Annotated in this window: 29 protein-coding genes, 4 tRNA genes and 1 pseudogene; 5 read left to right on the forward strand and 29 right to left on the reverse strand. The window is 64.4% G+C overall.

Translation table 11 applies throughout. The features are described from left to right. Positions 1 to 590: 590 nt before the first annotated feature. Positions 591 to 678 (reverse strand) — tRNA-Ser (locus WD012_RS01680). Positions 679 to 796: 118 nt separating this feature from the next. Here WD012_RS01680 and dinB point away from each other — a divergent pair. Beyond that, complete coding sequence (gene dinB, locus WD012_RS01685) at positions 797 to 2,155, forward strand: DNA polymerase IV (protein WP_339562056.1); 1,359 nt, start codon at positions 797 to 799, stop codon at positions 2,153 to 2,155. 17 nt (positions 2,156 to 2,172) lie between these two features. On the opposite strand, the gene dapC is transcribed toward dinB, so the two are convergent. From dapC to WD012_RS01755, 15 genes and pseudogenes are all read right to left on the reverse strand, one after another. After that, positions 2,173 to 3,351: a succinyldiaminopimelate transaminase gene (gene dapC, locus WD012_RS01690; protein ID WP_339562057.1), complete on the reverse strand. Its 1,179-nt coding sequence runs from the start codon at positions 3,349 to 3,351 to the stop codon at positions 2,173 to 2,175. A 120-nt stretch (positions 3,352 to 3,471) separates the two neighbouring features. Next, positions 3,472 to 3,798, reverse strand: coding sequence for a ferredoxin (gene fdxA / locus WD012_RS01695; protein WP_339562058.1), 327 nt, complete (start codon positions 3,796 to 3,798; stop codon positions 3,472 to 3,474). Between the two features lie 10 nt (positions 3,799 to 3,808). Continuing rightward, positions 3,809 to 5,398, reverse strand: a complete 1,590-nt coding sequence (locus tag WD012_RS01700; protein ID WP_339562059.1) for an amino acid permease — start codon at positions 5,396 to 5,398, stop codon at positions 3,809 to 3,811. A 136-nt stretch (positions 5,399 to 5,534) separates the two neighbouring features. After that, on the reverse strand, positions 5,535 to 6,734 hold the full coding sequence (locus WD012_RS01705; protein ID WP_339562060.1) for a UDP-N-acetylmuramate dehydrogenase: 1,200 nt from the start codon (positions 6,732 to 6,734) through the stop codon (positions 5,535 to 5,537). Between the two features lie 116 nt (positions 6,735 to 6,850). Then, positions 6,851 to 7,021 (reverse strand): 50S ribosomal protein L33, encoded by a 171-nt coding sequence (gene rpmG, locus WD012_RS01710; RefSeq protein ID WP_003814458.1) that lies wholly within the window; start codon positions 7,019 to 7,021, stop codon positions 6,851 to 6,853. A gap of 51 nt (positions 7,022 to 7,072) precedes the next feature. Further along, positions 7,073 to 7,146, reverse strand: a tRNA-Met gene (locus tag WD012_RS01715). A 5-nt stretch (positions 7,147 to 7,151) separates the two neighbouring features. Next, a tRNA-Thr gene (locus WD012_RS01720) sits at positions 7,152 to 7,223 on the reverse strand. Between the two features lies 1 nt (position 7,224). Then, positions 7,225 to 7,306: transfer RNA gene (locus WD012_RS01725), tRNA-Tyr, on the reverse strand. Positions 7,307 to 7,485: 179 nt separating this feature from the next. After that, a complete protein-coding gene (locus tag WD012_RS01730) occupies positions 7,486 to 8,565 on the reverse strand; it encodes a histidinol-phosphate transaminase (RefSeq protein ID WP_339562061.1) in 1,080 nt (359 codons plus the stop codon). Between the two features lie 124 nt (positions 8,566 to 8,689). Beyond that, entirely contained in the window at positions 8,690 to 12,244 is a 3,555-nt protein-coding gene (locus WD012_RS01735; protein WP_479686353.1) for a transglutaminase TgpA family protein, read from the reverse strand. Continuing rightward, a pseudogene (locus WD012_RS08525) lies at positions 12,227 to 12,385 on the reverse strand (DUF58 domain-containing protein); the annotation flags it as partial. The pseudogene WD012_RS08525 and the gene WD012_RS01735, both read right to left, overlap by 18 nt. 622 nt (positions 12,386 to 13,007) lie before the next feature. After that, positions 13,008 to 13,967: an AAA family ATPase gene (locus WD012_RS01740; RefSeq protein ID WP_339562063.1), complete on the reverse strand. Its 960-nt coding sequence runs from the start codon at positions 13,965 to 13,967 to the stop codon at positions 13,008 to 13,010. A 183-nt stretch (positions 13,968 to 14,150) separates the two neighbouring features. Beyond that, positions 14,151 to 14,444 (reverse strand): co-chaperone GroES, encoded by a 294-nt coding sequence (gene groES, locus WD012_RS01745; protein ID WP_026502420.1) that lies wholly within the window; start codon positions 14,442 to 14,444, stop codon positions 14,151 to 14,153. Between the two features lie 185 nt (positions 14,445 to 14,629). Continuing rightward, the gene (locus WD012_RS01750) at positions 14,630 to 15,859 is read right to left on the reverse strand and encodes a hypothetical protein (protein ID WP_339562064.1); all 1,230 of its coding nucleotides are present in this window, start codon (positions 15,857 to 15,859) and stop codon (positions 14,630 to 14,632) included. Between the two features lie 165 nt (positions 15,860 to 16,024). Beyond that, positions 16,025 to 16,696, reverse strand: a complete 672-nt coding sequence (locus WD012_RS01755; protein WP_422614324.1) for a GNAT family N-acetyltransferase — start codon at positions 16,694 to 16,696, stop codon at positions 16,025 to 16,027. Positions 16,697 to 16,802: 106 nt separating this feature from the next. On the opposite strand from WD012_RS01755, the gene WD012_RS01760 reads away from it, so the two are divergent. The 3 genes from WD012_RS01760 to WD012_RS01770 all read left to right on the forward strand — a co-directional run bounded on the left by WD012_RS01760 (position 16,803) and on the right by WD012_RS01770 (position 18,730). Continuing rightward, positions 16,803 to 17,480: a 5-formyltetrahydrofolate cyclo-ligase gene (locus WD012_RS01760; protein WP_339562065.1), complete on the forward strand. Its 678-nt coding sequence runs from the start codon at positions 16,803 to 16,805 to the stop codon at positions 17,478 to 17,480. A 116-nt stretch (positions 17,481 to 17,596) separates the two neighbouring features. Next, positions 17,597 to 17,785 (forward strand): FmdB family zinc ribbon protein, encoded by a 189-nt coding sequence (locus WD012_RS01765; protein ID WP_026502424.1) that lies wholly within the window; start codon positions 17,597 to 17,599, stop codon positions 17,783 to 17,785. A 150-nt stretch (positions 17,786 to 17,935) separates the two neighbouring features. Beyond that, positions 17,936 to 18,730 carry a CpaB family protein gene (locus WD012_RS01770; protein ID WP_339562066.1) on the forward strand — a complete coding sequence of 265 codons (795 nt, stop codon included), beginning with the start codon at positions 17,936 to 17,938 and terminating at the stop codon, positions 18,728 to 18,730. Between the two features lie 35 nt (positions 18,731 to 18,765). On the opposite strand, the gene WD012_RS01775 is transcribed toward WD012_RS01770, so the two are convergent. From WD012_RS01775 to WD012_RS01815, 9 genes are all read right to left on the reverse strand, one after another. After that, the gene (locus tag WD012_RS01775) at positions 18,766 to 18,975 is read right to left on the reverse strand and encodes a hypothetical protein (protein ID WP_339562067.1); all 210 of its coding nucleotides are present in this window, start codon (positions 18,973 to 18,975) and stop codon (positions 18,766 to 18,768) included. After that, positions 18,972 to 22,583: a helicase gene (locus tag WD012_RS01780; protein ID WP_339562068.1), complete on the reverse strand. Its 3,612-nt coding sequence runs from the start codon at positions 22,581 to 22,583 to the stop codon at positions 18,972 to 18,974. Before WD012_RS01780 ends, WD012_RS01775 begins: the two co-directional genes overlap by 4 nt. A gap of 7 nt (positions 22,584 to 22,590) precedes the next feature. After that, the gene (locus WD012_RS01785; protein ID WP_339562069.1) at positions 22,591 to 24,378 is read right to left on the reverse strand and encodes a variant leucine-rich repeat-containing protein; all 1,788 of its coding nucleotides are present in this window, start codon (positions 24,376 to 24,378) and stop codon (positions 22,591 to 22,593) included. A 934-nt stretch (positions 24,379 to 25,312) separates the two neighbouring features. Continuing rightward, on the reverse strand, positions 25,313 to 25,696 hold the full coding sequence (gene rplL / locus WD012_RS01790; RefSeq protein WP_015451001.1) for a 50S ribosomal protein L7/L12: 384 nt from the start codon (positions 25,694 to 25,696) through the stop codon (positions 25,313 to 25,315). A gap of 112 nt (positions 25,697 to 25,808) precedes the next feature. Then, a complete protein-coding gene (gene rplJ, locus WD012_RS01795) occupies positions 25,809 to 26,330 on the reverse strand; it encodes a 50S ribosomal protein L10 (protein ID WP_044279687.1) in 522 nt (173 codons plus the stop codon). Between the two features lie 231 nt (positions 26,331 to 26,561). Beyond that, positions 26,562 to 27,695 carry a class C sortase gene (locus tag WD012_RS01800; protein ID WP_339562070.1) on the reverse strand — a complete coding sequence of 378 codons (1,134 nt, stop codon included), beginning with the start codon at positions 27,693 to 27,695 and terminating at the stop codon, positions 26,562 to 26,564. 245 nt (positions 27,696 to 27,940) lie between these two features. Then, a complete protein-coding gene (locus tag WD012_RS01805) occupies positions 27,941 to 29,782 on the reverse strand; it encodes a SpaA isopeptide-forming pilin-related protein (protein ID WP_339562071.1) in 1,842 nt (613 codons plus the stop codon). 215 nt (positions 29,783 to 29,997) lie between these two features. Next, on the reverse strand, positions 29,998 to 34,521 hold the full coding sequence (locus WD012_RS01810) for a SpaA isopeptide-forming pilin-related protein (RefSeq protein ID WP_339562072.1): 4,524 nt from the start codon (positions 34,519 to 34,521) through the stop codon (positions 29,998 to 30,000). 482 nt (positions 34,522 to 35,003) lie between these two features. Further along, positions 35,004 to 36,398, reverse strand: a complete 1,395-nt coding sequence (locus WD012_RS01815) for an NCS2 family permease (RefSeq protein ID WP_339562073.1) — start codon at positions 36,396 to 36,398, stop codon at positions 35,004 to 35,006. A gap of 332 nt (positions 36,399 to 36,730) precedes the next feature. Between WD012_RS01815 and WD012_RS01820 the strand changes: the two genes are divergently transcribed. Next, positions 36,731 to 37,711: an endonuclease domain-containing protein gene (locus WD012_RS01820; RefSeq protein WP_339562074.1), complete on the forward strand. Its 981-nt coding sequence runs from the start codon at positions 36,731 to 36,733 to the stop codon at positions 37,709 to 37,711. A gap of 1,456 nt (positions 37,712 to 39,167) precedes the next feature. On the opposite strand, the gene pstB is transcribed toward WD012_RS01820, so the two are convergent. The 4 genes from pstB to pstS form a co-directional block, all read right to left on the reverse strand. Then, positions 39,168 to 39,947 carry a phosphate ABC transporter ATP-binding protein PstB gene (gene pstB / locus WD012_RS01825; RefSeq protein WP_339562075.1) on the reverse strand — a complete coding sequence of 260 codons (780 nt, stop codon included), beginning with the start codon at positions 39,945 to 39,947 and terminating at the stop codon, positions 39,168 to 39,170. Positions 39,948 to 40,004: 57 nt separating this feature from the next. Then, positions 40,005 to 41,018 carry a phosphate ABC transporter permease PstA gene (pstA, locus tag WD012_RS01830; RefSeq protein WP_339562076.1) on the reverse strand — a complete coding sequence of 338 codons (1,014 nt, stop codon included), beginning with the start codon at positions 41,016 to 41,018 and terminating at the stop codon, positions 40,005 to 40,007. Then, a complete protein-coding gene (gene pstC / locus WD012_RS01835) occupies positions 41,015 to 41,968 on the reverse strand; it encodes a phosphate ABC transporter permease subunit PstC (protein ID WP_339562077.1) in 954 nt (317 codons plus the stop codon). Before pstC ends, pstA begins: the two co-directional genes overlap by 4 nt. Positions 41,969 to 42,158: 190 nt before the next feature. Then, positions 42,159 to 43,292, reverse strand: a complete 1,134-nt coding sequence (gene pstS, locus WD012_RS01840) for a phosphate ABC transporter substrate-binding protein PstS (protein WP_339562078.1) — start codon at positions 43,290 to 43,292, stop codon at positions 42,159 to 42,161. Positions 43,293 to 43,576: the final 284 nt, after the last annotated feature.

The raw sequence follows: 43,576 nt of genomic DNA on the forward strand, positions 1-43,576 counted from the left end.
TTGGTAACGCAAAACCGGAACAACGACGCGGAAAAGGCGCTTTTATACGCCGCAGACTGCAAACGTTTGACCTGCGCGGGCCGCGGACAGCACGTCTGGAATCCCGCCAAAACGGCGATATTATGGGAAACACGGAGGCGGCGGACAAAGGCGTACCTCCGGCTCCGCCAAACGTTACGGAGACGCCGAAGTCAGCATCACGGCGGTACGACGCGGTACCGCTTGCGTGGCATACTGCCATATGCCAGGCGTTGGACGCAGCCACCGGGTCTCGACATCTCGCCATACGGGTCAGCGAAGACGAGTCATTGAGATTCATCTCCCGCATTCTCGTACAGCAGAGCCCAAGACGCGAGAAATCCGGAGTCATTATTCAACTTGCGCGTCCCGGATTGGGTGCGAGGGGCTGCGCGCCGCGGTTTCGTCCACCCCCTGCGTCTGCCGGCGCCGAGGCGACTGTCAGCGTCGGTAGACGGCACAGCACGCCCTGTGAGCTACATGACCGTCAACACCGGGCACGCATGTCGGCCTATAACCCGGTTTTGCGGGGATGAAAAAAGGGCTTCCGGGATTATCCGGAAGCCCATGGGCGGAGTCAGAGGGATTCGAACCCTCGAGCCGCTAAACGCGACTAACACCTTAGCAGGGTGCCCCTATCGGCCACTCAGGCATGACTCCATGCGTGCTGTTGCGCGCAACATCACATTACCATAGCACCTTTCGCAGACGAACGCACATCACGCCACGCCCATCGCCCCCGCCAGCCGAATACATGGCCACGGCATAGGATGGATACATGAGCACCGCACCACGACTGCAAGCCGCCAAACGAGACTGGGGGCATGACGAAACCGGCTGCACGGTGCTGCACATCGACATGGACGCCTTCTACGCGTCGCTGGAGGTCGCACGCCACCCCGGGCTCAAAGGCAAGCCGGTCATCATCGGCACCGGCACCAGGTCGGTCGTCTCCGCGGCAAGCTACGAGGCGCGCGCCTACGGCGTGAATTCCGCCATGGCGACGGCGCGCGCACGGCAGCTGTGCCCGAACGGCGTGTTCCTGCCCGTCGACATGCACTACTACCGGATGATGTCCCGGCGCATCTTCGACGAGGTGTTCAGCCGGATCACCGACCGGTTCGAACAGGTGTCCGTCGACGAGGGGTACATGGATGTTTCCGGGGCGTTGCGCCAGTGGGGCCAGCCGAGCCGCATCGGCGCCTGGATCCGCGAGCAGGTCACGCAACGCTACCACATCACCTGCTCAGTGGGCATCGCCTCGAACAAGCTGGTGGCGAAAATGGCGTCGACCAACGCGAAACCCGACGGCATGCTGCTCATCCCCGTCGAACGTCAGGCGCAATTCGTGCAGATGATGCCGTTGCGCGGCATCCCCGGCATCGGGCCGGCCCTGGAACGCAAGCTCAACGCGTGGGGTATCGGCACGGTCGCCGACCTCGCCACGACCAGCGAAACCGCGCTCGCGCAAGCCACCGGATCAGCCATCGCCGCACACAATCTGCATATGGCGGCGTGGGGGCTGGATGACCGCCCGGTCACCCCGCATACCCCCGAGAAATCCATCGGTTCGGAAAGCACCTTCGATGAGGACACGCGCGACGCGCGACAAGTGCGCGGCCTGCTGCGACGCTGTTGTGACGAAGTCGCCCGCTCCCTGCGAGCACGCGAGCTCATGGCCCGCACCCTGACCGTGAAACTGCGCTATGCCGACCTGTCGTACACGACACGCGCGAAAACCATGGATCATCCTGCCGACGCGGCCAGCACCCTCTACCCGCAAGCGGTGGGACTGCTCAACACCACACTCGGGCTCGCCCCTGACACGCCGGATACGGTGCCGCTGCCCAAGGAAATCCGGTTGGCGGGTATCAGTGCCAGCGGTTTGATCCCGGCGCAAGGCGCTGTCATTCAGCCAACGCTTGAGGATATGCTGGAGGAGCGGGAATCCACAAGCGGCGAGTCACGGTCGAATCGTCTGCGTGATGCCGAACAGGCGATGGATGCCGTCCGGCAACGCTACGGGCTGGGCGCGATCAGTCTCGGTGTCGGCGAGGGGCAGGATACGCGGCATCGCGCGGTATCCAACTCCCGCACCGCGCCGGATTCGCATCCGCCAAGGCAGGATGAGCGTTAGCTGCCGTTTGACGGCGATCAGGCGGCGTGCCGCAACGCCGCGCATGCCAGTTCGATGGTCTCGTCGTCCGCGGTGGACGAGAAGCGCAGCGCATCCGGCGCACCATAGAACTCGCCGGGGCTGGGGACGATGCCCAGGTCGGCGAGCGCCGCCATGTCCTGCCAGCAGTCGCCACTCAACGCCTTGACCCACACGTAGAGCCCTCCCTGCGGCATGTGCGCGTCATAACCGTAGTCGCGCAACGCGCTGACCAGCGATTCGAGCCGATACCGGTAGCGCTCCCACTGGTGGTGCACGGATTCGACGTCACGCAGCCCGGCGGCCATGGCCGCCTGCACCGGGCCGGGGATAATGAGGCCAAGCTGCTTGCGGTACGAGGACATGCGGGCGATGATGGCGGCGTCCCCGGCGATGAACGCGGTACGGTACCCGGCCATATTCGACTGTTTGCTCAGCGAATAGAGCATGAGGATGTTCTTGGCCGAACCGTCGCAGACCGCGGGCGACAGTACGCACGGCGTGGATGACAGGGAGAACGAGTTCGCGGCCTGCGCCTCGTTGGAATCCTCGTGGGTGGTGGCGGTGCGCCAGTCCATCATCGCGTAGCATTCGTCAGACAACACGACAGCGCCGATTTCCCGCGCCGTCGCGACGATGCCGGCCAGCTGGCCGGCGGACAGCACCGCCCCGGTCGGGTTGGACGGGGAGTTGATCCAGATGGCCTTGACCCCGGGGATGTCCCGCCATGAGGCGGTGTCGGCGATGTCGGCGACCTTGTGGACAGCGGCTCCGGCAATCTGTGTGCCGATCTCATATGTCGGGTAGGACACCTTCGGCTGGACGATGACGTCTGCGGGGCCCAAGCCGAGCAGCGAAGCCATCAAAGCCACCGCTTCCTTGGAGCCGACCGTGGGGACGACCCCAGCGCCGATGGCATCCATATCGACGCCGCGGCACACGCGCATCCAATGGGCGATCGCCCCGCGCAGGTCATCGGTGCCGATGGTCTTGGGGTATCCGAAGGCGTTGCGTTCGTTGGCCGCTGCGGCGAGAGCCCGCTGGACCGATTGCGGGACGGGGTCGACCGGCGAGCCGACGGACAGGTCGATCTGCCCGGTCGGCGTGTGCATGGCCGTGCGCCGGTAGGCGGCGAGCTTGGACCAGTCGTACGTGTTGTCGAATGCCGCGAATCCCATGTCTTGCACTCCTTTGGCTGCTGCTGGTATGTTCCCGCCCTGCTGCGGGCCTGGGCGGATATGCGAGGACGGCCGTCACACGGTACGTGCGGCGGCCGTCCAACACGCCTGAACCCGGGTTCAGGACTCCTGGTTCTGCTGGGGCAGGGCTGCCACCTGCTCGGGGTCCTTGCCGATCGGGCCGGCGGCTGACGCGCCACCCAGGTCGCCGACCTCGTCGAAGAAGCTCACCGCGGCGTCCTTGTACCAGGCCCACTCCTCGGGAAGATCATCCTCGTAGAAGATGGCTTCGGTCGGGCACACGGGCTCGCAGGCGCCGCAGTCCACGCATTCGTTCGGATTGATGTACAGCGAGCGTGAACCCTCGTAGATGCAATCCACCGGGCATTCGTCGACGCACGCCTTGTCTTTGACGTCGACGCACGGCTGGGCAATGACATAGGCCATGGCTACCTCCTCATTCGCCCTCAACACTACCCACGGTCGGGGACGTGCCCTGCGGAGCCGCGGACGCGGCGGACGCGACCGTCGCGACCTGCGCATCCCCGCCTTGCGGCAGGTGGTCTGTCAAGTCGCCGTTGCCGAGTCGCGAATGCCGGTACGAGTAGCCGAAATAAATCAGGAACCCGATGGCGAGCCACACCAGGAACCGCAGCCAGGTGAGCACGCTGAGATTGAGCATGAGCCAGAAGTTCGCAAGCGCGATGAGCACCGGCACCCACGGATTGCCGGGCATGCGGAAGGCGCGCGGCAGGTCGGGGCGCTTATGGCGCATGATCGGGATGCCGAGCGCCACCAGCGTGAACGCCGACAGCGTGCCGATATTGACCATATCGGCGAGGATGTCGACATTGAAGCATGAGGCGACGATCGCCACGATCAGGCCGACCGCGATCTGCAACCGTGCCGGCGTACCGTACTTGCCGACCTTGGACAGGCCGCGCGGCAGCAAACCGTCACGGCTCATCGCGAACACGACGCGCGTCAGACCGAGCAGCAGCACCATGACCACGGTGGTCAGGCCGATGACGATGCCCAGGGAGATGATTTTCGCCGCCCAGGTGGCGCCCGCCAGCTCGAAGCCGGTGGCCAGGGACGGGCTGTCCGCCTTGGCGAGCTGCCTGTAGGAGACCATGCCGGTCGTGACCACGGCGACCAGCATGTACAGCACGGTGACCAGGCTCATGCCCAGGGCGATGCCGCGCGGCACGTTGCGGCCCGGATCCTTGGTCTCCTCCGAGGCGGTGGCGACCACGTCGAAGCCGAGGAACGCGAAGAACACGAGCGCCGCGCCCGACAGGATGCCCGGCACGCCGTAGACGGTCGGCTTCATACCGGTCATCCACTGCCATAGCGGCTGCATCATCACTCCGCTCGCCGAAGCGCCGCGCACGCTCGAGGCCGGCTGCTCAGGCGGGATGAACGGTGTGAAGTTGCTCGCCTTGACATAGAAGAAGCCGACAATCACCACAAACAGGACGATGCCGATCTTCAGCACCGTCAACGCGCTGTCGACGCGCGTGGACAGCTTGGTGCCGAGCACCAGCAGCACGGTGAAGAACGTGACGATCACCAAGGGGGCGAGGTCGAGCGACAGCCCGCCGACATGCACCTGCGTGGTGGTGTTCCAGCCCATCAAATGCAGGAAGTCGTTCAGATAGACGCCCCAGTATTTCGCGATGACCGAGCCTGCCATGAGCATCTCGAGGACCAGATCCCAGCCGATCACCCAGGCGACCAGCTCCCCCATCGTCGTGTACGTGAAGGTATAGGCGGATCCGGCGACCGGGATCATCGACGCGAATTCCGCGTAGCACATGACGGCGGCGCCGCATACGACGCCGGCGATCAGAAAGCTCACAATCGCCGCGGGGCCGGCATGGTAGGCGATCGCCTGGGCGCCGACGGAAAAGATGCCGGCGCCGACCGCTACGGCGACGCCCATCATCGCCAGGTCCCACACGCCTAAGGTGCGGACCAGCTTGCGCTCGCTGTCCCCGGTTTCGGCGAGCGTCTGCTCGACCGATTTGGTTCTGAAAAGATGCATACGACGGTCAGGTCCTCTCATGAATGCTCGTGTGCCATGCTCGGGTCAATACCAGGCATGGCGTGTGATTGTAAGCCCGGTACGGGTGGATGCGCGCGTCACGACCGCGATATGGCCGGTTGGTCGCGTATCGCCGTTACAGCTCGAGCCCGACGACCACCGGCTCGGGAACCAGCCGGATACCATAGGCGTGCTCGACGCCGTCACGGACCGTGCGGGCGAGCGCGGCGATATCCGCCGCACGTGCCGAACCGCGGTTCGTCAGGGCGAGCGTGTGCAGCGTGGACAGGCTTGCCGGGGCGTCGGCGGTGACGGCGTAGCCCTTGTGGAAGCCGGCATGGTCGATCAGCCAAGCCGCGGAGGTCTTGGTTCCAGGCGCCCCGGACGGCAGCGTCGCCGGGAACCGTGGCGCATCCTGGGGCAGCGCGGCGGCCTGTGCCGCATCAAGCACCGGGTTCATGAAGAAGCTGCCGCAACTGTGGCGGTTGAAATCCGGGCCGTCTGTGCCGGTCGTCCCGCGTTGTGCCTGCAACGCGGCAGCGACGGTGTCCGCGCGCTTGGCTCCCGCCATGGCGGGGATGCCATACCGGTGGGCGTCCTCCAACATGCCTTTGGCGGCGCGCACCTTGAGTACGGCGTCACGGATCGCGGCGACGGGCATACGATCGCCGAGCCTGACGCCAAGTGCCTTGGCGAGCTGGCCGTATCCGACCGTGCCCTCCTCGCTTTTGTGCAGGCGGAACGTGACCGACAGGACCACGAAACGCGGGGTCGGGAAGAACTTCGCCGACGGCTTCGCCGAAGCGTCATACATGCTGGCTTTCAGCGCAGACATACGGTACCCGAAGCTCAACTGCACGGTTTCAAGCGTGACTGTGGACTGTGCCTGCCGGTCCCAGGCTTCGACCTGCGCGACACTGGAGGCGACCTCCTGGCCGTATGCCCCGATGTTCTGCACCACCGACGCGCCGACCGTGCCGGGGATACCGGACAGGCCTTCGACGCCTTCCAGCCCGTGGGCGACGGTGGCGGCGACGAAATCATCCCAGTTGCAGCCGGCATCCGCATTGACGGCCACCGTGCCATCCGCCTGCGGCGTGCCGAAGCGGATATCCTGGCGGGCGTCACGCACAACGATGCCGTCGAAGGGGTCGTCGCAGACCAGAAGATTCGAGCCGCCACCGATGACGCTGAGCGGGAGGTCCGCGGCATCGGCCTGCCGCACGGCGTCGATGACCCCGTCGCGCGTATGCGGGGTGAGGAATGTGCGGATCGGCCCGCCAACACCGATGGTGGTCAGGTCGGAGAACGTGGTACTGCTGTGTTCTGTGGTCATACCCGCCATACTAGCCGCAGGCTTGCCGATACGGCGTCCCGCCCGAGACCGGCGGATAACAAAAAAGCCTGACCGAAGTCAGGCTTTCCGTGAGCGTGATATACGCTCCAACGAATTCAGCGGGTTTCGCGATGAACCGTCTGCTTGCCGCAACGCGGGCAGAATTTCTTCAGCTCAAGACGATCAGGAGTGTTACGACGGTTCTTGGTCGTGATGTAGTTACGCTCCTTGCACTCCGTGCATGCCAGCGTGATACCCGGACGGATGTCGGCGCTCTTGCTTGCCATGTTGGTTCACCTCTGTGATCGATTGCGTACCGGCGGTGCCGCCGGCCTTTGTAGCGAGGAAGAGACTCGAACTCTTGACCTTACGATTATGAGTCGTACGCTCTAGCCAGCTGAGCTACCCCGCCATGAGAGCCTCGAGTGAGAATTGGACTCACGACCTCTTCCTTACCAAGGAAGTGCTCTACCACTGAGCTATCGAGGCGTGGCTGGTAATGGATTCGAACCATTGAAGCACGAAGCGCCTGATTTACAGTCAGGTCCCTTTGACCGCTTGGGAAACCAGCCCTTGCCGCAAGCGACCTAGCCGCAACCGGCAACTTGGCTATCATGGCATTTTTGCGGGACAAATGCAAATCAGGCGTGTCGCAACGTGTCGGTCATGGCACGCAAGCCGCATGATTCCGGGCGACACGCCGTGACCGCGGAACGACGCCCGCACGGCCACGGCACGTATCATCCGCGGTTCAGAAGCCGAGCGCCTTGAGTTCGGCGCACACACTGATCACCCGGTCGTTCGCCTCGCGCTCGCCGACCGAGATACGGATGCCCTCGCCACTGAACACGCGCACGGACAGCGCGGCCTTCACGAAGTGTTCGGCAGCTTCATCGGTGCGCTCGCCGATCGGCAGCCAGAAGAAGTTCGCATACGGTTCAGGGAACTCCCATCCCTGCGCGTGCAGGGCCGCGACCACGCGCGCACGCTCAGCGACCAGCGCCTTGACGCGCTCGTCCAGCTCGTCGTAGGCGTCCATGGATGCGAGCGCCGCGGTCTGGGCGATCTCCGTCACGCCGAAGGGGATGGCGACCTTGCGCATGCCGTCGATCACGTCCGCCGGGGCGATGCCGTAGCCGATGCGCAGGCCGGCAAGCCCGTACGCCTTGGAGAAGGTCTGGGCGACCACGACGTTCGGGTATTCGCGGAACAGGTCCATGGCGACATTCGTGTCCTCGGCCGTATTGAACTGGATGTACGCCTCGTCGAAGAGCACCAGCACGTCCTTGGGGACGGCGGCCATGAGCCTGCGCGCGTCCGCGTCGGACAGCGATGTGGATGTCGGGTTGTTCGGGTTGTTGACGATGACCAGCCGCGTACGCTCGTTGATGGCGGCGATCATGGCATCGATGTCATGGCTGCCGTCGGGGCGGTTCGGCACCTTCACGCTGGTCGCGCCCGCGTTCGCCACGATGATCGGGTAGGCCTCGAAGCTGCGCCACGGGTAGACGACCTCGTCACCGGGGCCGGCCACCAGATTGACCAGCTGGGTGATGACCTCGGTGGACCCGCAGCCCAGGACGACATTCTCCGGTTCGACGCCGAACCGGCCGGCCAGACGCTCCACGACCGCGGTGCCACGCATGTCCGGGTACCGGTTCATGCGGCCGACGGCCTTGTCGACGATGGCCTGCTTGACGCTGGCGAGCGGATCATACGGGTTCTCGTTGCTGGAGATCTTGTACGCGGTCAGGCCCGGCGTCTTCGGGGCGGGCTTGCCTTGCTTGTAGCTGGGGATGGTATCGATGATTGCGCGATGTAGGTATGCCATGGCTCAATCCTATACGCGGCGGCGTCAATCCCCTGTAACGAACCGGTTTGGAAGGCCACCATGCGGACATCCGGCATCCGACACGCCGTTGGGGGCTGCCGCCGGCGGCGCGTCGTGCCTGCCGTCACCGGCGGCGGAACAACGACATGGGTATGAACCGCCGTCGTCCTTCCACCGCCGAACGGACGACTACGGCATCCTGCATCGTCGGGGCGGGAGCGTCGCCTTGGCCGAACACGCTGGCGGCCGCCCGATCGGCGACGTCTCCGGCCGCATCGCATGCGAGCGCCTGTCCGACCGTGTCGGCGATGTCGCGGTCCGTGGCCGTGGCGTCCCATCGCGCCCCGCAATCCCAGGCGGTGTCCTGGAGTTCCCGCCATGCGGCGACCCACGCGGAGGATACTGACGCGTCATCGCCGACCAAGCCAGCGCCGCCCAAGCCAGCGCGTGCCACACGGTCAAACGCCTCCAACCGGCGGCGTCTCCTGTACGAACGTATGCCCATCGGGGCGCAGCACACCGCACCAAGGCACGCCACCGACGACAGGAAGACCACCCACTGGCGGGCCGGACGGCTGGCCTGCGAGGCATCATCCCGGCCCTGCGCCCGGGAGGCAGGTCCGCCCGACGCGCCCGATGACACCGCTGACGAGGCGGAACCCGACGGGGATGCGGACCCTGAACCGGAAGCCGAGGATGACGCCGACGGGCTTGACGATGACGACGCAGCCGACGAGGCGCTTTGGCCGGCGCCGGATGATGCCTCGGATGCCGCCGGCGTCACGTCGAACGGCACCCAGCCGACCCCGGACAGGTACGCTTCATCCCAGGCGTGCAGCTGCCTGGCGCTGACGGCATACGACCCGTTCTCGTCAACCACCCCGCTGGTACTGTAGCCGAGCACCATGCGGGTCGGCACGCCAAGCGCGCGGGCGAGCACGGCGAACGCGCTCGCATAGTGCGCGCAATAGCCGCTCCTGCGCTTGAGGAAACTGCCGACCATCGCGATATTGCTGTCGTCGCCGTCATCGGCGTCGGGCACGTCCAAGGCATACGTGAACCCGTTCGATGAGAAATACCTGACCAGATACTGCAAGGCCTGCTCCTGTTCGTCGAACGACGCGCCCGCCGACGGGATGCCATCCGCTTTCGCCTGGGCGACCACGGCGGTCACGCTGCGGGGCAGTTTCGACGGCAGGGAACGGTATTGGGCGAGGACCGCCCGGTCCAGTGCGTCGACCCGCGCGAACGGGTCCGTCCCGTCGACCAGGCTGCCATCGAGGACGACGGAGGTCACGGCGGCGACCGTGATGCCCGTCGCGGCGAGCGCGTTGCCCACTGCCTGAGTGTCCGACGCGTCGGCGGCGCCCACGGTGGCGGGCATGACCAGTATCCGGGTGTTCCAATCCGCCGAGGAGGCAAGCGCCGCACTGTCCTTGTTGGGGTTGTAGCCGACGGCGTTGGCGAATGATGTGCTCAGCGTGTAGGTGGATGCCGTGTCCGACGTGGCGGTGTTGTCGTCGCTGTACCCGTAGGCGGACCATTCGTAGGCGAGCGCCCCGGGGAAGGAGCCTGAGTGGGTGGCGGTGAGGATGCCGTTGGTGGTGGCCACGGGGATGAACAGCCAGTCGCCGCTGCGTTGTGCGGCCCCCGAGGCGACGAGTTCCGCGCGTGCCGCGTCGGCTGTCGCCGTATCCGGGACGGTGAGGTGACCGGTGTCACGCAGGTCGGACACCGAGCGTCTGATGGCGTCGATCTGCTGGAATCCCAGCACCGATGTGATGGGGTCGAGGTAGATGCCTGAGGTTTTGTAGGTGTCGCCTTGTCTGGTGCTTTCGGTGCGCGAATAGATGCTGCATGACGGGTCGATGTTCCAGTTGCCGTTCATGCCGGAGTAGTCGAGTGTCAGGCCTGCGGACGGCAGGAGCCGCGTGGACAGGCGGTCGATGGTGATTTCGGTGTTGGCGACATGCTTGCCGAGCCAGTCGTCGCTGGACAGGTGGGCGTCCAGTGAGCCGTTGCCGTAGGTCAGGTAGGTGGCGAGGGGTTCGGCGGCTTCGCAGCTGCCGCCCGATAATGCCATGAGCTGCCGGGCGGCGGTATCGGCCTTGGATGTGGCCGTCGTCTTCGATGTGCCGGCATCGTACAGGTTCGCGCTGCCGGACAGGGAACTGGCGAAACTCCACGTGCCGCCGCTGAAATCGTCGAGCGTCGCCATGCGCAGGTAGCGCGCCCGGCTGGACTGGTAGGTCAATGCGGTCGCCGACGAGCCTACGGTCAGGGAGTGTTTGAGGTCAATCATCGGGTTGACGGTCGCGGAGCTGAACATGCCGCCGGAGTCAAGGCCCAGATGCGCAGATCGGGCGAGGCGCAGGCCGGGTGCGGTGCAGCATGCGACCAGGGCGACGGTCAGCGCCGAAGCGAGTGCGGGCATCATGATACCGGCTGCACGGGGGTGGACCGACCAACGGGCGAGCGCCAGCAGGGCGGTGAGGGCCAGCACTGCGACCCATGGGGTATCCTGCAGCATGGACGCATACGCGACAGCGCCCACGATGACCGGGGCGAGCCCTGTCCATGGGACTGCCGCAGGCGTGCACAGCACGATCCGCATGACCAGAAGGAACACGGCGATGGCGAGCATTATGGCGGCGTCCGATGCCGCGGTCAACGACAGCGGGGGCAGTTGGACGTACACCTGCCGGAATCCTGACGCCATGACGCCGGCGAACTGCCGCCACGCCTGGATGGCGGGTATGCGGATGTCGTCCTGCCCGCGGTCGGTGGCCTGCGTGATGACGGGATGCCATGGCAGGAACCCGATGGTGTCGCGCAACCGCAGTCCGGCGGCGATGATGGCCGCAATCAGCGTGCCGACGGCGAAAGCGAGGCCCCGCACGGCGATGATCACACGCCGGTGCGCCAGGCGTGCCGGCGTCGGGATCTGTGAGACGACGGCGAGTATGGCAACGCCGATGCGTGCGGCGAGAGGCCACCACATGTGTTCGCCGTGGACCAGCGATGTGAGCCATTGGACGGCCAGTTCGAGGGCCGATGCCGTGGCGGCGATACGCACGATGATGCCGGTCAGGTCCGCCGCCTGCCATGCCCGCCCCGGGTGCCTTGGCCGCCCGGCGGCGGGCGAGCCTGCCGGCCGGATGGCGCTGCGGCGGGCGGCGGGATGCCTGCGGCCGAATCCGGACCGGTGCGCATCCTGTGGTTCATGGCGCTGTGGTTCATGGTCACGGGGTTCATGGCCCCGGCTGTCATCAAGATCACGGCGTTGCAGCTGGTAGTCCGGCTGCCTGCCGGATACGACGACCACGCGCACATCCGCCTGCCCGGCGGCGTGCAGCCGTGCGACCAGGCCGCCAGCCGACGGCGTGGCGGTGATCACCACCACGCTGACCGGCATGTGCTGGGCCGCCGCAGCATGGCATACCGTGGAGGCGACATCGTCGCCCCCATCCGCACCGGCGTGCGCCACGGCGTCGTCGGCACGCCCTTGCAGCGAGGCGATAAGCCGCAGCGCCTGGCCGGAGCCTGTGGCGACACCCCGCCCGTCGGTGACGATCAGCTTGCCTCCGGCATGTTCCAGCCCTGACTGAAGCAGGGCGTACCGGCTCATCGCCTCATAAGCGACAGCATCGGCCTGCCGACCGGTCGTGCAGGAGGCCATGTCGCATACGAGCATCACCGCGTGGACGGTACTGCGCGGCATCTGCTTGACCATGAGCCGGCCGGCGCCGGCGCTGCGTTTCCACGCGATATTGCGCACCGGGTCACCCGGCTCGTATTCGCGCAGGCCGGCGAAGCCGAGCGCCGAGCGTCCGCCGCCGCGCACCCCCGAGACGGTGTCCCCGCGGGTCGGGGTGACCGGCCCAGGTTCGGGCACGATCACCAGTTCGGAGGCATCCCGGGTGACCGAGCGAACGGCGAACAGGCCGAGCGGCTCGCGCCAGGAGGACACGACGGCGACACGCCGGTACCATCCCCTGCCGGTCGGCGCGGTGCCCGCGAACCGGTCCGGATTGAGCCGGATGTACGCTTCGGACACCGCGACCTCACGCGGCTGTACGGGCCGCCCTACCCGGTACCGGCGCCCGGATGGCGTTGATGGCGTCGCCCGGCCGCGCCCGGTTCCCGAGGCCAGCCAAGCCAGCAGCTGGATACCGCCGCCACAGGCCGCCATCAGCCATACGCCCGTCCATGCGATAGCCGCAGCGACCAGCACCCGCGCATCAAACGTGAGAGCGGCCAGCCATAGCAGCGCCGCCGCCAATGCCGTCAGCCAGCCTGCCAGCGTAGGGCGGACCATGCCATGGCGCAGACGCCAGGGCACCCCGGCACGGCGAAGTGCGGCCTGCGCCGGTACCGGGGCTTCCCCGGAACCCCGACGCCCCTGGTGCGTCTCAGCGTCCCGCCGGGTATCCATGCCCGCCCTACCTGTCGCCGACACGCGGCACCGGGGTCCGCTCAATCAGCGTCCCGACCAGCTCGTGGGCGCGATCGGTGACAGACGAGCCGTAGCCGGCATCCTCGAGCACGAGCCGGTGCGGCAGTACCAGCGGTGCCGCCCAGCGCACATCATCGGGAAGCACGAAATCACGTTCCTCATACAGCGCCTTCGCACGGGACATGGCGGCCAGCTGCAGGCTGCCACGCGGCGACACCCCGTAGGAGACACCGTCCATCCGCCGCGTTCCCGCCGTGAGCGCCACCAGATACCGTGCGACCGGCTGTGACAGCCTCACGCCGGCGCACAGTTCACGCACCGCCTGGATCTGTTCGACATCAACGACACGGCGAAGCCCCTGCAATGGGCGGAACGCGTGGTCTGACATCACCATGCGCTCCTCGGTGTCCGTTTGCGGGTATCCGAAGCGCATGCAGGTCATGAACCGGTCAAGCTGCGCTTCGGGCAGCGGATACGTGCCCTCGAGCTCGATCGGGTTCTGCGTGGCGACCACGATGAACGGCTGGTCAAGATGGTGGGTCTGCCCGTCCACGCTGACCTGCCCCTCGCCCATCGCCTCAAGCAGGGCGGACTGCACCTTCGGGTCCGCACGGTTGATTTCGTCGGCGATCACGATATTGGCGAAAATCGGCCCCGGATGGAACACGAACGATTCCGTCGCCCGCGAATACACGTTCATGCCCAGCAGGTCGCCCGGCAGCAGGTCGGGCGTGAACTGGATGCGGCGCACCGAACCGCCGACGGCCGCAGCCAGCCCCCGCGCGAGTGTTGTCTTGCCTACGCCGGGCACATCCTCGAGCAGCACATGCCCGCCCGCCACGAGCGTCAGCACCGTCGCCTCGACCACCTGGCGCGGGCAGGCGAGGGCCTGCGCCAGGGCATCGACGACCTGATGCACCATGTCCCGCGCCTGCCGGGATCCCATCGCCGTCACCATAGCGTCCTCCCGCCTCGTGTGCCGTATGCCGCAATGCACGACACCACCCATGGTAGCGCCGCAAGGTGTCGTCAGGACCAACGACACAGCGACGCCGGCGGCACGGAGCCGGCGGCACAGTGCAAACAAAAAAGCCCCGGCATGAGCCGGGGCCTTGCAAGACGCGGAACGTCAGTTCAGGATCGCGAGCACGTCGCGGGCGGAGACGATCAGGTAATCCTCGCCCTGATAGTGCACTTCGGTGCCGCCGTACTTGGAGTACAGCACCTTGTCGCCGACCTTGACGTCCATCGGGATGCGCTCGCCCTTGTCGTCACGACGGCCGGGGCCGACAGCCAGCACTTCACCCTGCTGCGGCTTCTCCTTGGCGTTGTCCGGGATGTACAGGCCCGAAGCGGTCTTGGTTTCGGCTTCCGCCTGCTTGACAATGATCTTGTCTTCCAACGGTGTGAGTGAGATCGACACTGTGGACCTCCTCTTTCTAAGAGAAATCGATACTTCCCGCGCCAGGACATCGCTTTCAAGAGGCTGACGATCACTATCGGCGCCGTCCCTTTGCGCTACCCCTCATCGTAGCGCGTTGTTAGCACTCTGCCAACTCGAGTGCTAACGCTGAGAGTGAAAACCGCGATACTCCGGCGTTTGCAGGCTCAGGATGCGCGACGTTCGAGCACGGCGCGCAGGTCGTGGCCCAGCGAATCGGAGGTCGCCTCGGGCACATCCACCCGGGCGTGCTCCTCGGTGCGGTGGAAGGAATCGGCGTTGTTCACCGCCGCATCATGCGTCCGGACATCATCAGCGGACCTGTCACCGCTCCCCGACGTCTTGCCGGGTTCGGTTTCCCCGGCATCCACGGGCACGGCCTTGGCGACCTGCTTGGTGGACTTGATTTCCAGGCTCTCAGGAGCCGCCGGCTCGTCGGCATGGTTGCGTGGCGCGCCCCAAGAGAAGGAGATCAGGTCCTGGTGACGTTCGGCGGCCATATCGAACACATCGAGCGACGTGGCCGGGCTGACGCGGCTGAGTTCCACCGTCACGTCCTTCGGTTCGGCAGGCGCTGATTCAACAGGCGCTGATTCGGCGGACACAGCTTCGGCGGACTTGTCCGCCACCTCATGCCGTGCATCGGACGCATGGGCGTCGGCGGCAGAAGCGTCAGCGGCAGAGGCCGGGACATGCCGGCCATCCTGCTCCGATACGTCCGCAGGCTGCGCGGGCCGGCCGGGCTGCCCCGCCTGAACGGGACGGGCCGGGCGTTCGTCCTTCCGCCGGGCTTGTGCCGCCTTGCGGGCGAGCGCCTGGTCGCGCTCCGCCAGCGTCTGTTCGACGGCCCGGTGGATCTCGTGCTGCTCCATGATGCCGGTTTCCACGGCGTCGGCGCCGGAAGGCGTATCCGCCGGGGCGGATGCGACGGCCGGAGCGCCGGTCTGCGCCGCCGACACTGCCGGGGCGGCCTGTTCGCGCGTCGCCGCCGGGGAGCGCATCTGGTGTTCCTGGCGCAACGCCTGTGCCACCTTATGCTCCCACTGCCGGGCGTGACGGCTCGCCCGCGCCCCCAGCGCGAGCGTGACGACCAGCAGGCCACAGGGAATCAGTGCGTATGCCATCGGGAAATGCAACAGGTACGCCGCGACCGCGACGATGACGGCCGCACACACGAGCACGGCGACGACGATGCGACGATGACGGATCGACGCCCGGCGCAAGCGACGTACCTCGGCGATATGCTCGTGGGATACCCGACCCTGTGCCTGTACTGGCATCGCAGCCCCTTTCGTCACCGGCGGATGGTCATCGGAGAACCTGGTCCCGCTGCGCTCATCAATCAGATGCAGCGATGGGGAGAACCGGTCCTGACGGCGTTGAACCACCCGCTTCATGCTGTCGGCCGTCCTGATGGGCAGCCATCCAATGATGAAGACTACCAGTACGACAAGCACGACAATCGTACTGATGTCCTCATAATCCATAGTGACTAAGAATAGGAGACGTATCTGAAAAACAGTCCGTCCCGCCCATGGGCGTGTCGCATTCTCTCCGGCGTGTCAGGCGGCCGGCAGCCGCCCGTCGGCGAGCGCCTGCGCCAGGCCGCCCTGCGGACGGTCCTCGGCGAACAACGCGTAGGATTCGTGGTCGCGCCACTGCCCGTTGACATACATGTAGCGGCGGTGCAGCCCCTCATCGATCGCGCCGAGTTTCTGCGGGACCCTGCGCGAACGCCGGTTCTGGGGCAGGATCGCGATTTCGATGCGATGCAGCCTCGGCCCGTCCGGCGCGTCGAACGCCCAGTCGGCGAGCACGGCCACCGCGAGCGGGGCAATGCCGTGGCCGGCCACTTCGCGGTCCACCCAGTAGCCGACCAGCCCGGTGCGCATGGCACCGTACGCGATCGCCCCGAGCGACACCTGCCCGACGATGCGCGTGCAGTCGGTGATCAGGAACAGCGCGGCGGTCCCCTCACGCTCATACTCGCGTTGGACGCGTATCCATTCGTTGAACGACAGGCCGGGCCCGCCGAGCGGGTCATCGGACTGCCAGGGTTTGAGCCAGTCACGGTTGCGCCAGCGCAGGGACTGCAACTCGTCCTCGTCGTCGGGCGTGCATGGCCGCAGCATGATCGGCATGACGCCTTCGGGGGCATACAGGGCCTGCGGCATGAGGAATTCACGCGGCCGCCGACTGTGGATCCTGCCGCGTAACGATTGGAAAACAGACATCGTTTTCATTGTGCCACGAGTCGCTCCGGCCGTGCGGGACCGCCGGCATGCGTGTCTTGCGGTGCCATGCGGACGCTTCTACGACGCCCGTGGTATCACGTGGGGTATGAGCATCACCGATTTCTCCCGCCCCGCTCCTCCGCCGGCAGCCGGCAGCGATACCGGCAGCGGCACCGAGATGGTCGCCGCCGCGAAACGTGCCGCCCGCCGTGCCGCGTTGACACGCCGCAAGGCCATTGCCGCCGGGGAATTCACCCGGGCGCGCGAGGCCTTGCGCGATCACGCCTTGCCGTTGTGCCGGGCGTTGCCGGAACGATCCACGGTCGCCGCGTACGCGTCGATGGGTACCGAACCCCCTATGGACGGCGTGCTCTGCCTGCTCGCCGACGCCGGGGCACGCATACTGGTGCCGCGGCTCGGGCCCGGAGCCGGCGACGACCCGGCCTGGAGCGAATTGCACGGCCTTGACGCATTGCACGACATGCCCCGCAGTGCCACCGGCGGCCTGCGCCCGCGGGAGCCGGACACGCGCGTACTCGGCGCGCAATCGCTGGCCGGGGCCTCACTGGTCTTTGTCCCCGCGTTCGCGATCGACCGGCACGGCATCCGGCTCGGCCGCGGCGCCGGATGGTATGACCGTGCGCTCGCCTACGCCTCGCCGTCGGCGCGCATCATCGGCGTGTGCTGGCCGTGGGAGCTCACGGACGGGCCGCTGCCCCACGCCCGGCACGATGTTCCCGTCCAGGGCATCTTGACCCCCGCCGGGTTGCGCATGGTCGGCTGACCGGCGGCGGACGGTTCCGGTTCGCGGACCGAGAACACCATTGCTGTCACCGATTCGACTAGGATGTGAACAGATTACGTAACGTACCGACCTGTCGATTTCGTGGAGGGACCATCGTGCCAACCTATCATTACCGTTGCAAGAACTGTGGGTATGATTTCACCGAGCAGCAGTCGTTCAGCGACGAGCCGATCACCGTATGCCCGCAGTGCGGCCAGGAGCAGGTGCATAAGGTCTACGCGGCACCGTCCATCGAGTTCAAGGGCAGCGGCTTCTACCGTACGGACCGCGGCAGCTCGAAGTAAACGGCATCCGCATATTCACACGCCCCCGCAGCCGCAAGGCACGGGGGCGTTCGTGTATGCTCGCGTATGCCCCGGCAGCCGCGGCTGCACTTCTGACCACAATCGCCGGTACGGGTGGCATCGCGCGGCGTCACCGGCCATGATGGGCGCATGGGACAACACAGATCATCATCTTCAGCATCCTCATCCGCGGCATCCCGCCGCACCCGGCTCGGCCTGGCGCAACGCCGCCGGATAGCGGCAGCACGGCGCGCGGCAAGCGCCCTGCTCATCGCGATCGCCGTATTCAGCGCCCTGCAATGCCTCACCGCCGTCGTCAAGACCCAGCCCATGCTGAGCACCACCAGCCACGTGCGACGGGGCCAACGGCTCACCGCCGGCATGGTGGAAGTCATCGACGTGCCGGCGCACACATCATTCGCGCACGCGCCGACGGAACCCGTCCAGATCGAATCCCGGATCGCGCTCGTGGACATGCCGGCCGGCACACTGGTCCTGCGCTCGCATATCCGTGGGGCGCCAGTCGCCCCTGAAGGCACCACCGTGATCGAGGCGCGCCTGGCAAGCCGGCCGGAAGGCGTCGATGCCGGCGACGAGATCGACCTGATTGTCGGCCAGCCATGCGGGACCATCATGCCGCCCGACGGAAACGGCACGGCGGACGGAAACGACATGGTGGACACCCCCGGTGTCGCCCCCACGGACACCCCCATGCCCGTCCCCACGGACGCGGCGAGCGAACAGACCGATCAAGACACCGCACCGGAACACCGGGACCGGCAATGTGCCATCGCCTCGAAAGCGACACTCATCGCGTTCAATGAGCGCGCCGACGGCACCACGGCGGACAGCGCGTCCATCGCCATGCAGCCCGGCGAGGCACTCACCGTGATGAGCCTGCCTGACAGTCTGCCGGTCATCGCCGCACGACGGGAAGGGGCATAACCGAAACCGGTGTATCGCGGGCCCAGTGCCCGTTCTCAGTGCCCGCGCTCGCTGAATACCGCCCAGTGCGGCGGCAGCTCGCCCAGAATTCGCCGGTCGTCGTCGGCGTCACGTTGCCGGGCGGTCAGCATGTCGGACGGCTCAAGCTTGACACCGTCCGCATCGAAGCGCTCGGTCCCCTGCATCGTCACCCGGCGGTGACGTCTCGGGGTGCGCCGATGCGGGTCATATGCGGGTGCCATCATGCCTCCCCGTACAGCGTGCCGATGCGGGCGACCATACGGTCCACTTCCTTGTCGGGGTTCACGAACGCGGCGACGCTCCACACGGTCATCACCGACCAGCCGAGCCGGGCGAGCTCCTGCGGGAGCAGACGGTGACGTTCACGGGTGGATTGAATGCCCATGAACTGCGCGTCATCCGTGAGCACCGCCAAGGCGAACGGCTTGCCTTTCGCACCGATGACCAACGGGATGCGCACGTCATCGCCGAACCCGTAATCCACCGCGACCTCCAGCCCGCGCGCCTTGACACGCTGGGCGAGATCGTTGAACAGCACGTTGTCCGACACCTGGATCGGCGTTGGACGGACGGCTTTCGCGTCAAGCGCCGAAGCCCACGTGAGCAGCCGTTTGAGCAGCTGCGGGCCGGACTGGTGCAGACGCTCGTCATCCATGTCTTCAGGCCCGAAGGAGGAGACGATATCAAGGTTGCGGTCGGCGAGCGCGAGCGCGTCAAGCAGCATGCCCTTGCCGCCCTCGCCCTCCAGCGGGCCGAACTGCTGGATCAGACGGCCGTGCGTGGTTTTCGCGTAGCACATGGATACGATGACGTCCGTGGCTTGCGCGCCGGCGACCTCGTCGAGGCCGATCAGCCGCACGTGGCGCAGGAAGCGGCCCATGGCCTTGTCTTTGGAGGCGAGCGACTTGAGTTCGGCGCCCAGGCGGGTGCGGAACACCTCGGTCATGGCGACCACGGTGAGCACGTAGGACACGGGGACCACGGTGAAGGATTTCGCCCGGTCGCAGATAAGCCTGGTGACCGTGTCGATCTCCTGCTGGCTGCTTTCCACCAGGCCGGAGGAGATGACCGGCACGCCGGTGGCTTCGATCCGGTGCAGCCGGATCATGCCTTGCATGCCTTCGGTCGGGACGGCATGGCGGATGGTCCCGTACCCGGCTTCCTGCAGGAACGCGGACAGGCGCGGCGAGCGGCGGGTCAGACGCGGACGGGCCTCAACATGGGGCAGCAGGCCGATGAGCGCCTTGACGCTCGGCGATGTCACCGTCGCATCGTGCGCGATCAGCACAATCTGCCGCGCACGGCAGACGATGGACAGCAGTTCGATGGCGGGCATGTGGGCGGCGGCGTCGACGATCGCCACATCCGCCAGCGGCGTGGGGTCGGTCAGCGCGGCCAGCGTGGATGGGGTCGCCATGAGTACGGGCTTGGCCAGAGCCATGATCTGCGGGTGGTCGCGCAGCACGCGGCCGAGCGGCGTGTTCGGCCCGCCGGCGAGCACGGTGTGCAGCTGGTTCGCCTCCTGCGTCTTGGAGAACAGCAGGTCGCACAGTTTGCGCAAGGATTCCTGGTGGATCATCGGGCCGACCGAACGCACGTGATCGGCATCGACCTGGCTGAAGCGGTCCGCCGCGGTCTGCAGGGCGGAACCGTCCTGGTTCGAGATGATCGCGGACTGTTTGACGATGTCCTCGAACACGGTCGTCCACCACGACAGCTGGAGTTCGCCTTCCACGGCCTCCACCGGCACGCGGCGGGCGCGCAGGTCGTCGACCAGTTCGTCGAGGCCGACCGACTTGAACTCCTGTTCGAGCCGGCAGCGCCCCGGCAGCGTATCCAACGCCATATGGTCGTTGTACAGGGCCTTGAGACGCTCCTCGAGCGTGTTGAAATCCAGAGCCTCGAGATTGCCGCCCTTGGGCGTGGTGGCGAGCACGGCGTCAAGCGCGGTGATGTCGCGCATGAGCGCGTCCTGCGTCTCGAGGATCGTGTCCAGTTTGGGCGGCAGGACGGGCCAGCCGCCGTGGGGCACGAACAGGTGCCATTGTTCGGACTGTTTGGCGACGATGACGAGCGCGTCATGCAGGTTCTCCACCTGCGCGCCCACGCGCAGCAGGCTCTTGGCTTCCTTGACGAGCCGGCGACGCTCCCAGAACCCTAGGTCGGAGCCTTCGGTCTTGCGCTGCTGCTTCGACTTGCTCGCCTCGATCATCGAGTCAAGGTCGCGTTCGAAGATCTCCGGCTGGAACACGTCGAGCACGCGACGCAGGTTCTTGAGCACGGTGACCTGTCTGCCCCACTCCTGCGCGGTGGTCGGGACGGGGAAACCGCAGGTCTGCACGGTGGTGGCGACCTGTTCGCGCGTGGCGGGCAGCAGTTTCTGCATGACGTCGACCACACGCTGGTAGGCGTTGATGGCCTGCTCCTCGGTGGTCAGCGAGGCATGGTACCAGGCGGTGTCTTCCGGGCCGATGGCGAATTCGCCGAGCTCGCCTGCCGTACGCAGCTTGTTCGTCCACTCGTCCATATGCCCGTTGAGCGTGCGGGCGGCGGTTTCGCCGAGCCGCACGTGGGTGGCGGGGTGGGTGGGCAGGGTCGCGATGCTGGCGAGGTTCTGGATGGTCTGGTATGCGGAGACGCCCCAACGTTCGTTGACCCCGTGGAGGTCGCCAAGGTAGCGGGTCAGGCGTGAACGCACGCCGACCAGTTCGTCGGACAGCTGGTCGAACCGGCTTGTCGCATTGCCGGCCCGGTAGCCGACCGCGGCGATCAGCTGCTTGTCGATCGCCAGGTTGCCTTGTTCGTCGGCGATGTCAAGCACCAGGTCGCCGATAACGTTGCCGCCCATGATCTTGGTGAACCGGCGTTTCTGTTCGGCCACGCACGGCACGTACAGCACCGAACGCCCGTTCATCACGCAGCGGGATGCGATGGCGGCGGCCTGGGCGGCGCTGCCGTTGCCGACCTCGCTGTCCAGGACGATGGAATGTCCGGCGGCCACGACGTTGGCGGCATACCGCACGGTGTTGTCCACGTCGCCGATCTCGTATTCGGCGTGCGGATCGCCGTCGAACGGACTGTATTCGGCGATCTTGTCGGATTCGAGGTCATGGATCGCCTGCGCGTCGCCGGCGAGTGCGTCGAGGATGGTGTTGCCGGTAGGCCCTTTGCGCAACGCGTCGACGATACGCTGGCTTTCGAGCAGAATCTGCGCGCTCGGGTCCATGAAGCACCCGACGATGATGTACCGGTCTATGTCGAAGTCGGCGAACGCCCGGCGTGCCAGCTTCTCGATCGCCGCGAACACGGCCGACGTCTCGGGGGTGCCGTTGTCGTAGTTCGAGCCGTCGAACAGCTCGTCCTCGTCAAGGTTGACGCCCTGGTCGTGCAATTCGGTCACGAACGCGGGGTTGAGTCTGCCGCGGCCGGTGAATTTGATGGTGGCGTCGGTTTCGCTGCCGCCCGGTTTGCGGGTCACATCCACCGGGTACAGCAGCACCGGCACGGATTTGCCGGACCAGGTGGCCACGCCGACCACCATGGACAGCTCAGCCACACCACTGATGCGGCTTTTGGCGGTCTGGTCCTCGTAGACGCGTTCGAGACGACGCCCGGCGGCGCGCAGCATGCCGGTGTCGCGGAACAGGGAATCGAGCGGCGCCTTGCCGCTGGCGAACAGCTGGGCGATGCCTGACGGGTGGGCGTGGGTCAGGTCAAGCTGGGCTGACAGCTGGCTGATATCTTCCAGAGGCGACGGTGCCAACGAATTGCGGTAGTCGTCCCGCCAACGCCGTATTTGGCGCAACGCCTCATCGGTTGTGGATTCGCTCATCCTCGACTCACTTCCCTACCGCTTCGCGGTATTCCTGATAGCCCTGATTGTGCGCGAGCGCGGCATCGACATCGGCGTTCCCCTGTGCTGCAAGCCACGCGTACAGGTCATCGTACAGCGTGGGGTTCATCGCGAGGAACGGCAGCAGCTGGGCGTGCCGCGCGATCTGGAACTGGACGGTGTAATCGGTGGTGGTCCTCGCCTGCTGCGAGGTGAAGCCGCCGGCCTCCACCTGGGGCTCCTTATGGTCGAAATCGCCGCGGGAGACGCGTTCGAACACCGAACCGGGTTCGAACACCGGCTTGAACCCCACAGGCTGGGTTTGCGGGGCTTGGGTTTGCTGGGGCTGTTGCGTTTGCGGGGCCTGTTGCGCGCTCTGGCCGGCTACGGTCTGGTTGTCCGCGCTGTTCGCGGCGGGGTCGGGTGTCACCGGGCGGACGAACCGGCTGTAATCCTCGCCGGCCGACTGCTGCGACGGGCGGACTGCCTGAGCAGGCTCGGCATGTGCTGCCTCCGGGGCGGACTGCGCAGGCCGTTCAGGCAGCACAGGCTCAGCGGACTGAGCGGACTCGGCAGGCAGCGCAGGTTCAGCAGACCGGGCGCGCAACTGCTCCTGACGCTCGGTTTCCTCACGTTGGGCGAGCTCCTGACGCTGCAATTCGTCCTGCTGTTCCTGCTTGAGCTGCTGTTCGCGCAGCTGCGCCAGCTCCTTGCTGTGCTCCTCGGCATCGGCGAACAGGTCGCGCGGGCCCGTTTCAGCAGGCGCTCCCGGCTGGACGACCAAGGGCAGCTCCTGGATCGGATGCTCTTGGGCGAACTGCCGTTGCTGGGCCGCCGTCGCCACGGCGTCCGGCAGCACGGCCGCGGTGAACTGCGAACGTGCGGGCGCAGGCCGGGACTCCGGTGCAGACTGGGACGCCGGCTCAGACTGGGATGCCGCTCCCGGCTGCACGCTCTGCGTAGGCTTCGCACTCGTCGTAGGCTGCGCAGCCGGCCGGGTAGGGGTGTTCGGTTGCGCGTCCGAATCGCCGGTTCGCGGTGTCGGCTGCAGCTCTGCCGCTGCCGCCTGCTGGAGAGCAGACTGACGCTGGACCACCGGCACGGTGTCCTGCGGCTCCGGTCGGACCGGCGTCTGGGCATCCGAAGGCCGGCCGGGCCGGGATTGCAAGGCGGGCCCGGACTCCCCGTCGGCATGCTGCGGCTCGTCATCGACCGGTTCCGTGCCGGCAAGCCGCGGCACCTGCAATGAGGCGTCACGCAGCTGGCGGAGCCGATCCGCCACGTTCTGCGAGCTGAACATCGCGGTCGGCTCGCCCGCCCGCAGGTTCAGAATGTCATCGACGGACATGTCGGCCGGGTCAGGCTCCTGGCTGGCGCCGTCACGCGCATACGAGAACAGGTCGGTCACAGCCGGCTCGGAGTGTTCGGGCGCATCGACGCGAATGAAATCAACCGGGATATCGCCGAATTGCAGGCGGATCGGCGAATACGGCAACGTGAAATCGACTTCGGCTTGCAGGCGCGTCAGCTCGCCGTCCTCGCGAATCATGTAGGAACCGTTCGTGGAGTGGAGGTCGCGTACGGCGGCCGTCCCGTCATCGTGGACGGTAAGCAGGGCGTGGCGCTTCGACATGGATCGCGCCTCGTCGACGACCTCGAAACGGCGATGGCCGTCATCGGCGAGCGGTCGCAGGGGTTTGCGCCCGATTTCGAGGCTTTCCCCCGGTTTGACATCCATCTGTTCGGCGCCATTGACCTTGATGATCCACTGCTGCCCGGATCGCTGCTCCGTCACCTTGCGGCCTTCCTTTCGCCTTGTACGCGCATATGCACACTACCTGCCATTGTGCCATGTCTCCACTATTTTCGCTCAATTCCCCGCAGGTATTGACAAGTCCCACCCAATAGTGCCGTCATACGGCGTGCCGGCGATCAGTCATGCCCACAGCGCATCAGCGTCAGCCGCGCGAGACCTCTTGCCCCTCTTTTCACAAACCGGTTACGCCGGGAGGCCTGCCAGCGTCACCGGTTTGGGAGTACACAAACCAGCGGCGCCATGACCAGCCTACGCGTCACCGGTTTGTGGAAGGATGCGAGCGGCTGGCGCGGGAGATCTCACACGGACCGGCAGAGGCGGGCGAACTCCCGGATTTCGTGGGAGCTTATCGCGAATACGCGGATTCGGCGCTGTTCTCCCAGTTCCGGCTTCCGGGGCGATTTTCAACAACCGCGGGATTTCAACGTTCTTGTTGGGAGATTATCCGCAGTGGCACGGGATTTCCCTAAACTCCCACGGATGCCGCGGGAGTTTACAGCCGAATCATGCAATCCGCCGAGTTCTCCCGCGATGCCCGTCACCAAGGAGCCCATCACCATCCACACGCGACACAACATCGCCCCCGCGCATGCCACGACATACACCACACGACAGATCGCCCCCGACACCACGGCCAAAAGCCGGGTACCGCCGGACCACGCATGCCCGGACATACACAACGCGTCAGACAACACCCGAAAACACCGACCCCCACGGCGATACCCCCCAATCACGCATGCCACCGCACACACACAACCCGACAGACAGCACCCCCGACAGACAGCACCCCCGACAGACAGCACCCGAGGCCGCCGCCGGCACAATAAAACGACCCCGACCGTCCACGGGGGACAATCGGGGCCGTTACGCTCAAACAAACTCAAGCGGTATGATGCGGCTCAAGCCGCGATCATTACTTGAGCTCGACGGTGGCGCCAGCCTCTTCGAGCTGCTTCTTGGCCTTCTCGGCGTCTTCCTTCTTGGCCTTCTCGAGAACCGGCTTCGGAGCCTCGTCCACGAGCTTCTTGGCGTCAGCCAGGCCGAGGTTGGTGATGGCCTTGACAGCCTTGATGACCTGGATCTTCTTGTCGCCGGCGGAGGTCAGGACGACGTCGAACTCGGTCTTCTCTTCCTCAGCGGAATCGCCAGCGGCCGGAGCAGCGGCAACGACGGCGGCGGCCGGAGCGGCGGCCTTGACGTCGAACTCATCCTCGAAGGCCTTCACGAACTCGGAGAGCTCGACGAGGGTCATTTCCTTGAACGCATCCAGGAGCTCTTCATTGCTGAGCTTAGCCATAATGGCTTCCTTTCAATCATGGCAACGGGTTGGTTTTGGGTTGGTGTCCCGTAGCCTGCATCTTTTCTTATTGGTGAGATACCGATATCGTGACGGGCGAACCCGCGCGAGATCAGGCAGCCTTTTCCTGCTTCTCGCGCAGAGCGTCGATGGTGCGCACGGCCTTGGTCGGCAGTGCGGTGAACAGGTACGCAGCCTTGGACATGGTGCCCTTGATTGCGCCGGCCATCTCGGAAAGCAGTTCCGGACGAGACTTGAGGTCTGCCAGCTGCTTTGCGCCCTCGGCGTCGTACACGGTTCCGTCGTAGAAACCGCCCTTGACGATAAGGGCCTTGTTCTTCTTGGCGAAGTCACGGAGGATCTTCGCACCGGCAATGGCGTCGCCATTCACGAAGGTGATGGCGGTCGGACCGGCGAGCAGCTCATCGAGCCCCTCGATACCGGCTTCCTTTGCGGCGATGCGAGCCAGCGTGTTCTTAGCCACAGCGTAGGAAGTATCGCGGCCTAGCTTTTCGCGCAGCTCAGAGATCTGCGGAACGGTAAGCCCGCGGTACTCGGTCAGGTAAATCGCGTCGGCGTTACGGAACTTGTCCGTAAGCTCGGCGACCACCGCTTCCTTTTCGGGCCTCTTCATGGCGTTCCTTCCTAAGTCAACCGTTGACGTTCGAAACCGATCCACCAATCCGGGCAATAAAAAAGCCCTGCACGCAGGCAGAGCACGCATGCCACCGTGGTGGCTTTCTGTTCAACCTGCGATGGCTTGGCGAACCAATTTCGGCGGCCTTGCGGCCACACCAACGGTCTGTGGTTTACAAGCGGTTACTGTACGCGACGATGCGGACTAGCGGGACGCCGGCGTGTCGCGTCAGAAGCCGTGACGATTGGTGGTGTGTTGGATGGGCATCCAGCGGTTGTTGCGGTGCAGCACCGTCCAGCCGATAAGGGTGATGCCGACGGCGGCGGCGGTGACGATGATGCCAAGCAGGCGGGCGTCGCCGCGGGCGTCCTGCGGGTAGGGGGCGGGCACGGGCATGCGCACGCGGTGGCCCGACACCAGCAGGCGATGCGTGTTGACGCCGTACGGCGTGCAGGTCATGAGCGTGACCCGGTCCTCGCCGGGCCTGATGCGCAGATACCGGTCGCCTTCGGTCGGCAGGATCACGGTGATCGAATCCACCTGGTAGGCGAGCGTCTCCCCCATGACCTTGACGTAGAAGTCGTCGCCCTTGTTGAGCTCGTCGATGCGGGTGAACATGAGGGCGCTGACCATGCCGCGGTGCCCGGTGAGCACGGCGTGCGTGTTCTTGCCGCCGACCGGCAGCGACGTACCGTACAGGTGACCGGACCCGCGGTTCAGGGAGTTCGCGCTCGTGCCATGGTAGATGGGCAGGTTCACGGAGATCTTCGGGATGACGATCGAGCCCATGATGCCGTCGTTGGACGCGTTGAGCAGGCTCATGTACGTGGCGTCCTGCGCTGACATCGAATCGTTGTCGTCGTTGGTGGTGGAGCGGCCGGAGTCGGTGGTGAACGGGTCTTGCGCCTCGCCGATGGTCGGCTGGCCGTCGGCGGCGAGCTTCCTGTTGTAGGCGCGAGCCGCGGCAAGCGCTTCCTTGGCTTGGGGGTAGGGCCAGCCATTGACGTTCTTGTCGACTTGAGCGGCGAGCTGCGCCTGATGCTGGTGGTCGATGAATTGCAGCGCATACGGGTAGCCGATGATGGAGATGCCGACGATGGCGCAGATGATGGCGATGGCGGTGAATATGCGCGCCTGCAGGCGTGCCGACCGGGCCTGGCGCATGCGTTCGGCGTGGTCGGGCGCGAACAGTTCGGGCATGGTGCCCGGGTTGGGGACGAATGCCGTGGCACCGGATGATGCCGCGCCGGATGGCGAAGCCCCGGTTTGCGTGTTGCCAGCTGCGGATGGTGTGTCTGGGCGGCTGACGCTGCTGGCGTCCTGCTGATCCGTGGTGTGACCGCGGTGTTGGTTGTGTCGCATTGCCGCTCCTTCCGCTACAACCTTACCGTATGGTGACGGCGAGCGACATCAGGCAACAACCCGCCACCTTCTGCCGACGGTGAGCAGCGCGTCAGCGTCTGCAGAGGCAGGAGGGAGAGGAAATGCGTGGAGCCCTGCGGCCGGGGATGCGGGGATTCCGTATCCGGGGCCGCAGGGCTCCACAGGGAGTATGGCACGGGGGCGCTACACGGGCGCCGGGCGCGCCGCTACCGCGTCATACGCGTTCAGGCCAGACGGGAGGCCTTGCGCGCGCGGACCGCGAACAGGGCGGCCAGCGCGACAATCGCCACGCCGATCACGCTGAAGAACGCGATGCCCGCGGCACCGGTCTTCGGCAGCTGCGTGATCGACTTCACGTTCTTCACCGTCGCGGTCGACGTGTCCGGCGCGGCGGTGGACGTGGTGTCCTTGGTGACCAGCTTGTTCGCGTCCAGCGTCGTGTACGTGTACGTCAGCGTGGTCAGCCAGTCGTCACCCGACTTGGACGGGCGGGTCGTGTTCTTGTCGTCGTTCGTGTAGTGCTCGGCGATCGTGACCGTGTAGGACGGCAGCGCGCCCTGGAAGAAGCCCGCCGGGGCCTTCGTCTCCTTGACAGTGTACTTGCCCGCCTTCAGGCCCTTCACGTTGATTGCGCCGGTGGTCTCGGCGGACACCAGGGTGCTCGTCGCGCCCGCCGCGCCGGCCTTGGCGGGCGTGTACGTGCTGCCGGACTTGGTGAAGTACAGCAGGGTACCTGCCTCGTTCGAGATCTGGAACTCGGCGCCGGCCAGCGGCTTGTTGTCCTGGTCGACCTTCTTCACGTTCAGGTTGAACGAGTACACGTTCACGACCGGGCCCGGCACCTTGTTCTGCTGCGAATTGTCCTTCGGGTTGTTCGAATAGTTCAGCGTGACCTTGTTCGAGTTGCCTTTCTTATCCGCGCCGGTCTTGTCGTCCTCGTTGTTCACGGTGTCGGTGGTGGTCGCGTCCGCGGACAGCACGCCCGAGACGACCACGTCAATCACGTCGCCGGCCTTCCAGCCGGTCTTCGCGCCATCGGCACCGTTGACCAGCCGCTTCAGGTCCACGGTCACCGTGTCCGTGCCCTCGCCGGTCACCTCATAGTCCGTGCCCTCCTGCAGGTCGCCGATCGCGGTCGTGGAATCCTTCACGGACACGACCTGCGTGCCGGTGAACTTGCCCGCCTCGAACTCGTCGACCAGGCTCAGCAGGCGGGTCTTCTGCTTGTCCTGCAGGGTCGGGTCGGCCTCGTAGCCGCTGTAATCCGGGATCTTCGTGGTCAAATGGAAGTACACGGTATCGCCGATGTTGTACGACGGGGTGTTGTCCGCGGTCGCGCCGGTACCATCCGTCACGACCTCCTTGCCCACCGGGAGCGTCGTGTTCTTCATATCGACCTCGCCCACGCCGGTCGGCTGCGTCTTGATATCGGCGTTCGCGAACTTCGTGCCCACGAGCATCGGCACCGACTGCGTGCTGTTCGAATTGTCGGTCTGCGCATACGTGTCGACCACCAGGTACAGGCCCTCAGGATCCAGGTCCGCGGTGAACTTGCCGTCACCCGCGGTCAGGGTCTGCGTATTGGACGGCTTCCACGAGCCGTCCTTGATCTTCGCGGCCAAAGCGTCCGCGAACTTGCGTTCCGCGGCCGAGGCCGTAGCCGTGCCAGCCGTGTAGCCGAACGGCGTGTCGGCGCTCTGGCCGGTCAGCTGCTTGAGGCCCTCCTCCGCGATCGTCGCGGAACCCGACGCCGAAGCCGTCACGCCCGCAGCCGTCAACGCGTCCTCCACGGCCGACTCGTCAGCCGACGGGACCACGTACTTGAACGTATCGAGATCCAGCGAGCCATCGGTCTTCGCCGTGTAATCGCCGTTATACGCGGCCACCAGATACGCCGTCAACGCATGCCCCGCGGTACCGTTCGACGCGTTCACCGTCAGGCTACCCTTCTGGGTCGAGGCCACCGGGCCCGCGGCCTGCGCGGACGTGGCGCCAAGCGCCAGACCGCCAACGGCCATGGCCGCAGCGGCCACACCCGCGAAGAACCTCTTCAAAGAAGTCTTCATGATCTTTCTCCTTCATTGTGTTTGCGTGCAGAAGGTTGTCCTTCTGCCCCTTCCCGACGCGTGTTCACACACGAGACTGGAACAATCTGTTGCATTATTTGCCGACTTCGACGTGGCTATACACCATGTTATACCCCCGCCGCGGCAAGGGGAGGCAATTGAAACGCCTGCAATCAGCTGATTGCCGGCGTCCCGGCATGCCCCCCCGGTCACGGTCACCTGCGCCTGCGACGCCGCGCGATGCCATACGACACCGCTGCCACGCCGAGCACGACCAGGCCCGTTATCACCACATTACGTGGAGTCCACTCACCTCCCGTCAATGGTAGAGATGTGATGGAAGTCTCATTCTCGATGGAACCCAGGTCGATATCCAACGTGGTACGGTCCATCGAATCGGACTGCGAAGCGCGCACGATGGTGAACCCGTAAGTCTTAGTCGACAGCTGGTGGCCGGCAGGCGCCTTCGTCTCCTTGAGCTCGTACCTGCCCCACGGAAGGTTCTTCAAGGTGATTTCGCCCTTGCCCGGGTTGGTATCGCAGTTCCACCCTGCGCATGTATTGGTTGCCGACGTGGTGTCGATCCAATCAGTGACGGTCTTTTTGTACTTCGGGGTGTTGGGTGCATAGTCGGGGTACAAGGTCAACAGCCATTCAGACCCGTCCAGTGCATCACCTTTCTCGTCGGTCTTCTTCCACGTGACCGAACCGGTCATGCCCATGTTGAGAATCTTATTGCCATTCCCGTTGAGGTCAGTGAAAGAGCTGTCGATCTTGACCGCCGTGGAGGCGTCAGTGGTCACCGTGAAGGTGTATTTGGTGTTGTCCGCCAGCTGGTACAGGGTCGGGGCCACCGTCTCCTTCAGCGTGTACGTGCCGACAGGCAGGCCCTTGACGCTGATGACGCCATCCGCACCATCCGCATCCTGGTATGCGGTCGTGTCGCCGACGCAGCGCGAGGGATCGATCTGCGCGTTGTTGTCCGCGAGGCAGAACACGTCACCCGACGCATCGGTGATCTTCCATTGCGAGCCGGAAAGCTTGCCGGAATGACTGGGGTCGTTCGCGTTGCTGCCGTCGACCTTGTACCATGTCACCACGGTCTGGGTGTCGGGCACCTGGAGCACGCCGTCGGCGTCCACGAGGCTTGCGACGCCGTTATCCCAAGTCACCTTGCCGTCTTCGACCGTAAAGGAATACGACGTGGCGTTGAGCGTATACCCCGTCGGTGCGGTCGCCTCTTTCAGCGTGTACGTGCCGTCGTCCAGATCCTTCACGGTGAACTTGCCGACGCCGCTGTCCGTATCTTCCAACGTGTCGGTGTCAGCGGCCAGTCGCAGGGCCGGCTCGGCACCGTCCGTCGTGGTCCTGACCACGGCATCCGAGGCATGCGACGTGCCGGTGCCGGTTGACAAGGTCTTTCCCGTCGCATTGATAACGGTCCCGGAGGTCTTCGCCGCGGCCGTAGTGGTCGAGGAACCGACCAGGTCCGAAGTCACTTCGGTCGGGCAGCTGGTCCCGTCCGGGGCGCCATCCGTCGCCTTGCCGACGCCCACGGTGATGGCGGATCCGCTGGTGAACGAGAAATTCGCGTTGCCGGTGGCCTTGTACCAGCCCGCCGTGCTGTCGTTCGTGTTGTTGTTCGAGAACAGGAACTGCTTGCCGGAAGTCGCCTTGTCGATGATGGCGTACACGTAGTCGCCGCTGCAGGAGGCCTGCTTCATCTTGACGTAGTTGCCGACAGTCAGCCACGTGCCGTCGTTCTTCTGGTACTTGAGGTAGACGTCACCCGTCCAACCGGACTCCGTGTGATGGAAGTAGACCACCATCTTGGAGCTGTCGACATCGATGACGGTGACATGGAGCCTGACCGACTTGTTGCCCGCTGTGGCAACCACCGTGGTGCTTCCGGTCTTCTTCGCGGTCACCAGACCGGAGTCACTGACCGTGGCGATGTCGGGATTCAACGCGGACCAGCTGGTTGCCACGGTGTCCGGGTCGGCGGTCGCTTGGAACAGTTGCGTCTTGTTGACGAACATTTTAACGTCAGCCTCGGCGCTCACCGTCTTGTCTGCGTCGCCTGAGGCTTCGGCCACGGTGGAACCGCCGCTGGTCACCGTCAACGAATTGACATTGACGGCGTTGACCGTAACAGTCACGCTCGAGCAGATGCTACTGTTCGTAACCGAACAGGCCGTAATGCTGGATGTCCCGGCCGCGACGCCGGTGACCACGCCGTCGGTCACCACGGCGATGTTGGTGTCGGACGATTTCCATGTCACTTGCTGGCTCGCCTCAGCTGGGGTCACGGAAGCTTCCAGGGTGATGGTCTTGTACGCCTCGACCTGCACACTGCCGCCACCGACCGTGGTATCGCCCTGGGTCAGGGTTATGCCGGTGGCCGCAGTGGTGTTGTCGTTCACTGTCCAACTGGTGGCTGTACTGGCATCGGTTTTCGTGAGGGTCCAGCTTGATCCGGCAAGTCCGGTCTTCGAGCTGTCGTCCTTGGCGTATTTCATCCAGCTGACGCTGCCGCCCTTCTTCTTGTCGCCGATCGCGTAAGCGGTACGGCCGTCATCAGCCGTGACGGAGTGCATCATCTGGTCATCGGAAGCAGTGATTTCCTTACCGTCCTTGTCGTACACCCTCGACGTCAGGAAATTAACGTTGGCATCCCCTTTCTGCTTGGTCTGAACGGTATAGATGTTGGTGTTGAGCTGGTAACCTTCCGGCGCCGTCGTCTCTCTGATGTAATAGTTCGCGTTCGGCTTGAGCCCTTTGACGATGACCTTGCCTTCCTCGGTGTTCCAATCGTTACTGCCGTTGTCAGTCACCGAGATGATGGCCTTGGTGCCGCTCTTCGCGTCATCGAGTGAGCCGTATACGCTCCACGAGGCTCCCGAAAGCAACGTTTTGTTATCCGAGTTGTCGACTTTGCCCCAGCCGATGGCGGAGCTGTCCTGCGTGTAATACGCGTTCCAGGGCAGGTTATGGCGTTCCTGGTCCATATCGATGACCGAAGCGGAGTTGCCGCCTTCGAAATTGGTGAACTGGGAACCGTCGGAGTACTGCACCTTCGTGGAGTTGTCCATCTCGAAATCCCCACCCACATACACGCGGCCGTTGGTGGACACATGCGACTGGAAGCCGCCGTCGGGCACGTAAATACTGCCGATCCACGCCGCCGCAGGGTCGTCGCTCGTGGTCATCTGCCTGGAGGTTCCCTCGACACCTGTCTTCGATTTCACCGTCTGGTTGCCGGTGCCTTTGCCGCCGCGGATGGTCAGCTGCGTGGTGTACGGGAAGTTCCAGAGCACCTGCTGGGCACGCTTGGCATACATGTTAGGGTCGTTATCGCTGTCCGAGTTGGTGTAGGAGTAGTACCCGCCGATTTCCGTCACGTCGGAATCAGTAATCGAGGAGGTGGCGTCGCCGCCCCACCATATGCGCCAGCCGTTGTTGAAGTCCACGGTGTTCGTGCTTGTTGAGGTGCCGTCATCGTTGACCACGTTCACCACCACGGATGCGGTGTCGGGGATGTTGCGGAACCAGAAGTCGACGCCGGAGTATGTGCCGTTCGACAGGTCCGAGGCCTTGACGTCGAAGACCTGCAGGGCCGATTCGCCATCGCCGGTCAGGGTGATGAGCTTCTCGTTCACACCGCTGGTGAATTCGAACTTGTAGCTGTCAACGGTCTGGGTGTTGTAGACCTCATGTTTGAAGTAATCGTACTTGTACCGCGTCAGGCCGCTCGCGTCCGGCGCACTGCCCGTGGTGTAGGTGCCATTGGCGGTGAAGCCGGTAAGGTTCTGTGATTCCTTTTGCAGGGTATCGGTGCCGAAGTTGGCGTATTCAACACCGTTGATCTTGAAGGAGTTGGCGGGGTCCTCAAGCGTGTCCCAGCTGCCTTCCATTCGAGCGCCAGATAGCACCCTGGCCAAAGAGGTGTATTTTGGCGTTGTAGAATTGCCCCATTCACGGGAAACCGATGAATCAGACGGTACCGTCGCCATGTATCTGAATTCTCGACCACCGCTAGGGAAACCAACCCAGCCACCGCCATAGTTGTTGGCCTGTCCGGTTCCCCAAGCCGCAACATCAGTGTCACTGCTGTTCATCAGCTGGGTGATGTCAGACTTGTCCAAACCGTGCACAGCCAGCACACTGGCATCTTGCTCAATACCCTCACCATCCGTATATGTTTCAGCGGGACGGAACTGGGAGCCGAAGCCCACCACGCCGAAGCGGAAACCCAGGCCGCCCCAGCTGTTTTTGACCTGCTTCATGACCAGGCGCCCATCAACCAAGGTCAGACCCTCGGCCTCTGCCGCATAGGATCCGGTGATACCGGTAGCACTGTTGAGATTCTTCTGCACCTCAGCGGAATTCGAGCCGATCTTCTCGCCGACGTACATGTTGCCGCCCACATAGGTGGCGACGCCGGTATCCGGGTCGTTCGTCGTCGTAACATTGTCGCCGAGCGACAAGGTCTTTGGCGGGGATATGGCGCCGTCATCGGTGATCGAGTCATCCCAAGCGCCTCCTGTGAGCGTGGAATCACCCTTCGCGGTGAACGCCACCACATACGACAACATCATGGCCGACGCCACGCATACCGCCGTGGCGATGACAGACAGACGACGCGCGGATGTGCGCAACGCCACCCCATTGCCGTGCGCATACCTGGACGCCCCGCCGCCACTGTGCTTCGGAGCCCTCGCCTTCCAAAGCTTCACCATGTGTCACCTTCCTCATTCGCCTGCCGGATACCGGCCAGACGGATACATCTCACGCGCGGCACCGGGTCAACCGCCGCCCGACAAACCCAAGGAGGGAACCCCCTTGGACATAGTTCCGCACTATCGTCTAGTATAGCCGAGTTCCACCTGCCATGGTGGAGTACAGCACCGGGCACTTGCCGCGTTTCCACGTCGGAGCCCCTGTCGGATGATTTCCGTCGAACGTTTGACATCAATCATGCGGCGGGCTCACCACATCGTTGTAGCGTACAGGGAAAAACGACACGCCGGCACCAGCCGGACCCCCGCGATATCCCCCACGGCGAATCCTCCACCGCGGCACACCATGCCCGTGGCGCACCCTCCCCACGGCACACCACCCCGCGGTATAGCATCCCTGCGGCATAGCGAACGGGGCCGCCGCAACGCGACAGCCCCGCAACACCCCGGCAGACACCCGCCGGCAATTCACCGCCCTACGGTCAGAGCACCGCCATGCAGACGAAATCAAGGATGAACAGCGCAGAGACCACCCAGATCACCGGATGAACCTCCTTCGCCTTGCCCTTGCAGGTCTTCACGATGCAGTACGTGATGAAACCGCCGGCGATGCCGTACGAAATCGAGTAGGAGAACGCCATGAACACGGCGGCGAACAGCGCCGGAATCGCGTCATCGATGTTGTCCCATGCGATTTCCTTCAGGCTCGCGGCCATCATGCAGCCGACAATCACCAGCACGCCGGCCGTCGCGGCGGACGGGACAGCGGAGATCACCGGGGACAGGAACGCGGACAGGGCGAAGCAGATCGCCACCACAACCGACGTCAGGCCAGTGCGGCCGCCGGCGCCGATACCAGCCGCGGACTCCACATAGGTCGTCGTGTTCGAAGTGCCGAAAATCGCGCCGATCGACGTGGCGATGGAATCGGCGAACAGCGCGCGATCCATCTTCGAGCTGAAACCGGAGCCGTTCTCCAAGGCCTTCTCATCCTCGTCGGAGAAGATACCGCTGCGGCGTCCCGTACCGATGAAGGTGCCCAGCGTGTCGAAGGTGTCGGACATCGAGAACGCGAAAATCGTCACCAGCACCAGCGGGATACGCGCCGGGTCGGAGAACAGGGCCGGGAAGCCCTTAGCGCTGAAAATCGCGCCGAACGTGGTCGGCAGCTGGGAGAAGGTCTCGCCGATCGACACGGAATTCGACATCGTGGTCAGGCCCATCGGGATGCCGATGATCGTGGTGATGATGATGGTCAGCAGCAGGCCGGCCTTCACCTTGGTCACCGTGAACACGATGGCCAGCAGCAGGCCGATGAGGAACAGCCACAGCGTCGGGTTGTTCAGCGTGGCCAGGCCCGGGGTCGCAGCGGTTGCCAGACCCTTGCCCGCGGACTTCGTATCCTTCGGGGTGAAGGTGATGAAGCCGACATTGAGCATGCCGACATACGCGACGAACAGGCCGATGCCGCCGCCGATCGCGTGCTGCAGCACCTCAGGAATCGCCTTGATGATCATCTTGCGGATCTTGGTGACCGTGATGATGATGTTGATCAGGCCGCACAGGAACACCATGCACAAGGTCTCCTGCCATGTGAACTTCAAGCCGAAGCACACCGTATACGTGAAGAACGCGTTCAGACCCATGCCGGCGGCCTGCGCGTACGGGACATTGGCGAACAGGCCCATGACCAGCGTGCCGATGATCGCGGCGATGATGGTGGCGAGGAACACGCCGCCCCACGGCATACCCGTCTGGCTCAGGATCTGCGGGTTGACGACGATGATGTACGACATCGCGAAGAACGTGGTCAGGCCGGCGGTGATCTCGGTGGATACCGTGGTGCCGTTCTCCTTGAGATGGAAGAACTTCTCCATGGGTTCTGCTCTCTCCTTGATTGCTTTGATTGCTTGGCTGCCAGGCGACGGGCGGCGGGCGGACGCCACGAAAGCGCGCCACGCACCCGGTCCGGCAGACGCGTTCACCATACCATGTGGAGAAGTCATGAAGACGACGGGGCGTCTTCCGACCACATCAGGCGGGCACGGTGGCCTCGCAGCCGAAGCATCCGTAGCATACGGGTACCGCATCAGCACACGCCGGAACGCAGCGGCGCAGAACAACAGGACAACCAGCGGAACAACCAACAGAACAACCACAACAGAACAACCACAACAGAACAACCACAACAGAACAAAGGAGCGCCAGCATGGCCATCAACGGACAACACCCCGCCCAGCACACACAAAGCCTGCGCGAACAACTGCAACAACGCAGCGCCACCATACAACAGCAATGCCTGTCACTGCCGCACCACGCCGGTACGCGCCTCGTCTTCGCGGCAGCGACATCCCTGGAAATCCAATGCGTCCCCACGCTTCGCAGCCACGGCGACACCACGCTGAGACTCCTCGAAGCAGTAAGCCTACCAAGCCAGCCACGTGCACGAGGCACCGGAATCAAAGAACACCGATGGCATATCGGCAGCCCGGCCTCAGTAATCGCACACCACAACGGCCTGCACACACTCGACCCGATCCACTCATGGGCGCAACTCGCCACACAGCGCACACTGGAAGAACTCATCATCATCGGCGACGCCATCGCCACAACCCTGGCAGGCGGCAACGCGCCACTGAGCCGCGAACTGGCACAACGGCTACACGCCACACAAGCGCGACTGCAAGCCAGCCAGCCACAGCAGCGGATTCCAGCACAGACGACAATCATCGAAACCATCCGGCGATTCGCCGACCGGCAGGAACGATACCACGGGAAAAAGGCGTGCATCACAGCCGCACAATACATAGCATGCGGGTCAATGTCCATGCAGGAAACACGCGTACGGCTCGCACTGGTCCAGCACGGGCTGCCCCTGCCCGAATGCAATCACGAAATCAGCCATCTGGCCTTCAACTCGGGAATGCCGTTCACGCTTGACCTCGCATGGCCCGCGGCACGAGTCGGCATCGAATACGACGGCGACCACCACCGCACCGACCGCAGGCAATGGCGCAACGACCACGCGAAACGCAACCGCCTGCAGCAGCACGGGTGGCACATCTTCACCATTGACGCGGACACGATCAACACCGTGGACGCCCGGGCGCACTTCGCGCTCAACGTCGCGCGAATACTCGACCAGCGCGGCGTTACGACGGCGTTCCGGCCGGTCGCGCAGCCGTTGTGAGGGGTGGAATGTGGAGGTTGGGGGGCGGGAGTTTGGGGCGGATCCGCAGGACAGGGGCAAAACTCCCGGGAGTTTAGGCGCCCGGGCGGGGATCGGCCCTGATGTGACAAGAAGAACGCCGGAATACCAACACGACCGGAATCAGACCCACGGGAGTTTACGGACGAATCAGCGAATCGGACGAGAAGTCCCGCGACAACATGGGAGAACCCAGAGACGGATCCCGAGTGACGGCTTTCATCCGGGAAGCTACGCGCCGATGCGGGGCATGGCAGCGGACGACGACTGATAGACTACGAGCACCAGTGCGGTCAACGCGCCAGCGATGGTGATGCGCGAGGGGCTGGCTGCCACACAGGCCAAGACCCACAGGACTCATACCCGCAGGCAGACCGGACACGGCAGATACATACTGAACTATGCGGGGCAGACACCCACAGAGCGGATCCGTGCATGACCGATAGCTCATGGGCGGTACGGGGCTGATGCATGAATAGGCTGAGGCGGGCGGGAATCGAACATGCGCGGAGGAGCAGGCGGAGCTGATATGGAGGGAGTCGGAAGATACCGGAGCGGGAGATTAGGGCGAATCCGCAGGACAGGGGCAAAACTCCCGGGAGTTCATCCAGGACATGAGGATTCACAGGAAAAGTGACACAGAAAACGTTGGAATACCAACACGACCGGAATCAGACCCACGGGAGTTTACGGACGAATCAGCGAATCGGACGAGAAGTCCCACAGCAGCAAGGGCTGGTCAGGGTCAGCCCCCGCATCCGACAAGTCCCCGGCGACTCGGGCGAGCCAGCATCCCAGAGCCTCACGGCTGCATGGGACATTGCAACCGCACGGGATAGACACGCGCAGAACAGCAGATAATCGCGGGCGCACGGACACCGGAGCGGGAGTTTAGGGCGAATCCGCAGGACAGGGGCAAAACTCCCGGGAGTTCATCCAGGACATGAGGATTCGCAGGTAATGTGACAGAGAAAACGTTGGAATACCAACACGACCGGAATCACGGCCGCGGGAGTTCACGGTCCTAACCGCATATTACGCAAAAAGTCCCACGGCGGCGCGGAAGAACAGGGCGGAATCAAAAGAACACGCATAAACTCCCGGCGGAGGGACGTCAGGTACGGAAGATTATTACGGATTGGCGGGATAAGCGATACACTCCCATGAATCGGTACGACACAGCAGACGACCGGCGCCAAATCAGATGCAGGATGAAAGCCGACAACGGATACACCCCGCGCTCACGCACGGGGTAACATTTCCCGACCGGCCGAAACCGGCTTGCGACAGCCCACCGGGCCATCGCCACGATTCGGCTGATAAATCAGCCTCACGTGCAATAGCTGAGCCCCGCGATCACGCGCGGGGCCAGATTTCCGGCCGGCTGAAGCCGGCTTGCGACAGCCCACTGGGCTGTCGCTACGTTTTGGCTGATATATCAGCCGAAACGTCCCGATACATACCGTTCGGCTTCTTCGTTTTGGGGGTTGTTGAACATCGTGGTCGTGTCGGCGAAATACTCGAGGTGACCGGGTTGGCCGACGGCCTTCAGGTTGAAGAACGCGGTGAAATCGGCGATACGGGCCGCCTGCTGCATGTTGTGGGTCACGATCACGATCGTGTACTCGTTCTTCAGCTCGTTGATCAGATCCTCCACGGCCAGCGTCGAAATCGGGTCGAGCGCGGAGCACGGCTCATCCATCAGCAGCACCTGAGGGTGCACAGCCACAGCGCGCGCAATGCACAAGCGCTGCTGCTGGCCGCCAGACAGGCCGATACCAGGATTGTCGAGACGATCCTTGACCTCATTCCACAGGTTCGCGCCACGCAACGCCCACTCGACCAGATCATCGGCGTCCGACTTATTGAGATGCTTGTTGTTGAGCTTCACGCCGGCCAGCACGTTCTCGCGGATCGACATGGTCGGGAACGGGTTCGGGCGCTGGAAAACCATGCCCACATCGCGGCGGACAGCCACCGGATCCACATCCTTGTCATACAGGTTGCGGCCCTCCAGCAGCACCTCGCCCTTGACGTGAGCGCCCGGGATGATCTCATGCATGCGGTCGAGCGTGCGCAGCACAGTCGACTTGCCGCAGCCGGACGGGCCGATGAACGCCGTCACCTTATTCGGCTCGATGTTGATGTTCACATCCTCCACGGCCAGAAAATCGCCGTAGTAGATGTTCAGATTCTTGACATCAATACGTTGTCCCATTGTTTTCCTTCAATAGTTCCGACAATTCCAGAACACGGATACGCCGAAGCGTCCACGTCAGCGTTCAGCCTTCACCGCGAAGACGCGGGCGACCAGACGACCGATGAGGTTCAAAATCAGTACGATCACGATGAGCACGAGAGCCGCAGCCCACGCACGCTGCATCGGGATGTCGGCGACACACGAGGCGCCCGCGGACGCGGGGCACGCGACCTTGAGCTTGCTGTACTCCTGGTAGACGTACACCGGCAGCGTGGTCATCTGCCCGCTGAACAGGTTCACGTTGGTCGTGGAGATGTAGCCGGCCGTCATGAGCAGCGGGGCCGTTTCGCCCACCACGCGCGCGATCGCGAGGATCACGCCGGACACGATGCCCGGCAGAGCGGTGCGCAGCACGATCTTGGTAATCGTCCGCTGCTTGGTCACGCCCAGCGCGTATGAGGCCTCACGCAGATCGTTCGGCACGATCTTGAGCATTTCCTCACTGGATTTGACGACTGTCGGGATCATGAGCAGCGACAATGCGACCGAACCTTCGAAGCCGTTGAACGTGCCCGGGCCCACGAGGATCGTGAACATCGAGAACGCGAACAGGCCGGCCACGATCGACGGCACGCCGCTCATCACGTCGACCAGCAGGCCGATGGACTTGGCGAACTTGCCGCCACGCGAATACTCGATGAGGAACACCGAGCACATGATGCCGATCGGCACGGAAATGACCAGCGCGCCGAGCGTGATCTCCAGCGTGCCGATAATCGCGTGCTGGATGCCGCCGTACCCGCCGGACGCGGTCGGCTGGCCGCCGATCACGCCGGACATGTTGTACGACAGGAAGTTCAGGTTCAGGCGTTTCACACCGTTGGCGATCGTCGTCCACAGCACGGAGAACAGCGGGATCAACGCGACAATGAACGCGACCGAGATCAGCGCCCCCATCGCCACGTCCTTGCGCTTGCGCCGGGCGATCATCGAGCGCGTGGGCTGGAACTTGTCGAAGTCAATGACCGGGGCGTCCTTCATCAACGACTCGCCGGCGGCTTGCGCATACTCTTGCGAAGCAGTCATCATGCACTCACTTTCTGCGTGATCTTACGGGCGATGAAATTGACGATGAACGTGATCAGGAACAGCACGAGGCCGGTCGCGATCAGCGTGGACACGCCCAGGGAGTTCGCCTCAGGATACTGGGCGGCGATATTCGCTGCGATCGTCTGGTTCCGCGAAGCCTGCAGGATCTTGAACGAGTAGTGCAGGCCCGGCGACAGGATCATGAGCACGGCCATCGTCTCGCCGAGGGCGCGGCCCAGGCCGAGCATCGACGCGGACACTACGCCCGACTTGCCGAACGGCAGCACCGCGAGCTTGATCATCTCCCACTTGGTGGCGCCGAGCGCCAACGCCGCCTCCTGCTGCAGACGCGGGGTCTGCAGGTAGACGTCACGCGCCATGGAGGTGATGATCGGCAGGATCATAACGGCGAGCACCACGGCCACCGTAGCGACCGTACGCGCCGGGTTCGCGGCAGGCCCCTTGAACAGCGGGATCCAGCCGAGATACTTCGCCACCCAATTCCAGAACGGGTAGATGGCCGGGACCAGCACAATGCCGCCCCATAGGCCGTAAATCACGGACGGAATCGCGGCCAGCAGGTCGACAATCGTGCTCAGCGCGGTCGCCAGGCCCTTCGGCGCGTACTGCGAGATGAACAGCGCGATGCCGACGGACACGAAGAAGGCGATGAGCAGGGCGAGCGCCGCGACCAGGATGGTACCGAACGCGAGGGGCCCTACATACTGCCAGAAATTATGCGCCTTACCGCCGGTGAACGACTCGATGGTCGCCTTGTTGGCGTTCTGGTCGCCGCCAATCAGCGGCCAGGCGCGGAAGAAGAGGAAGAGAAAGACCGCGGCCAGGACAACAAGAATCAGCGCGCCGCACGCGAATGCGACCCATTTGAATATCTTGTCCGCTGATTTGCCGCCGACCGGTTGGTCGAGGGTGGATTTCTCGGAACTCACAGGTTCTCCTTATGGGCTTACGCCCGGGTCACGGGCACATGGTGGAACCGTCTTCAGGCCGCGCCCCGGCTGGAAGCCGGGCCGCGGCCTGAAATCGTTTCATCATTCCATTTTCGATGATACCGTCTGACGGGCGAGTGGCGGTTCGCCCGGGTTGCTTACGAAACCCGGGCGAACCGTACCGGGCAGGTCACTTGGTCTCGATCGCGTCGATCGACTTGGTGACCTTGGCGCGCAGCGTGTCGCTCATCGGGGCGGAGCCGGCGTTGTCGGCGGCGACCTGCTGGCCGTCCTTGCTGACCACGTAGGTGAGCCAGGACTTCACGAACTTCGCGGTGTTGGCGTCCTTGTAGGCCGGGCACACCACGTCGTAGGAGACCAGCACGACCGGGTAGGCGCCATCCGTGGTGGTGGTGTGGTCGAGCTTGACGACCACTCGGTTGTCGCCCTTGGCGGAATCGTCGAGCGGGGAGGCGTCCACGACCTTGGCGGCGGCCTCAGCCGAATACGGGACGTACTTCTCGCCGACCTTCACGGCGACCGTACCCAGATCGCCGGCCTTGGAGGCGTCGGCGTAGCCGATCGTGCCGTCGGCCTGGCTGACGGTGTTGATCACGCCATCGGTGCCCTTGGCGCCCTGGCCGACCTCATTCGGCCAGTTCTCGCTCAGGTCGTAGCTCCAGGCATCCGGGGCGACATCCTTGACGTAGCTCAGGAAGTTCTTGGTGGTGCCGGACTTGTCGGAACGGTGGACCACGGTGATCGCGGTGTCAGGCAGGTCGACCTTCGGGTTCTGCTGCTTGATCGCGTCATCGTTCCACTTGGTGATCTTGCCGTCAAAGATCTTGGCGATGGTCTCGCCGTCGAGGTTGAGGTGCTTGTCCTTGCCGGAGATGCCCTTCAAGTTGAACACGATGGCGATCGGGGAAATATAGACCGGGACGTCGAACGCGGTGCCGGAAGCGCACACGCTCTTCGACTGGGAGACCTCGTCATCGCTCAGCGAGGCGTCGGAGCCCGCCCACGCGGTGGCACCGGTGAGGAAGGTGCTCACGCCAGCGCCCGAACCGCTCGGGTTGTACGAGATCTTCGCGTCAGGATTCTGCTCCTGGTAGCTGGCGATCCAGGCCTCGACGGCGGACTGCTGCGAGGAGGCGCCGGCACCCTGGAACTCGCCGGAGATCTTCTCGGCGGACGATGTGGACTTGCCGGCGGCGCTGGAGCTACCGGACGCAGGCTCGTTGTTTCCGCAGGCGCCAAGTGCCGCAAGCATGGCGACACCGGAAACAGCAGCGATGGAACGTACAAGCAAATTCTTTCGCATGTCTTCAAATCCCTCTGAAATCACATCAGGCGGGAATCCCGCCCTGTGCCTCGGGGCCGCAGCCCCGCATCATAAACATGGCACCTTTCCATTCATGACACTTCAAGCGTATGGGAGATTACGGGGGCTGCGGACCAATTCAGGTGAACGGAAGATGAACTCTTGTCGATTTCACAGGTGGGTGCGCAGGGCCGCGCCCCTTTTACGCGCTCCGCCTTTACCTTCCACCGACACTCACAACCTCCCAGCGTCGGCAGAAACAGGGGGGGGGTGTCCCTATGTAA

The sequence above is a fragment of the Bifidobacterium thermophilum genome (assembly GCF_037482445.1).
In the GTDB taxonomy this organism is placed as follows: Bacteria; Actinomycetota; Actinomycetes; order Actinomycetales; family Bifidobacteriaceae; genus Bifidobacterium; species Bifidobacterium thermophilum_B.

What these genes read in the sequence shown, in the direction of transcription:
- dapC (WP_339562057.1), bottom strand. Translation starts at nt 3,351, where the DNA reads ATGGGATTCGCGGCATTCGACAACACGTACGACTGGTCCAAGCTCGCC.
- WD012_RS01730 (WP_339562061.1), bottom strand. Translation starts at nt 8,565, where the DNA reads ATGGCATACCTACATCGCGCAATCATCGATACCATCCCCAGCTACAAG.
- WD012_RS01810 (WP_339562072.1), bottom strand. Translation starts at nt 34,521, where the DNA reads ATGGTGAAGCTTTGGAAGGCGAGGGCTCCGAAGCACAGTGGCGGCGGG.
- WD012_RS01805 (WP_339562071.1), bottom strand. Translation starts at nt 29,782, where the DNA reads ATGAAGACTTCTTTGAAGAGGTTCTTCGCGGGTGTGGCCGCTGCGGCC.
- WD012_RS01705 (WP_339562060.1), bottom strand. Translation starts at nt 6,734, where the DNA reads ATGACCACAGAACACAGCAGTACCACGTTCTCCGACCTGACCACCATC.
- rplJ (WP_044279687.1), bottom strand. Translation starts at nt 26,330, where the DNA reads ATGAAGAGGCCCGAAAAGGAAGCGGTGGTCGCCGAGCTTACGGACAAG.
- WD012_RS01800 (WP_339562070.1), bottom strand. Translation starts at nt 27,695, where the DNA reads ATGCGACACAACCAACACCGCGGTCACACCACGGATCAGCAGGACGCC.
- pstS (WP_339562078.1), bottom strand. Translation starts at nt 43,292, where the DNA reads ATGCGAAAGAATTTGCTTGTACGTTCCATCGCTGCTGTTTCCGGTGTC.
- pstB (WP_339562075.1), bottom strand. Translation starts at nt 39,947, where the DNA reads ATGGGACAACGTATTGATGTCAAGAATCTGAACATCTACTACGGCGAT.
- WD012_RS01750 (WP_339562064.1), bottom strand. Translation starts at nt 15,859, where the DNA reads ATGAAGCGGGTGGTTCAACGCCGTCAGGACCGGTTCTCCCCATCGCTG.
- WD012_RS01820 (WP_339562074.1), top strand. Translation starts at nt 36,731, where the DNA reads ATGGCCATCAACGGACAACACCCCGCCCAGCACACACAAAGCCTGCGC.
- WD012_RS01780 (WP_339562068.1), bottom strand. Translation starts at nt 22,583, where the DNA reads ATGAGCGAATCCACAACCGATGAGGCGTTGCGCCAAATACGGCGTTGG.
- rplL (WP_015451001.1), bottom strand. Translation starts at nt 25,696, where the DNA reads ATGGCTAAGCTCAGCAATGAAGAGCTCCTGGATGCGTTCAAGGAAATG.
- WD012_RS01815 (WP_339562073.1), bottom strand. Translation starts at nt 36,398, where the DNA reads ATGGAGAAGTTCTTCCATCTCAAGGAGAACGGCACCACGGTATCCACC.
- dinB (WP_339562056.1), top strand. Translation starts at nt 797, where the DNA reads ATGAGCACCGCACCACGACTGCAAGCCGCCAAACGAGACTGGGGGCAT.
- WD012_RS01740 (WP_339562063.1), bottom strand. Translation starts at nt 13,967, where the DNA reads ATGGGATCCCGGCAGGCGCGGGACATGGTGCATCAGGTCGTCGATGCC.
- rpmG (WP_003814458.1), bottom strand. Translation starts at nt 7,021, where the DNA reads ATGGCAAGCAAGAGCGCCGACATCCGTCCGGGTATCACGCTGGCATGC.
- pstA (WP_339562076.1), bottom strand. Translation starts at nt 41,018, where the DNA reads ATGATGACTGCTTCGCAAGAGTATGCGCAAGCCGCCGGCGAGTCGTTG.
- WD012_RS01735 (WP_479686353.1), bottom strand. Translation starts at nt 12,244, where the DNA reads ATGGCCTCCTGCACGACCGGTCGGCAGGCCGATGCTGTCGCTTATGAG.
- WD012_RS01770 (WP_339562066.1), top strand. Translation starts at nt 17,936, where the DNA reads ATGGGACAACACAGATCATCATCTTCAGCATCCTCATCCGCGGCATCC.
- WD012_RS01760 (WP_339562065.1), top strand. Translation starts at nt 16,803, where the DNA reads ATGAGCATCACCGATTTCTCCCGCCCCGCTCCTCCGCCGGCAGCCGGC.
- WD012_RS01700 (WP_339562059.1), bottom strand. Translation starts at nt 5,398, where the DNA reads ATGCATCTTTTCAGAACCAAATCGGTCGAGCAGACGCTCGCCGAAACC.
- WD012_RS01755 (WP_422614324.1), bottom strand. Translation starts at nt 16,696, where the DNA reads ATGTCTGTTTTCCAATCGTTACGCGGCAGGATCCACAGTCGGCGGCCG.
- WD012_RS01775 (WP_339562067.1), bottom strand. Translation starts at nt 18,975, where the DNA reads ATGATGGCACCCGCATATGACCCGCATCGGCGCACCCCGAGACGTCAC.
- fdxA (WP_339562058.1), bottom strand. Translation starts at nt 3,798, where the DNA reads ATGGCCTATGTCATTGCCCAGCCGTGCGTCGACGTCAAAGACAAGGCG.